The following is a 45,397-nucleotide window of genomic DNA, read 5'->3' as shown; positions in this document are numbered from 1 at the left end:
AATGAAATCAACACCATGCCGGGCTTTACCCGGTTCAGCATGTTCCCCAAGCTGTGGGAGGCAACCGGCATCGGTTACCAGGAATTACTCGACCGTTTAATTGAGCTGGCCATAGAAAGACACCAGGATAAAAACCTTTCTCAAACCAGCCTGAATTTATAAAGTCAATATAGTAATGCAGCAGTGATTCTACCTGTTTGGGGGAGACAGCCTTGACCTGGACACAGTTAACAGATCCAATGGGAAACCTGGGGCTTGCCGCCCTGACAGCTGCGCTGCCGGTGCTTTTCCTGTTCGCGGCCATGGCCGGCCTGCGCTTGAAGGGATATGTGGCAGGGCTGTTGACTGTGTCGCTGGCTGTAGTAATTGCCTCAACAGCTTTCGCCATGCCGGTCCGGTACGCGCTGCAGTCCACTCTTTACGGGGCGCTTTACGGGCTCCTGCCCATCGGGTGGATAGTAGTGACTGCTGTGTTTCTTTACAACATAACCAGCCGGACCGGTCAATTTGAGATAATTAAAAACTCAATAGCCTCTGTAACTGAAGACCGCCGCCTGCAGGCCCTTCTAATAGCTTCTTCCTTCGGCGCTTTTATTGAAGGGGCGGCCGGCTTCGGCACACCGGTGGCCATCACTTCGGCCATGCTGGTGGGATTGGGGTTTAACCCAATTTACGCGGCCGGTATTTGCCTGGTCGCCAACACTGCTCCGGTAGCTTTTGGAGGTGTGGGGCTGCCGGTCATAACCGCCGGCGCTGTCAGCGGGCTTGACGCTATGGCTGTAAGTCAGATGGCAGGCCGCCAGCTGTCGTTGATTTCGCTGCTTGAGCCGTTTTTACTGGTGTTGATTATGTCCGGCCGGCAGGGGATAAGAGAAACCTGGCCTGCCGCGCTGGTCAGCGCTTTATCCTACGCGAGTATGCAGTTTTTTTCCTCCAATTATTTAAATCCCATGCTTCCTTCAATTGTTTCCTCCCTGTTCTCGATCATCTGCCAGGTAGTCTTCCTCAGGTTCTGGAAGCCCAAAAAAATTTGGCGTTTTAAAGACGATCCGGCGCCGGCGCCCAGTGTCAGGAGCTGCAGCTGGGGAGAGATTCTGAAAGCATGGTCCCCTTTCATCATACTGACTGTTTTAATTACTGAATGGGGTTTAAAGCAGGTAAAGCCAGTCCTGGACCTGGTTAGTGTCAAAATAGTGTTCAGCGGCCTGCATAATTTGATCATCGCGGAAGGCAGGCCGGTGGCCGTAATATATAACCTGAACTGGCTTTCCGCGGTAGGCACGGCTATTTTAATCACAGCTGTGCTCAGCGCCGTCCTGCTTAAAGTCAGCCCGCTGCAGTTTGTTAAGATATTCTGGGATACGTTGAAGGCGCTGCGCTTTGCCTTATTGACCATCGCCAGTGTGCTTGGTTTTGCTTATGTCGCCAACTGGTCCGGCATGACTGTGACACTTGGCCGTGCTTTTACCGTTTCCGGCAAGGCCTTCCCCTTCCTGTCTGCTTTCCTGGGCTGGCTGGGTGTGTTCGTCACAGGCAGTGACACTTCTTCCAACGCTCTTTTCTGCAATATGCAGAAAGTGACAGCTGAGTACATGGGCATTAACCCCGTGCTCACTGTGGCGACAAACGCCACCGGTGGGGTGGCGGGCAAAATGATTTCTCTCCAGAGCCTGGTGGTGGGAACATCTTCCACGGGACTGGCCGGGCGTGAGGGAGAACTGTTCCGTTTCACCCTGCCCTACAGCCTTCTGATTACTTTTCTTGTCGCCATAGTCGCGCTTGTCCAGGCCTACCTTTTTCCATGGATGATCCCTGCGGCGAACGCAGCTTCCACAGCGACGCCAGGCGCGGCTGGCGGCGGCATGACAATCCTGCTTGTAACCAGCCTGGCTGTCACCGTATTCGGCATATTTATCTGCCGTATCAAAAGTAATAAACAGGAAAAATAGCCGGAGTCAAGCCAGACATTCTTTTCCCGGCCGGAACTATTCAATTTGGGCTGACATAAAATGAAAAAAATGTTTGTTCAAAATCGGATAGTTGCGAAAGGAAGGGAAAAGAATGGCTACTACCTATATAGTACAGTCGGGGGACACTTTGTTTGAGATTGCGCGGCGCTTTGGCACCACTGTGGAAAGAATTGTCCAGGCTAATAATATTGCAAACCCGAGTGCGATTTATGTAGGCCAGGTGTTAACCATTCCGGGAGGCGGGAACACCGGGGAGAATGATAACACTGGAAGCACAGGGACACTGACAGGCGGTGGGGAGAATTCAACCAGCCGCCGGATAGGCGGACTATTATACACAATTTTTACCAACAAGCGCACTTATACTTTAGGAGAGAATGTATCCATCACTCTGGTTAAGACAAACCAAAGCAGCCGCAGTATAACCCTCCGCTACAATACCGCACAGCGTTTTGATTTTATCGCGAGACGAGTTGCTACTCAGGAGGAAATCTGGCGCTGGTCGCGAGGCCGGTTTTTTGCCCAGCGGGTTGCCGAAATTACCCTGAGACCCGGCCAAAGCCAGGTCTTCCGGGCGACTTGGGACCAGCGGAATAATCAGGGCAGGCAGATTGCACCCGGCAATATCATTATTCAAGGGTTTAATATGGCCAGAGGACTCCAGAACGAATCAGTTTCAACCACAATCAGAGTCCTGGGGGTCGGTCCCACAACCACACCGTCGCCGACAATATCCCCCACGCCCTGCCCCGATATAAATGTGCTGGTAAATCCGGGCTTTGAGAACTGGCCAAACCAGGCCTCACTGCCTAACGGCTGGACGGGAAGCAATATCTACCGGACCACTATCTCACACCGTGGTAATTACGCCGCGGAAATGGGCGCCGTGCACAATCAGAGGGCCACTTTAACGCAAAGGGCGGATGTAGAGCCCGGCAGAATATATGAACTGGCCTGGTGGGCCAGGGAGAATGTCCGGGCGGGTGGAGAGGCAAGGTTTGTCTTGTTTGTGGAAATCCTGTTTTACAACAGGGCGGGCCAGTTTGTGGGCAGGACGGAACCAAGGTACACGCAGGATAATATTCCTAATAACTCTTACCAGAGATACAGCCTTTCCACAGGCCGCGTACCGTCCGGCGCCAGGATCGCGGAAGTCAGGTTTACCTTTGAACCGTCAAGCGGCAATGATAATACGGTAAAAATTGATGACGTGGACCTGCGCTGCATTTTTTAAACCCGAAATAAAAAACATGTTTTTAAACCAGGAAGGCGGAGCCCCATCCGCCTTCTTAAATTTTAGTAGTAGGCCGTAAGCCGTAGGACGTAAGTCGTAGGGCGTAGGTATATCTTGTATTCCTAATAGGTCTTTGGCCCAAAAGAATTACTTTCACACTTACGCCCTGCACCCTACAGCTTACGGCATTCTTCATTGCCCAGCTGGGTTCTGGTGTGAACTATTACCAGGCAAACGCGAGAACCGTTCCCGTTTTGTTTTGGTTTAGATTTGGCCGAACAAAATGTGCGACTGAAGTCGCACCTACTTTTAATGACCCACAGTTATTGCTCAAGATTGTAGGTTCGGATTTATCCGAACTCTTTTACCTCATTCCTGTGAACTATTACCAGGCAAACGCGAGAACGTCCCCGGTTTGCTACTAGAGAGGAATACCCTAATCCCACGTCTCACGTCCCATTTCCCACTTCTCAATGTCCGCAGGTGGCGCAGTTATGTGTGCTGCAGCCGCTGCAGGAGCTTTTGCCCCCGCCGGCGCCCGCGGCGTAAAAGGAAGACATTACCCGGTGGGGCGCCCTGGCCCCGCAGTTGGGGCAGCTGAGTTTCTCCCCGCTTTCTCCGATGGGACATAGTTTTTCAAAATGTCTGCCGCAGGCGGCGCACCTGAATTCGTATATAGGCATGCACATCCGCTCCCTTAATTAGAGTAAAGGATTAAATTAACACTTCTTAGAGTAAGCTCAGGACTGCCGCCTTGTCAAGTAACCCCGAGCTTTTTGTCGACAAAAAGAGGGTTTCTCAGCTGCGGAGATGAATTAGTTTTAATAAAAACTGTGAACCAGGGGGGGTTTTATGCGTCTGCAATTTCTTGGAGCGGCCGGCACAGTAACCGGTTCCTGCTTTTTATTGGATACGGAAAGCACCAGGATTATGATTGAATGCGGCATGTTTCAGGGCAAAAAAGAGGTCCGGGAACGCAACTATGAGAGTTTTAAAGTGCCGCCGCGCAGTGTTAATCACGTCTTGCTTACTCATGCTCACATAGATCACAGTGGGATGATCCCTAAGCTGATCAAAAACGGCTTTAAAGGCAAGGTATATGCCACAGCTCCCACCGTGGAATTATGTGAGGTCCTGCTGCCGGACAGCGCCTATATTCAGGAGATGGAGGTTGAACGGAAAAACCGCAAATTCCGCAGGGCCGGTAAAAGTATGATCGAGCCCATTTATACTGTCAACGAGGCTTACAAAAGCCTGCCGTTCTTTAAAGCAGTCCAGTATGATGAAATAATCCAGGTAACCCCTGATATTAAAGCAAGATTTGTCGATGCGGGGCATATACTTGGATCGGCAATGATTGAAGTCTGGGTAAATGAAAACGGGCGGGAGTCCAAGCTGGTCTTTTCAGGCGACATCGGCAATAAGGACAGGCCGATTATTAAAGACCCTTCCAGTGTTGCCGAGGCGGACTACCTTATTATGGAGTCGACCTACGGGGCCCGCCTGCATGAAAACCATGAGCAGGAAATAGAAGCGCTGCATAAGGTTATCTGGGAGACATATGAAAAAGGCGGCAACTTGATTATCCCGGCCTTCGCGGTTGAACGCACTCAGGACCTGCTTTTCCACCTGTTCCAGCTTGCTGAATCAAAAAGAATGCCCGCCATGACGGTTTACATAGACAGCCCGCTGGCCACAGCCGCTACGGATGTTTTCCGCAAGCACCACGAGGTTTTTGATCAGGTTGCTTCGGAAATAATTAAAAGAGGACAGGACCCCCTGCAGCAGGCCGGCATCAAGTTCACCAAATCGGCCGAGGAATCGAAGGCGCTGAACCAGATTGACAGGGCAATCATTATTTCCGCCAGCGGCATGTGTGAAGCCGGGCGGATCAGGCACCACCTCAAGTATAACCTGTGGCGTCCGGACAGCACCGTGCTTTTCGTAGGCTTCCAGGCTGACGGCAGCCTGGGGCGGCAGATCCTCGACGGCCAGAAAACTGTGAAAATTTTTGGCGATGAGATTGCTGTAAAAGCCGATATCAGGTATATTGAGAGTTATTCAGCCCACGCTGACCAGGCGGGCTTGATCGAGTGGGTCAAAAATTTTACCAGGCCCCCCCGCGAGGTGTTCATCGTGCACGGGGAGCCGGAATCAGCCAGCACGCTGGCCGCACTGCTTAAATCGGAGCTGGGCCTTAAAACCACTATTCCTGAATGGCAGCAGATTGTGGAAATACTGCCGGAGGGAACAGTTAAACCGGAGGAAGAAGTCAGGGCCGCTTACGAGTCACTTGCCGCGAAGCTGCAGAAGCTGGTGGCGGTGGGTATGGAACCGGCGCGCCGGGAGGAAATTCTGGCGCGCATTGCCGAGTTGGAAAATATCATCGACCAGGATGTAAATAAAGCCGCCGTTTAAAGAAAAGAGGAGTAAGAGTTTGCCTGAAACAAGAAAAAACGAATTGGAGGTTTACACTTTCCCGCACCTGCATGACACCGGACTGGTGACACACGGTTTTACCACCCGCGCCGGTGGTGTCAGCAAAGGACACTGGCAGGGTCTGAATACCGCTTTTCATGTCGGGGACAGGGAGTCTCATGTAAAAACTAACAGAGCTCAGGCCTGCCAGGCTCTCGGGATAAACCCCGCGTTTTTGGTGGCCGGCGATCAGGTCCATGGTGATGTTGTGTCAGTAGTCGGGGAGGCCGATAAAGGAAGGGGCGCCTTTTCTGAAAAAGACGCGCTGCCGGGTACGGACGCGCTGGTTACGGCCGCGGCGGGCCTGCCGCTAGCCAGTTTTTATGCTGATTGTGTTCCCATTTTTCTGCTTGATCCGGTAAGCAGGGTTGTTGCCCTGGCGCATGCCGGTTGGAAGGGCACCGCTCTTAAAATCGGGCAGAAAACAGTGGAAAAGATGGAAGCTGCTTTTGGCACAGACCCGCGGGACTGTCTGGCGGGTATCGGGCCTTCCATTGGTCCTTGTTGTTATGAAGTAGATGAGGTGGTTATTGATCAGTTCAGAACCAGCATGCCGGATCTGCCCGGCCTGGCCGGGGCCGCCGCCCCGGGTAAATGGAAGCTGAATTTGTGGGAGGCCAACTGCCGCGTCCTGCTTGACGCAGGGTTAAAGCCCGCTAATATATGGTCTGCTGAAATATGTACCTCCTGCCATAGTGATACATTTTTCTCCTACCGCGCCCACCAGGGGAAAACCGGGCGGATGATGGCGATAATAATGTTAAAGTAGTATTTGCCGGAAGGATGATGGTAATTGTCCAGAATACTCGTAGTTGAGGATGAGACAAATATCCTGGAATTAATTAAGTATAACCTCGAACGGGAGGGTTTCGAGGTGCTGACCGCTTTGGACGGCACGCGGGGGCTGGAGATAGCCCGTGAGGAGTCCCCTGACCTGATCGTGCTTGACGTGATGCTGCCGGGCATGAACGGCCTCGAGGTATGCCGGGAACTGCATCTTGACCATACGACCAGAAACGTCCCGATTATCATGCTGAGCGCCAGGGCTGAGGAACTGGACCGGGTGCTGGGGTTGGAAATGGGCGCCGATGATTATATGGTTAAGCCCTTTAGCCCCAGGGAGCTGGTAGCCAGGGTGAAAGCACGGCTGCGCAGGTATCAGCCTGGTGACCCGCAGGGGGGGAAATTATCACCGGCTAAATGTCTTGAGTTTGGCCGGCTGGTCATAGATGAAGAAAAGTTTGCGGTTTATTTGGGCGGTGACAAACTGGATTTTACGTTGAAAGAGTTTGAACTGCTGCGCTTTTTAGCCCGCCACCAGGGAAAAGTATTCACCCGGGAGCAGCTCTTAGACCAGGTGTGGGGATATGACTATACCGGAGATTCCCGGACTGTCGATGTTCACATCAGGCATATCAGGCAAAAATTTGAGTCTTATCCCGGCTGTGCCGAATATATAGAAACAGTACGCGGTGTGGGATACCGTTTTAAGGAGGGATCCCAGTGACAATCATTGTCAGGGTTTTAAGAAACATAGGCTGGAGGCCGGTTGCCAGTTACTTTTTTATGTTTTTGGTGTTTATCGGGCTGGCTCAGCTGCATACATTGGGGTGGCTGAATTTACTGGTTTTTATGCTGCTGGCGTTTTTGTGCACTTTTTTGCTTGCCTGGATTATGTACAGCAGTTTAATCAACCCGCTGCAGGAGGTTTCAACCATCGCCCGTGAGATAGCTGACGGGAACCTGGAGCACTATATCCCGGTGTCCCCGCAGAATGAAATAGGTGACCTGGCCCGGTCGATAAATTTTCTGGCCAGGACCTTAAAAACGACGCAGGACGACCTGAATACGGAAAGAGGCAGAGTACAGGCCCTTTTAGGCGGCATGTCCGACGGCGTGATCATAATGGACAACTGGGGCCGGGTTATTTTGGTCAACCAGGTGGTGGAAAGGCTGTTCAGGATCACTATGCCCGCCAGCAAAGGCAAAAACATTGTCAGGGTAATCAGGGATTATGAGTTGGAAAAACTGCTCCATGATTCGCTCGAGACAGGCAAGTCAATCAAGAAGCAGATACAGGTTTTGACTCCTGACCGGCGTGTTTTTCGGGTATATGTGACCCCTACCAATACCGGTGAGGACCGGGGAGAGGTTGTCGCCCTGTTGAGGAATATAACAGACAGGAAAATGCTTGAGGAAATGCGCAGTGAGTTTGTCGCCAACGTCTCCCATGAGCTGCGCACCCCCCTGACCTCTGTGCGTGGTTTTGTGGAAACCCTGCTGGACGGGGCGCTGGAAGAGCCTGAGACAGCAAGAAAATTTCTTGAAATTATCAATAAGGAAACTGAGCGCCTTACCAAACTGCTGGATGAATTATTGAGCCTCTCCAGGTATGAAGACAAGAGCAATGTGATTAACATGGAAAGTATCGACATCAGCGACCTGATCAAACGAACTGTGGCCATAATCAGCCCCCGCGCTTTGGAGAAAAATTTGGCTATTACCACCGACCTGCCCGCGGACCTGCCCGCGGTGCAGGGTGACCCTGACATGCTCAGGCAGGTGCTGATTAACCTGATTGATAACGCTATTAACTACACCATGCCGGGCGGGGCAATTTGCGTCGCCGCCGGTATCGAACAGGGCGAATTAAAGGTTGACGTAAAAGACACCGGGGTAGGTATTTCTCCGGAACACATATCCCGCCTTTTCGTGCGCTTTTACCGGGTGGATAAAGCACGCTCCCGTGAACTGGGAGGGACCGGCCTGGGCCTGTCTATTGTAAAACATATTGTAGAAGCTCATAACGGCAGAGTGCAGGTTGAAAGCAAAGTAGGCAAGGGAAGCACCTTCTCATTTATTTTGCCGCTTGCCGGACAGAAAAGGTAAAAAAGCCCCCTGAAGTAAAAAGTATTAAAAAAAGCTTTGGTTTTAGCGCCGGCAGCAGGAGTTGGCATTTATACCGTCGAATAGTCTTCCATTTGAAGGTAATTTTCGGGTATGATGAACTATGGCAAATGACAACAGGTTACCTATGCCTTCAAGGAGGAGAAAAAAGCCAGGCAATTTGTTTTTGAAGGCTTTGCTTTTGACCGCGTTATTGTGTTGCGCATTTTTTTTGGCCAGGCAGTTTATAATTGTTTTTATATCTGACGTACAGTCTTTAACAAGTAAGGAAGTTGGCGAAACTGTCTCCCTGGACGGAATTTTACTAAAAGACGAAAATGTGGCCCGGGCGCCGGCCGGCGGCCTGCTCCGCTTCACCAACCCTGACGGCAGGCGTCTTGAAGTAGGGGCCAAAGCGGCGGATATAGAAACCGCAGGGGAACAGGGGGCGGATGGGCAGACATTTGCTGTGTACACCAGTTCAGCCGGTATATTTTGCAGCCACCTGGACGGACTGGAAAGTACGCTTACACCTGCCAACAGAGATGTATTAGATCTGCCGGGATTAGAAAAAATAGCTGGTAGATCAATGGCCGCCGGGACCAGGGTTGAGAAGGGCCAGCCGATATTTAAGATAATTGACAATCTCTCACCGGTGTTTATATATGGCTCCATAGCAAAAACCTCTCTTCCCGCCGGTTACGCGGACAAGCCGGTGTGGCTGCAGGCGGCCTGGAACAACCTGACTCTAAGGATAAAGTCGTCCAGTCTTGTGGATAAGGGAGACCGGTGGGAAGGTTATTTTCTGCTCTCCGGTTACCCCGAGGCAATAGTACATAACCGTAAGGTCAGCCTGACAGTAACAACAAAACAGCTTAAAGGCCTGCTGGTCCCCAGCAGGGCGGTAGTCTACCGCGCGGGGCAGCCTGGGATTTACATGGTAGTAAAGAAAAAGGCTCAGTGGGAACCGGTGGACATAAAGGGAGAACTTGCCGGCTGGGTCGCCATTGCCGGGGATGAGCTTGTGGAAGGCGCCCGTTATGTCAGCAACCCCGTTTTGGTCAGGGAGGGCTGGTTTGTAGAATAAAGGGTGGGGTTTGCTTGAGTGTTCTGGAAAACCTGAGCTCTGTGCGCGAACGCATCCGCGCCGCCGCTCTCCGCTCAGGCCGGCGCGATGAAGGAATACGCCTGGTGGCGGTAAGCAAGAATATGGGCGTGGATCTGATTAAAGAGGCGCTTGGCTGCGGAGTGTCATGTTTTGGGGAAAACAAGGCCCAGGAGTTTCTGAAAAAATATCCCCAACTCCCGCCGGAACTGGAATGGCACTTCATTGGACACCTGCAGACTAATAAAGTGAGAAAAGTTCTCAGCGCCGTCAGCTTAATCCATTCGCTTGACCGCTGGTCCCTGGCGGAGGAAATACACAGGGTCGCATCTGAGACAAACAAAAAGGCCCAGGCACTGGTCCAGGTTAATGTGGCGGGAGAAGAGTCCAAGTACGGGATTGCTCCGGCTGAAGCCGAAGATTTTGTGGCGGAAGTAACCAGGCTGCAGGGCATCCGGCTGCGGGGGCTGATGACAATCGCACCGGAGTGTGAAGACCCCGAGGAGGTCAGGTATGTATTCCGCCAGGCCAGGGAACTGTCCCGGCGGTTGGAAGAGAGAATACAGGGGTTGAAAATGGAGTACCTGTCCATGGGTATGAGCGGGGACTTTGAAATAGCCGTGGAAGAAGGCGCCAACATGCTGCGGCTGGGCACAGCCGTGTTCGGCAGGAGGTATTAAAGAGAAATATATAAATAATAATGGACACTTACCTGAAAACCTATTAGCGGGAAGGTTTTTAGGGTTTACATAAAAATTTGATATTAAGGAGGTCAGATGCTAGATGAAACTTGTAGATAAAATGTTGAATTTTATGGGTTTTGAGGAGGAAGCTGTAGCAGAGGAAGAAAAAAGCGCCCGTGAGGAATTGCGTGAAGAGCAGCCGTGGCTAAAGAGAAAAGATAAAGAAAAAGAAAAAGGCGCGGTTATCAGCATGCACGCACAACGACAGGTGCGGGTCGTAGTATCTGAGCCAAGGACATTTGATGAAACCAGGAGCATTACTGACAATCTTAAAAACAGGCGTCCGGTTATCGTAAACCTGGAACACGCGGAAGCCGAGTTGGCCCAGCGGGTTGTAGACTTCGTAAGCGGGGCGACTTATGCTTTAAGCGGCAGCATGCAGAAGGTCGGCAACGGTATTTTTCTTTTCGTACCGAATAACATGGATATCTCCAGCGAGTTAAGAGAGCAGGGCAAAGAAAAACTGTTCTCCAAAATGCGTTTTTGATCAATACCTGGGAGGAATAAAAATATGCCTTTAAAAGGGCAGAAAATCGGATTTCTGGGCGGAGGAGCCATGGGCGAAGCTTTGCTGACCGGACTGGTCCGCACCGGCCTGGCTCCCTCTGCTCTATATGTTAGCGATATCAGTGCGCCGCGGCTGGATTACCTGAAGCAAAAACTTGGTGTGAATATAACCACTGATAATGTCGCCATGGTACAAGAGGTTGATATAGTAATCCTGGCGGTGAAGCCGCACCTGGCGGCTGACGTGCTGAAAAATGTTGCCGCGGCGGTGCGCCCCGGCCAGACCTTTATCTCTATAGCCGCCGGTATAACCACCGGTTTGATCGAGTCTTACCTGGAAGGACGCATACCTGTGGTCAGAGTAATGCCGAACACACCCTGCCTGGTCGGTGAGGGGGCAAGCGCGGTCAGCGCCGGTAAATATGCCGCGGAAGATAATGTTGCCATGGCGCTGGCTGTTTTTGGCGCGGCGGGAAAAGCTGTCGAGGTCCCGGAGACCTTGCTGGATTGTGTTACCGGCTTGAGCGGCAGCGGGCCTGCTTATATGTATATGATTTTGGAAGGATTTATTGACGGTGCGGTGCACCTTGGCCTGCCCAGGCAGGTGGCCAGGGAGTTGATGGCCCAGACCATGTTGGGAGCCGCGCGGATGGTGCTGGACAGTGATGAGCACCTGGGTAAGCTGAGGGATCAGGTGACTACACCGGGCGGCACCACTATAGCCGGGCTTTTTGCCATGGAGGAAGGGGCGCTCAGGTCGGTTTTGATGAAGACGGTAGCCGCGGCAGCCCAGCGCTCCCGTGAGCTTTCAGGGTAAACACCAGGAAATTTTCCCGATTCGGAGATGCACCAGCTGATAATTGTTTTCAACAGATAGGGTGTGAGGTGTTTTATGGGTCTTAACATAATGTATCTTATCAGACAGGTTGTAAGCGTAGCTTTTGAAGTGTATTCGTGGATTTTAATTGTGCGGATCTTGCTTTCCTGGATCAAGCACAATCCTTACCAGCCGATTATCAGATTTATTTACGAAGTGACTGAACCTTACCTGCGGATTTTCAGGCGCATCGTCCCTGCTTATGGTCCGGTGGATTTCTCCCCGATTATCGCTTTTTTTGCTCTCCGTATAATAGAGTGGATAGTGATTAGAGTTCTATATTACATCTCGTTAGGTATGTTATAAGCTTACGGAAAAGTTAATCTGAGGTGAAAAGTTGTGCTGACGCCGTTGGACATACAAAAAAAAGAATTTCGCCGTGTTTTTAGGGGTTACAGCGAGGAAGAAGTTGATTCTTTCTTAGACCAGGTTACGCAGGACTACGAAAACCTTCTCCGGGAAATTCAGGCGCTCAAAGATAAAATAAACCAGTATGAACAGAACATCACCCGTTACAGGGAGATTGAGGAAGCAATAAAAAACACTATGGTCATGGCTCAGAAGAACGCGGATGAACTGAGGCAGAATACTGAAAAAGAGGCGGGTGTGATCCTGGACAGGGCAAGGATTGAGGCCGCTCAGCTTACCCGGGAGGCGGAACAGGAAGCGGCGGCGCTGCTGGCTGAAGCTGAGACTAAACTAAGGCAGATCATGGAAGAACAAAACCAGTGCAAAAGAGAATCTCAGATTTTTAAAATTCGCCTGCGCTCTTTCCTGGAAGCCCAGATGAAACTTTTAGAAGATGAGGGAACCGACTTTTCTGATAGTCTTGAGGATGAAGATATTTCAGAAACGGCATAGCTTTAAGAACAACATAATCTGTTTTAATGAAGGCGGCCTGTTGGAACGCCTTCTTTCTGTAAAAAGATAAAATTGTCCGGGGAGTATGCAAGGTGAATGACTTAAAAAGGTTTTTGACAAACAGGCAGCCGGGAATTCAAAATGAAGGCGAGTATTTTGTTTCCGCGGTATTGCTGCCGCTGATTAACAGGAACAATAAGTGCCATGTGCTTTTTGAAGTAAGAGCCAGTCACCTGCGGCGGCAGCCAGGGGAAATTTGTTTTCCGGGCGGCGGGGTTGAAGGTGATGAACTCTCACGGCCGCAGAACACAGCGGTCAGGGAAGCAGTCGAAGAGTTGGGGCTCGACAAAACGCAGATTGATCTGCTGGGACCTCTCGACTACCTGGTCGCGCCGCATGGGACACTGGTTTATCCTTTTGTCGGGCATATTAATAACGGGGCAATTATTGCCCCGAACAAGGCTGAAGTTGAAGAGATTTTTATGGCGCCGGTTGAGTATTTTTTCAACAACCCTCCCGCTCAAAGCAGTGTTGAGGTGGCTACGCGCTATGGCAGGGATTTCCCTTACGACAGGGTCCCCGCGACATATAAAAAAGGGTGGGGCCGGAAATGGTCACTGCCGGTCTATTACTACGAATATGAAGGACACTTCATCTGGGGGATCACCGCCAGGATCCTTTATAACTTTATTAAGGTATATTACAATATCAAAAAGGTACGTTGAATTTTAGCCTGGCGCGTGCGAACCCATGGACAAGGAGGTTAAGCCGGTGAAGTATATTTTTCAGAGAAACTGGTTTAGTTCAGTGAAAAGTTTGGGCAAACAGCAGCTTTTGGCTGAAACCAACCTGATTGGGACTGAAATTGAAGCTGTGGGGAGGTTGGTAATTGATAAATCAACCTTTGTAATAAAGGAAGCCGGCTGGGAGGTATCCCGCTCACCCGGGGGGCTTTTAAATGGCGGCAGGGATGTGCCTGAACTTATTGGGGCAACAGCCTATTTTAACGCGGGGGGAGACCTGCGGCGGGCGGTAGGCGGCGAGGCCGGGGGGTTGGCCAGAGAATTGCTGGCTGAGTGTACCAGGGGCATTATCCAGGCTGAAACTTTTTTATATGTTGAAAGGGGCTTTGGGACGCCGGAGAATTATGGCGCTTACTGGGAAAGAGAGTTTCTTAACTCCTGCCGTTATTACAGCAACCTGGACCGGATCTCCCGCAGGTGGCCGGAGTATGTCGGCGGGTATTGCCCGGGAACAAGCCTTTATAAGCGGGCTAAGAACTGCTCGGTTTTTAAGGCTGCAGGGAAAACAGTCACTTCCGGCGTGTTCAGCGACTCTTTTCATGAGATGAATGTGTGGTTGGAAATCAGCAGGGAAGGCACAGTGGCAGAATGCGGCGGCAGCTTTCTGAGGGCGCCCGACCAGGTCTGCTTTGAAAACGCGGGGTTGCTGGGCCGGCTGCGCGGCCTTACTGTAAGCGGCCTCAGTAAAAAGCAAATCGCAGGTGTGATCGGGGGCTCCGGGGGATGCGACCATTTGGTTGACCTGGTTAATGACCTGTTTAGGGTGTTGGAGAACTTGCCGGGGACCATCGGCCTGAAGATGGGGAGCTGATCTATTGCTTAATGTTAAAGAAGAGAAAGGCTGTGTCTTATTTAAACTGAGGGTTCTGCCACGTTCATCTAAAAATCAGGTTGTCGGCTATTATGATGACGCGGTAAAAATACGCCTGACAGCGGCGCCTCTTGAGGGCAAGGCCAATGAGGCTTGCCGGGCTTTTCTGGCTGATCTTCTGTCAGTGCCGAGGTCCAGGGTCGAGATTGTCTCCGGAGAGGCCAGCCGCAATAAATTGATTAAAGTGGCAGGCATAAGCGCGCAAAAAGTCGTGCAGGTGTTTTCTGCGGCATGTGGGGAGTAGTTGGCAATGCCGCTGATGCGGCACAAAGAAGGATGAAAATTTAGGTTCGATTTCAATCGGACAACGGCGCGCCAGCGCCGGAGGTGTTTGGGGTAATTGCAGCATTGTGCGACTGAAGTCGCACCTACATTTGGCCGCATTTTGCATGAATGCCTTATTGCCCCTGGATTTTTTGCTGAAGCGCTTTGATTTCTTCGACTGTAAGCACCTTGGTGACAAAAAGACTGCCTGCCTCGGCCAGCGATATTTCCTTAGGTGTTGACAGCTGCCGGTGGTTTTGATCAAACAGCAGGTTAACCCTGGGGAAGGTAGAGTACCCTCTGGGTGTGTCAATGACAACGGCTATATAGCCGTTGTTTAATTTAACCAGTGACCCGGATGGGTAAGCGGCTATATTGTATAGAAAAGCGCTGACTATATGCTCCCTGAAAAGGTAGTCTCCTGATGCGGCGCACATTTCATAGGCTTCGTGAGGCGGAAAGGACCTTCTGTACACCCTGTCCGCGGTCAAAGCGTCGAACTTATCAGCTATCGAGATGATTTGAGCTTGCTCTATAAACTTATCATCTTTTATCCCCAGCGGGTAGCCTGAACCATCATAACTCTCGTGATGCTGGTAGGCGATCAGTGCATGGGTTTTGTCCAAATTTTTAGAGTTCAGGATCAAATTATACCCGTAGGTAGTATGTTTTTGAATGGTAGAATACTCTTCTCTGGTTAGCTTGCCAGGTTTATTGAGTATTTCGTCGGGTATTTTTACCTTACCCAGGTCATGCAGCAGGGCGCCTATGCCCAGGTTGGCCAATTCTTCATTATTAAACCCCAAGGTAATGCCGGTCATCAGGGAGAGGACGCAGACATTTACCGAGTGAGCGAATGTGTAGTCATCCTGTGAGCGCAAATCGGTAAGGTTTACCATCAGGGATTTACTGGAAAGCAGCTCGCTGGTAAATTGGTTGACTGTGCTGTAAACTGCCTGGGGCTCTATGACCAGCCTGCCCGCTTCTTTGGTCTCCAACAAAATATTCTTGACCTGCCGTATCGCCGCTACCCTTGTTTCTTTTGCTACAACATCCTGCACGTTCATTTTGAACAGGTTTGCGCCTGCACTGCTCCTGGGTTGTATATCGGGTTCAAGGCCGTCGTCGATATAAACAAAAGGTATGGCATGTTCCTCCAGCTTTTTAATGAAAGCATTAGTCAGAATGCCTCCCTTAAAAATGAGAATCTCACCCCTGCTGCCGTAAACAGTGCGCTGTACTTTCATGCCCGGCAGCAATGAAGACAAACTCATTCTGCTCATAACAATACTCCTATCTTCATTGATAAAAGTAAAAATTTAGAACCTGCCATTTTGTGAGATAAGCTATTAATATAGACTTAATTCTACATTATTATTAATTTTCCTCTATATTTCCTTATATTGCAAAAATATTTGGGATTTTAACGGTTGATAAGATTGCTTTTATTGACTACATCTTTGCTTTTTTATATAATTATGCTTGTTAATTCAAATATAAAGCCTGTGAGCGGGAAGAGTAAACGGAGATGAAACGCTTCAGAGAGCCCGGATAAGGTGAGAGCCGGGTGCGTTAATACTGTTGAAAATCACCCGGGAGGCGCTGGCTGAAACTTTTTTCGGGAGTAAGCTTGGCCGGTTCGCCGTCGTTATAAGGCGACTTTAAGTGGTTTGGCCAGCCGTGCCCATTGCCATCAAGTAATGTGCCGGAGCCGGCAGTTAGGGTGGTACCGCGGGTAGATCCCGTCCCTTGAGGACGGGTTTTTGTTTTTTGGGGGCACTGTGAAAGCGGCGCCTAGCTTCGTTAGACAGTTCCGGCCGGGTACTCACGTACGAAATAAGTACGCTCCGTCCCGTCCGGCCCTGTCTTCCTCGCTATGCTTGCTTTTTACAGTAACTGGTACTGTTTTTCTTTAACTTACTTTGTATTTGCATTTTGTTTATATAATATTTCTCATGTTAGTGCTTTTTTTGACAGTACCAGGTAGGTTTTTTAGATTTGTTTAACATAATAGAGTGAGGTGCTTTAGAAATGGATTACAGCCAAACCTTGAATTTACCTAAAACCGACTTTCCGATGAGGGCGAATTTACCGGAAAGAGAGCCGGAGTTTTTAAAGTTCTGGGAAGAGATTGATATTTACCGGAAGGTCCAGGAAAAAAACAGCGGGCGCCCGAAGTTCATCCTGCATGACGGGCCTCCCTATGCCAACGGGCATATCCACCTGGGCCACGTTTTGAATAAAGTGCTGAAGGACATAGTGGTTAAATTCCACTCCATGGCGGGCTATGACGCGCCCTATGTGCCTGGTTGGGATACGCACGGCCTGCCCATCGAGCAGCAGGCGATCAAGGCTTTTGGCCTGAACCGCCACGAGATAGACCCGGTGGGGTTCAGGAATAAGTGCAAGGACTTTGCTTTAAAGTTTGTGGATATCCAGAGGGAGGAGTTTAAGCGGCTGGGTGTAAGGGGCATGTGGGAAAAACCCTACCTTACCCTGATGCCTCATTTCGAAGCGCGCCAGATCGGTGTTTTTGGTGATATGGCGGAAAAAGGCTATATCTACAAGGGTTTGAAGCCAGTCTACTGGTGTGCCACCTGTGAAACAGCCCTGGCGGAGGCTGAAGTGGAGTATGGTGATAAGCACTCGTCTTCCATTTATGTTAGATTTCCGGTTAAAGACGGCAAAGGCATTCTCCCGGAAAAGGATACCTACGTGGTAATCTGGACAACCACGCCCTGGACTCTTCCCGCTAACGTGGCTATCTGCCTGCACCCGGATTTTGAGTATGTGCTGCTGAGATCGGGTCAGGAAAAATACCTGGTGGCCAAAGAGTTGAAAGACAATTTTCTGGAAACTGCCGGCTTGCCGGACGGGGGAACGGCCGGCAATTATAAAGGAACAGAACTGGAGCTGGTTGAGTGCGGCCACCCGTTCGCAGGCAGGACTTCCCTGCTGATCCTGGGTGATCATGTCACTCTTGACCAGGGCACCGGCTGTGTGCATACAGCGCCGGGGCACGGCATGGAAGACTTTGTTGTCGGTAAGAAATACAACCTGCCGGTAATATCTCCAGTAGACGCCAAAGGCCGCTTTACTGAAGAGGGAGGATTGTTTGCCGGGCAGTTCTACCTGGACGCGAATAAGGCGGTGCTTGAAGAGTTGAAAAACGGGGGGAGCCTGATGCACCACTCGACTGTGCTGCACCAGTATCCCCACTGCTGGCGCTGCAAAAAGCCGGTTTTCTTCCGGGCTACGGAGCAGTGGTTCGCCTCAATTGACGGCTTCCGGCAGCCTATCCTGGACGAGATCAGGAAGGTGCGCTGGATCCCCGCCTGGGGTGAGGAGCGTATTTACAGTATGGTAGCCAACCGCGGCGACTGGTGCATTTCACGGCAGCGCAGCTGGGGTGTGCCCATACCGATCTTTTACTGCCGGGATTGCGGCAAAGAATTAATAAACCAAAAGACAATTAAGCACCTGCAGGGTCTTTTCCGGCAGCATGGCTCTGATATCTGGTTTGCCAGGCCCGCGCAGGAGCTCTTGCCCGCCGGGGTAGCCTGCCAGCAGTGCGGCTGCCGGGAGTTTACCAAGGAGACGGATATCATGGATGTCTGGTTTGACTCGGGCACCAGCCACTTGGGGGTGCTGGATGAAAAATCGGTCTGGCCGGACCTGAGCTGGCCGGCGGACCTCTACCTGGAAGGCAGCGACCAGCACCGGGGCTGGTTCAACTCATCGCTGTCCACGTCTGTGGCTGTTACCGGCCAGGCGCCCTACAGGGCGGTGCTCACGCACGGCTTTGTGGTTGATGAGCAGGGCCGCAAACAATCCAAGTCGCTGGGCAACGTGGTTGACCCGGCTAAAGTGATCAAGCAGATGGGGGCCGATATCCTGCGCTTGTGGGTGAGTTCCGCTGACTACCGGAGCGACCTGGCTGCGTCACCAAGTATTTTGAAGCAGGTTTCTGAGGCTTACCGCAAGATCAGAAATACCTGCCGTTTCCTGCTGGGCAACCTTTACGATTTTAACCCGGCCAAGGACAGGGCGCGCCGTGAGGATTTGCTTGAAATAGACCGCTGGGCGCAGGCCAGGCTGCAGAAACTGGTGCGGAAAGCGACCGCTGCTTACCGCGATTATGAATACCATGTGGTTTACCACACCATCCATGACTTCTGCACCATTGATATGAGCGCGCTCTACCTCGATATCATCAAGGACCGGCTTTACACCATGCCCGCCGCCTCGTCAGAGCGCCGGGCCGCCCAGACGGTGATGTATGATGTGCTGTCGGTACTGGTCCGCCTGCTGGCCCCGGTCCTGGCTTTTACTTCCGAGGAAATTTGGCGGCACATGCCTGGTGATAAAGGCGGCCTGGCCAGTGTCCAGCTGGCCGAAATGCCGGAGGCTGTGGAGGAATATCTTGATCCGGAACTGGAGCAGAAATGGGAGCGCCTGCTGGCAGTGCGCGGTGAAGTAACCAAGGCTCTGGAAGCGGCGCGGCGGGACAAACTGATCGGCAACTCACTGGAGGCTGTGGTGGATATCTATGCCGGCCCGGAGCTGTATGCTTTCCTGCAGCCTATATCGGCTGATTTAGCCACATTATTTATAGTATCAGGTGTAGACCTTAAGGCCTTGGGAAGTGAACCGGCAAGCGCCAGGAAAATTGAATCCATCCCGGAACTGACTGTAGCGGTGCGGCCTGCCGGCACAGGTAAATGTGAGCGCTGCTGGATGTATCACGAGGGCGTCGGCGCTGACGCCGCTCACCCGACCCTCTGTCCCAGGTGCGCGGGGGTTGTAAGATCTAATTTCTAGGAGGATTTGCCGTCTGACCGCAGAAAATAGTATATTATATGGGAGGGAAGGTCGCTTCCGAAATGCCGTTTTTAATGAGAAAGGTGGCCGTTAAGATATGGATATTAAAATACTGGGTCCTGGCTGCAGAAGATGCAAGACGCTGGCCAAAGATGTTGAAGATGTTGTAAACGGTCTTGACCTGGACATCAGGATTGAGAAGGTGGAGAAAATGGAGGATATATTAAAATTCAACATACTGCGGACGCCAGGCCTGGTCATAGACGGTAAACTGATCTCAAGCGGGCGGGTACCTTCCAAAAGCGAGATTAAAAAGTGGATTCAGGAAAGAACCGAAAAATAAATTTCAACTACAAGCTGCTGCTAACCCAGCAGCTTTTATACGTGAACTTCTGCTCGGGTTTTTAAGGAAAAATGATTATACCGTTAGCTCAGTGAAAAGAAAAACAATTTGACAAAAGTCTTACAAGGCAACCTTAAGGGTGTTACTGAGTAAAAAGAAATAATCATATGAGGAAATACTGTCTGGAGGGAATTCATACAGGTGGTTTTGGCAAAACTTTCATGTGAGGGAGTTTATTAAGATCCGGGGAAGGCAAAGTATGGTAAAATTATTAATGGTGATGTTATGTTTTTTGCTGTGATTTTGGCCACATTTTTAATGGACCAGGCCTCTAAGGCCGCGGTGCAGTCCTTGATGTTCCTGGGAGAGTCGATTCCGGTGGCCCCGTTCTTTCATCTTACTTACATTATGAATCCCGGGGCGGCCTTTGGCCTGCTGGCTTATAAGACGCCCCTGTTTATAGCCGTAAGTGTTTTGCTGGGAGTCGGGGCGCTGGTGGTTTACCGGAAAATACCCGCCGAGAAGGTTCTGCTGAGAAACGGCTTGGGCCTTGTTTTAGGAGGTGCGCTCGGCAACCTGGCGGACCGCCTGCGCTACGGCAAAGTTGTGGATTTTCTGGATTTCCGGGTTTGGCCGGTTTTTAACCTGGCTGACGCGGCGATTTTCATAGGGGTTTGTTTATTGATCTGGGAACTGCTGAAGGATAGCGGCTGGAAGAGCGAAAAGGACAGTGTGGACTAATGGGGCAGGCAAATTATTACGAGGTGGGAGAAACAGACAACGGCAAGAGGATCGATGTGTTTCTTGCCGGTGAAATAGAGGAGTTAACCCGGACGTATATACAAAAGCTGATCGCCGAAGGGCTGGCATCGGTTAACGGTGAGGCAGTCCGGGCCAGCTGCAAGGTTAAACAGGGAGACCTGGTGAGACTGGAGGTCCCCGAGCCGGCAGGGCTGGAATTAAAACCGGAAGCAATTCCCCTTGATATTTATTATGAGGACAGCGATGTTGTTGTTGTAAACAAGCCAAGGGGGATGGTGGTCCACCCGGCCGCCGGCAATTATTCCGGAACGCTGGTAAACGCGCTTCTTTTTCACTGCCGGGACCTTTCGGGGATTAACGGTGTAACAAGACCCGGTATAGTACACAGGCTGGATAAGGACACTTCGGGGCTGATCATGGTGGCCAAGAATGATTTCGCCCACTTAAACCTGGCCCAACAGCTGAAGGACAGGCTGATCACACGCCGTTACCTGGCGCTTGTACACGGCCAAGTCAGGGAAGAAACCGGAGTTATTGACGCTCCCATAGGGCGCGACCCCGGCAACAGACAGAAGATGGCCGTGGTCCATAAGAATTCCAAAAACGCTGTTACCAGGTATAGAGTCATCCAGAGATACCAAAAATACACCTGTCTGGAACTTAAACTCGAAACCGGCCGTACCCACCAGATCAGGGTGCACCTTTCTTTTATCGGGCACCCGGTGGTCGGTGACCCCAAATATGGCCCCGCCAGACCGCATTTTGGCCTGACAGGGCAGTTTCTGCATGCCTTTGCGCTGGGTTTTAAACACCCCAGGACCGGCGTTTACCTTGAATTCGAGGCCCCCCTGCCGGCTGAGCTTGCAGCAATCAAAAAAGAACTAGCGCCTTAAACGTTTAACCAGGGGCATCAGCAGGGCTGCTATGCCTGCCGCCATCAACGGGCCGACAGGCACACCATGCAGAAAGACAATGCCCAGGATCGAACCGAGAACCATGCCAAATACGATCTCCGGGTCTACTTTAAGTAAGGTCAGGCCGCGGGCGTTTAAATGGGTGGCTACTGCTCCCCCGGCTACGGCCAGGATGCCGGGCAGTGAGACAGTGTTCAGGAATATGTCTTTCACCGACACCATCCCGTTAGCCAGCGGGACCAGTATGGAAAGCATCAGGAATAACAGCCCCAACTCCAGGCCTCGTTTTTCCAGCAGGGGGAAAAGCACCTGCAGGTTGGTGAATTTTATGACCAGCAGTATGCAGGTGGCTGTAACAATCAGGTTTGATTGAGCAACTATCCCCACCAGCAGCAGGGCCACCAGCAAATTTACCCCGGCATGAGTCCTTCTCCCGTCATTTAAGCAATAAGTGGTTAAATATATGTTTAACTAATAGTCGTTATTACCAATCATTTTACTCGAACTGCAGGCGCAGGGTGTCCCCCCGCAGGCCAACCCTCAGCGCTTCCAGCGCCAGAGCCTCATTGGCTGGAATGTTGCCAAGGTTAACATTCGGGCCAAACATGGTTATCAGTCCCTGCTGTTGATGTTTTAAGGGAGCTTCCCAAATCAGCAGGTTAGTGTCGCCAGCCGCTTCCAGGATCTGTTCCATTTCACCTGCTACGAACCGCCCTTTCCCGTCATAGAACCCGGCATCTTTGCCCGACTCCCTGCCTTCAATAATTACTCTGAAAGCGCCGCAGCCCAGATCCTGCCTGATCTGTTTTACATAATGCTCTATTTGGACCTTGTCCCGCAGGTTTTTTTTGCCCACTTCAGTCAAAACCAGAAGTCCCGCGTCCAGGGCCATGGCAATAGCTCGCTCTCTCACCTCCTGGCTGATATTCACTGTGCCGTCTGATATCTCAACAGCCGGGTATCCCAGTTTGCAGGCCATACTGATGTATTCTTCCAATTTGTTTTGGGAAATGGCAATTTCCATAAAGGTGCCGCCCGGGTAAATCATTACCCCGTATTCTTTGGCCAGGTTGATTTTTTGTGAAAGGATTTCCTGGTCATACAGTGATGATGTACCGAAGCCAAGCTTTAAAAAATCAACATAATTTGCGGCGACCTCAAACAGATCTTTTGTTTCATTTATTCCCAGGCCTTTATCAATAACCATAGTCAGGCCCTCGGTCCTTGGTTTGTTGGTCCTGCCATCAATAGGGAATGAAATTATTTGCATCCAAGAGTTATTAACTGCCTGTTCCTTCATAAGCCTCTCCTTTTCCGGCGCCTGGCCAGGGCTGTAGGCCATACGGCGCTACTGGATTTTTTTTAGCGTATTCAGCCAAAATCAAATTGGTTACCAGGTCCAACCTTCTGTGAGGCAGGTGCTTTGGCCAGGGAAAATCTGTTAATCATTTATTTAGTGGGCACGGCATAAGAAGGTTTTAAAACAAGACAGGCACAGGAGGCGTTATTGTGTTACAGGTAGTTGATAAAATAGTCTTAGGTATGGCCGGGGTCAGGTTTCTGTCCGCCACTATTGAATTTTCGGCCGCATTGCTAATGGTCTGGTTCGGCAGGGTCGAAACAGCCTTTAAGATCAACGCTTTGCTGGCAATAGTTGGGCCAACAGTACTGCTTACAGTCACGAGTCTGGGCCTTATCGGACTGGCCGGCAAAAGCTCTCCGCTGGGCATGCTGATTATCGTCTGCGGGGTTGTTTTAATATTTGTAGGAATTAATAAACTTTAAGTGAAAAAACATACAAGTTTTGCACAGAGCAGCAGGAGCTTTTCTTTTTTGTGGAGAATAACAATCTTAATTCGGAGTATTTGAGGTTTTTCGCTGTTTTTTGGGAAAATTTGCTTCCTTTTACCTCATCATGTGTTTTCAAATAGGAGGATGGAGCTTAACATGATAGACGATAGTATGGAAACTAAAAGTATGGAAAATGGTTTTGCAGGGGTATGGGTCAAAGGTGGCAAGGTATATGTAAAAAACCCTGTTTCAGACGGTGTGAGTGTCCTGACGATCACACCCTGTACCGGTGTGGACCTTTATATAAATGGAAACCAGATAACCGGCAGGACTATAGTTAAAGAAAAAGATGAAATTGTTTTAAAACCTTCAGTAATAGAAGAACCCGGATCTTTCCAGCTTGTTGTCGCTCCTGACGGTTTGTCAGTCACGCTGCAGGTAAAAACCGGAACAACTACCCGTTACATTGTTGAAGACGCGGGGCCTGAAACCGACCTGGTGCTCAGAAGTGTCAGCAGGGTTGAGGATACCTGTCCTTTTACACTGGTGCAAATACTGCAGGAACTGTCAAGGAAAAACGTCACTTTCGGCATCAAGCACAGTGAAATCCAGGCTATCTATGCTAAGCCGGCAAGCGGCAGCTACCTGATTGCGGAAGGTGAAGCGCCGGGAGAAACGACCAATGACCGCATTGACTTAAAATTCCCTACCGGGCCTGAGGGGCAGAAGGCAGATAATATAGGTGACAAGGTGGATTTCAGGGATATCGGTGAGATTACCTCTGTTGACGCCGGTAATTTGTTGGCGGAAAGACATCCCGGTGTACAGGGCAAATCAGGCAGGAAAGTAAACGGGGCCTTAATTATACCGCCAAAACCGGTAGTACATGAGTTGGGTGCAGGCAAGGGAGTGGAAGTCTCTCCTGACGGCAACAAGGCTGTGGCCCTTATCAGCGGGCGGCCTATAGTTAAAAAGCTGGGGAACCGCTGCATGATAGACGTGGACCCTGTCCTGCATAAAAAAGGAGATATAGATATCTCCACAGGCAACATACGTTTTAAAGGCGATGTGGTAGTACACGGCAACGTCTGTGAGGGCATGACCCTGCAAGCAGCCGGTAAAATCCATATTATGGGCATGATTTTCAGCGCCCAGATAGCCGCCCAGGGGGATATCACCGCGGTTCAGAATATAACCGGCGGCAACCTTGTCGCCGGGGGAAACAACAGCTTTTTTAAGGCTTTTAACAAGCTGCTTGAATCACTATATAATGATTTTTTTGAGCTGACCCAGGTTGTATCGGGTATGGCTGAACAGGCATCCAAAAAGAATATTAAAACCGGCCAGCTGGTCCAGTTGCTGATAGATAAAAAATACGGCAGGATTCCCGGTTTTATTAATGAAATCATAAAACTCACCGGGAATAACACTTTTATCCTGTCCAGGGAAATGGTTGACCTGGTGGGATTGTTAGAAAAAAAACTTAGCGGCTTAAATGTTCTCAAAATAGAGAGTTATGATGAGTTGGAAAAGGTCCTGCTTGAGATTAAGGAAGGACGCAGAATCATTGAAAACATGGCCAAGAACAAGGCCAATATCACTTTCAGCTACGCGGTCAACAGCAGAATAGAGTCCTCAGGCGATGTTAAAGTGGAGGGCGGCGGCTGCATCAACACCACCATCAACGCCGGGGGTAATGTAAGCATTAAGGGAGTGTTCCGCGGGGGTGAGATTAACGCCACCGGCGATATTATCCTCAATGAGGCTGGTTCGGAAATGGGAGCCAGGACCTTGATTAAAACTGAAAGCGGCCGGAAAGTATACATCAGGAAAGCTTTTGAAGGTGTGCGGGTCCAGGTGGGTGACCGCCTGGCCAGTGTTACTTCCACTCAGACCAATATCAAAGCTGAACTTGATGAGGCGGGAGTACTGATGATCTACCACGCCGGCAAGTAACAGGCCGAGATTTTTGGCCTGTTTTTTTCACCAAGCTTTATTGACACATGTGGTTATTTCCAGTAAACTAGATTAAACAAATTACCTTGAAATCGGTTCCGTGAGACCGGTAAGGATCCATAGGTGCGGTTATTTTAGGGGACAACTATGCCTGCTTACTGGTGTTATGTAAGCAGGCATTTTTAGTAGTCAGACGTCGGTCGCCGGAATAGAAGGAATTTGATAGCAATCAAATTCCAAACAAGTTGAAAACGACTACTGACTACCAACAAGCGACGACTAAATCGCCCTGCATCTAAAGCTCCGTGGAATACCTAGTTTAATTTAAGACATTTGACAGAGTCAAATGTCTTCTATCCTGACTTCTGACGTCCGACGACCGACGACTGAACTGGAGGGTTTATGGTGAAGGAAAAAGCGCAGATCCTGGACAAAGAGGGTATCCGGCGCTCCCTAACCCGGATTGCCCACGAAATAATTGAGCGCAACAAGGGCACAGACAATCTGATCTTAGTGGGGATTCGCCGCAGGGGGGTTCCTCTGGCTGAGAGGCTGGCGGAGCGGATCAAGGATATTGAAGGAGGCAGAGTACCGGTAGGCATTTTAGATATAACCCTTTACCGGGATGACCTGACCACACTGGCCTACCAGCCGCTGGTGCGTTCCACGGAAATTCCCTTCCCTGTTTCAGGCAAGACCGTGGTTCTGGTCGATGATGTGATTTTTACAGGCAGGACTATCAGGGCAGCCCTGGACGCGCTGATTGACCTGGGCCGGCCCAGGGTGATCCAACTGGCGGTTTTGGTCGATAGGGGGCACCGGGAGCTTCCGATCAGGGCTGATTATGTCGGTAAGAATGTGCCTACTTCCCGCAAAGAAGAGGTTTCAGTGCGTTTAAAGGAAATAGACGGCGAGGAGAGAGTGCTAATCCTGGCCTAATTAAAATAGACGTCAGTATGCAGACGTCGGACGTCGGGATAGAAGGAATTCGCAGCAGCGAATTCCAACAAAAAACTGACGACCGCTGCCTGACGACTAACGACTGATTTCGGATCTACCTTTAAATAGCGGTCCAGCGAGGCCGAAAAGGGGAACCGGCAGCTCCCCTTGAAGGCCTTCAGCCCGGTACAAGCCGGTTTGAGGCCTTATTTTATACCTGGAGGGAAAACAAATGGGTCTTAAGTCTAAAGATCTGGTCGGCCTCCACCATGTTACCGCTCAAGAGATTGAGCTGATCCTGGATACAGCGGCGCCGATGAAAGAGATTATTAAAAGAAACATTAAAAAAGTGCCTACCCTGCGGGGAAGAACAGTTGTGACAGTCTTTTACGAGGCCAGCACCCGCACCAGGACCTCATTTGAGCTGGCGGCAAAATATCTGAGCGCGGACACGGTCGGGATTGCAGTCGCAACAAGCAGCGTCAACAAAGGTGAGAGCCTGAAGGACACAGCCCTTAATATCGCCGCCATGGGCGCCGATGTGGTTGTGCTCAGGCACCCCATGGCGGGGGCGGCGGAACTTTTGGCGCGCACTCTGGACGTTTCAGTGATTAACGCCGGGGACGGCGCGCACGAGCACCCTTCCCAGGCACTACTGGACCTTTTTACAGTTAGAGAAAAGAAAGGCAGGCTGGCCGGGCTGAAAGTGGCGATCATAGGCGACATCCTGCACAGCCGGGTAGCCCGCTCGGATATCTGGGGCTACACTAAAATGGGCGCTGAAGTTTACCTGGCCGGACCTGCGACATTAATACCGCCCGGCATCGAAAAGATGGGGGCCAGGGTTTGCGGCAGCCTGGAAGAGGCCCTGGAAGGCGCGGACGTGATCAATATTTTGAGAATCCAGCTTGAGAGGCAGCAGCAGGGCCTGTTCCCAAGCCTGCGGGAATACAGCAGGATCTTTGGCCTGAACAGCGACAGGCTTAAGCTGGCTGCGCCCGACGCCCTGGTTATGCACCCCGGCCCTATGAACAGGGGTGTGGAAATCTCTCCTGATGTAGCCTACGGGCAGCAGTCGGTGATTAACGAGCAGGTGACCAACGGGGTGGCGGTGCGTATGGCGCTGTTGTACCTCTTAATTGGAGGGGGGGCGTAAAATGAATCTTTTAATTAAGGGAGGTATTGTGGTCGACCCTGTGTCCGGTACAGTGTCTGAAAAAGACATCCTGGTGGCTGACGGGAAGATAGCCGGCAGCGGTGTAGGCTTGCACCATCCGGACGCGCAGGTTTTGGACGTTCCCGGCAAGCTGGTCACACCCGGGCTGGTAGATATGCATGTGCATCTCAGGGAGCCTGGCTTGGAAGCCAAAGAGACTATTTATACCGGCACCCGCGCCGCGGCCAGGGGAGGTTTTACCGCGGTCGCCTGCATGCCCAACACCAGGCCGGTCGCTGACAGCGCCGCGGTTATTATCTCCATAGTCAACAGGGCCGCGGCGGATGGAGCGGTCCGCGTCTACCCTGTCGGCGCCATTACCAACGGCAGCCTGGGGCAGGAAATGGCGGAGATGGGCGACATGAAGCAGTCAGGCGCGGTGGCGTTCTCCGATGACGGCATGCCTGTAATGGACTCGGGCCTGATGCGCCGGTCTATGCAATACGCCAAGATGCTTAACGCAGTAATCATATCGCACTGTGAGGATAAAAAACTCGCGGGCGGCGGGTTGATGCACGAGGGGGATGTTTCCACTATGCTTGGCCTGAAAGGAATACCGGCGGCGGCTGAAGAGGTGATGGTCGCCCGGGATATCCTGCTGGCTGAAGATACCGGCTGCCGGCTGCACATAGCCCACGTCAGCACGGCCGGCTCTGTCCGCCTGGTCCGGGAGGCCAAAAGCAGGGGAGTGCGGGTAACCGCTGAAGCGGCGCCGCACCATTTTACCCTGACCGACCAGGCGGTTATTGGCTATGACACTTCCACCAAGGTCAACCCGCCCCTGCGCACAGCTGAAGATGTGGCTGAGATTAGAAGAGGACTGGCCGACGGGACTATTGATGTAATTGCCACCGACCACGCGCCGCACACGGCGGAAGAAAAAGATGTGGAGTACGAACTGGCGCCTTTTGGCATGGTGGGGCTGGAAACCGCGGTGGGGCTGGTTTGGACCGAACTGGTCGCGGCTGGTGTGCTCACCCTGGCGCAGGCCATAGCCAAGATGACCATAAACCCGGCCAAAATCCTGGGACTGCCCCTGGGCTCGCTGGGAGCCGGGGCGGCTGCGGACATCACCATCATTGACCCTGCGGCCGCCTGGACAGTGGACCCGGCGCAATTCGCCAGCAAAGGGCGGAACACTCCCTTCACCGGGCGTGTTTTACATGGGCTGCCTTATGCGACCATAGTGAGCGGCCGGCTGGTGATGCGCGAGGGTATTGTATTATGATTCGTGCCTGATATCGTTTAAAAAACCGCTTTACCAATGATGCTAAAGCAACACCGCTTTATCAATGACGCTAAAGCAACTAAATCCGGCAGCAAATTATCGGCACCTTACCTGCGCCCTTCAACAGTAAGGATAATGTGTAGCATGCTATGGACTGTCGATAAAAAGGTTCTTTCACTTATTTTCCAAATTAAAGCGGAGGTGTTTCTTATGCTGGCAACTCTGGCCCTGGAAGACGGAACCGTGTTTACCGGCCATGCTTTCGGCGCTGCAGGGGAGCAATGGGGAGAAGTGGTTTTCAATACCGGTATGACCGGCTACCAGGAGGTGCTCACGGACCCGTCCTACTGCGGTCAGATCGTAGTGATGACCTACCCTCTGATCGGCAACTACGGGATTATGAAAGAAGACTTCGAGTCCAAGAAGTCGTATGTACGCGGCTTTGTGGTGCGGGAGGAATGCAGGCAGCCCAGCAACTGGCGCCTGTCCGAAACCATAGACAGCTTTTTGAAAAAGGAGAATGTAATCGGCCTGGCCGGTATCGACACCCGCGCTCTGACCAGGCGGCTGCGTAGCTACGGCACGATGCGCGGCGTGCTGTGCACCGGTGAGACCGACTCACAAGCGCTGGTAGAGCGGGCTAAAAACTGCCCTCAACTGACCGGGCAGGAGCTTGTGCCTATAGTTGCGACAACCGAGATTTACACATTACCCGGCGATGGCTTCAGAGTGGTCCTGATGGACTTCGGGGCTAAGCTGAATATCATTCGCTGCCTGCGGGAACGGAACTGCGAAGTGGTGGTGGTGCCGCCCACAACCACCGCCGGAGAAATACTGTCGCTCAACCCGGCGGGGATAGTGCTGTCCAACGGGCCGGGGGACCCCACTGACGTTCCTTACGCGATTAAAACAGTGCAGGAATTGATTGATAAAAAGCCTCTGCTCGGCATCTGCCTGGGGCACCAGATCCTGGGCCTGGCCATGGGTGCGCGGACATACAAGATGAAATTCGGGCACCGCGGGGCCAACCACCCGGTCAAAGACCTGGCCACCGGGCGTGTGTATATTTCCTCTCATAACCATGGTTTCTCAGTTGACGAAGAATCAATGCGGGGGCTGGACATCTATGTCTCCCACCGCAATCTCAACGACGGCACAGTAGAAGGGCTGAGGCACAAATTCCTGCCGGTCTTTTCTGTCCAGTATCACCCTGAGGCCTCGCCGGGGCCGAAGGACTCGGAATACATCTTTGACGAGTTTCTGACAAAGATGGCCGGGGAGGGCAGGTAGCATGCCGCTGCGAAAAGACATCAAAAAGGTTATGGTAATTGGCTCCGGGCCGATCATTATCGGGCAGGCGGCTGAGTTTGACTACGCCGGGACACAGGCCTGCCGCTCGCTGCGCGAAGAAGGGCTGGAAGTGATCCTGATCAATTCCAACCCGGCTACAATCATGACCGACACCAATATGGCGGACCGCGTCTATATAGAACCTCTTACAGTGGAATTTGTCTCCAGAGTGATCAGGCAGGAAAGGCCTGACGGACTGCTGCCTACCCTGGGCGGGCAGGTCGGCTTGAATTTAGCCCTGCAGCTGGCGGAATCCGGAGTGCTGGCGGAAGAAGGCGTAGTCCTGCTGGGCACCTCGCTGGAGGCGATCAAAAGGGCGGAGGACCGGGAAGCTTTCAAGGAGATGATGCAGTCGATCAACGAGCCCATCCCTGAGAGCGTTATAGTTTCCAACCTGGCAGACGCAGAGGATTTTGCCGCTAAAATCGGCCTGCCTCTGATTGTTCGCCCCGCTTACACGCTCGGCGGCACCGGCGGGGGTATCGCCTACACCATGGAGGAGTTTCGAGCCACAGTAATTAGAGGCCTGAAACACAGCATCATCAACCAGGCGCTCATTGAGCAGTGCGTGGTGGGCTGGAAGGAAATCGAATATGAGGTGATGCGCGACGGGGCGGATAACTGCATCACTGTCTGTAATATGGAAAATATCGACCCTATGGGCATCCATACCGGAGACAGCATTGTGGTAGCGCCCTCGCAGACCCTGTCCGACAAGGAGTACCAGCTGCTCAGGGCAGCCTCACTTAAGATTATCCGGGCCCTGGGGATTGAAGGCGGCTGCAACGTCCAGTTTGCCCTGGACCCGCACAGCTTCAGGTATTATGTTATCGAAGTCAACCCTAGGGTTTCCAGGTCTTCATCCCTGGCTTCCAAGGCTACAGGCTACCCTATCGCCAAGGTGGCGGCGAAAATAGCCATGGGGCTGAGACTGGACGAGATTAAGAACGCTGTTACCGGCAAGACCTATGCCTGCTTCGAGCCTGCCCTGGACTATGTGGTGCTCAAGTACCCGCGCTGGCCGTTTGATAAATTTGCCCAGGGAGACCGTGTCCTGGGCACCCAGATGAAGGCGACCGGTGAGGTCATGGCCATCAACCGTACTTTCGAAGGTGCCCTGCTCAAGGCTGTCCGCTCCCTGGAAATCGGCCTTGACCACCTGTTCCTGCCCGGAACTGAGGATTTGAGCCTCCATGATCTGGAAGAGAGGCTGCGCCGGGCGGATGACGAAAGGCTTTTCCTGGTGGCCGAGGCGCTGCGCCGGGGGATACCCTGCGCGCGGGTACACGAGATTACTAAAATTGACCGGTTTTTCCTTGACAAGATGCAGGGCATTTTAGAGTTAGAGGAAGAGATCCGCGCCGTCACGGCAAAAGAGGGACTGGCGGCGGAACTTTTGGATAAAGCCAAAAAAATGGGTTTCTCCGACAGCTACCTGGCCAAATTGACCGGTACGTCCGCGGCGGAGATCCGTTCCCAAAGATTAGCAAACGGGATCATACCCACCTTTAAGATGGTTGATACCTGCGCGGCCGAATTTGAAGCGGTTACGCCATACTATTATTCATCATACGACGAGGAAGATGAGGCCGAACCGACCGCCAGGCGCAAGGTGATGGTTTTGGGCTCCGGTCCCATCCGCATCGGCCAGGGCATCGAGTTCGACTACTGCTCTGTTCATTCGGTCTGGGCGCTGCGGGAGGAAGGGTTCGAGGCGATTATCGTCAATAATAACCCGGAGACGGTCAGCACCGACTTTGATACTGCCGACAGGCTGTATTTCGAGCCGCTTGTCACAGAAAACGTTTTAAATATTCTGGATAGGGAAAAGCCGGAAGGGGTTATTGTCCAGTTCGGCGGCCAGACAGCTATAAACCTGGCCAAACCGCTGGAAAAAGCGGGGGTTAAAATCCTGGGCACATCTGTGGAAGATATCGACAGGGCGGAGGACCGGGAAAGGTTTGACCGCCTGCTGATCGAACTGGGCATCCCCAAGCCGCCCGGCAGGACTGCTTTTTCAGTGGATGAAGCGCTGAAAATCGCTGCTGAAATTGAGTTTCCGGTGGTGGTTCGCCCATCCTATGTCCTGGGCGGGCGGGCTATGGAGATAGTTTATAACAACAACGAACTGCTGAATTATATGGCCACAGCGGTAAAAGTAACCCCGGAGTACCCGGTGCTGGTGGATAAATACCTCTTCGGCAAGGAACTGGAGGTTGACGCCATTTCCGACGGTGTGGACATCCTAATCCCGGGTATAATGGAGCATATAGAAAGAGCGGGGGTGCATTCCGGCGACAGCACCGCCGTCTACCCGCCCCAATCTTTAAGCCGGGAAATCAAAGAGATTGTGGTTGACTATACTCTTAAACTGGCCAGGGCGCTTAAAGTCAAGGGACTGATCAACATCCAGTACGTCTTGCATGATGACAAGATCTATGTCCTTGAGGTTAACCCCAGGTCCAGCCGGACCGTGCCTTATTTAAGCAAAATTACAGGCATCCCCATGGTCAACCTGGCGACCAGGCTAATCATGGGCAAAACACTAAAAGAACTGGGTTACAGCAGCGGGCTTTACCCTGAGAGCAATTTTATCGGGGTCAAAGCGCCTGTCTTCTCTTTCGCCAAACTGCTTCAGGTTGATATCTCCCTGGGGCCGGAAATGAAGTCGACCGGCGAGGTTATGGGAGTAGACAAAGATTTTAAAGTGGCTCTTTACAAAGCCATGGTGGCGGCCGGCTACATGTTTACGAAAACAGGGACGGTGCTGGCCACTATCGCCGACCGGGACAAAAAAGAAGCCATTCCTATTATCAAGGGTCTGGCTGAGTTGGGATATAAAATACTTGCTACTTCTGGCACAGCCTCGGCCCTGCGGGAAGCAGGCCTGGAAGTAGGGGTAGTGAAAAAGGTCCATGAAGGGTCACCGCATATAGTGGACCTGATCCGGGCCAATAAGATTAACCTGGTGATAAACACACTAACCAGGGGCAAGGCCCCGGAACGGGACGGCTTTCAGATACGCAGGGCCGCAGTGGAGTATGGTGTGCCGTGCCTGACCTCCCTTGACACTATCAGGGCGATCATGAATGTGCTGGCTGAAAACAGGCTCGTCCCGCTGCAGGAGTATCTTGGGTAATGGGAAGTGAGAAGTGAGAAGTGGGAAAAACAGTTGTAAGCCGTAAGCCGTAAAAAGACATGTTGGGAATGCAGTATATACCGACATCTAACGATCGACGACCAACTACTGAATTTGAGGTGCGACTTCAGCCGCACTATTTGTTCGATAAATCCGAACCTGCAATCTTGGGTTACGGGAGAAGAGACAAGAGGGTTCTCTTGTCTGATTTTTACAATTTTATTTGCACAATAGCAAACTGTCGTTTAGACTGGTATTTAGGAGTAAAACGAAAGTTTTTGTTGCATCAGGACCTACAGTTTGAGATGTGGGAATGAAACGTGAGAAACCTATGCCGTAAGGCGTACGGCGTATGACGTGGTATGCATGACATTATAAGCCATAAGGCGTAGGGCGTAAGTGTGAAAGTAATTCTTTTGGGTTAAAAACCTGTTAGGAATGCAGGATATACCTACCCTAGGGCTTACAGCCTACGACCTACAGCCTACGACTAAATTGGAATGCAGGATATACCCACGTCCAACGGCCCACGACCCACTACCGAAACGGGAGGTTTTTAGTTTGTCACTGGTTGTGAACGCAGAAGTTGTTGAACAGAACGAAGTTATGCAGGGGCATTTCCGGCTGGCTTTAAACGCTCCTGAAGTTGCTGCCGCCGCGCGGCCGGGGCAGTTTTTACACGTTAGCTGCGGCAACACTTATGACCCTCTTTTGCGCAGGCCGATCAGCATTCACACGGTGGACCGGCAAAAAGGAGAGGTAAAGCTGTTGTACCGGGTTGCAGGCAGGGGCACAGCCCTGCTGTCAAGACTAAAAGGCGGGGATTTGGTCGATGTGCTTGGCCCGCTGGGGAACGGCTTTACCTTGCCCGCGGGCAGTGAGAATGTTTTCGCAGTGGCCGGAGGCATCGGTGTGGCTCCTCTTTATTTCTTCCTGCAGGAATTGAGCGGGCTTAAACACAAAGCCACCGTCCTGTTGGGCGCCGCTGCGAAGGAACAGCTTATCTGCGTTGATGAAATCAAAGCCCTGGGGCATACTGTCCTTCTGGCTACCGATAACGGTTCCACAGGCCACCGCGGGACTGTGGTGGAGTTATTTGATTTATACGCTCGCCTGCCTGTGCACAGCTGCGGGGATTATAACCCTGACGAAGAAATGTCCGGCTATGTATACGGCTGCGGCCCTGCCGCCATGCTGAAGGAGCTTTGCGCAGCTGTCAGGGAAAACGGTTTTAGCGGGGAGGTATCACTGGAGGAGAGGATGGGCTGCGGTATAGGCGCCTGCCTTTCCTGCGCCTGCAAGGTAAAAGACGGGAAGGGCGGTTTCCGGCACCAGAGGGTGTGTCTGGACGGTCCGGTATTTCCGGTTGAAGAGGTGGTGTGGGCATGAGCGGCCTGTCTGTAAAAGTCGGCGGCATTACCATGAAGAACCCCGTCACCACAGCCTCCGGGACTTTTGGCTTTGGGCCGGAATACGCTCCTTATATCGATTTGAACCGTCTCGGCGCCATCATCGTTAAAGGTATAACTTTAGAGCCACGCCCGGGCAACCCCACTCCCAGGCTGGTGGAGACGCCGGCGGGTATTCTTAACTCTATCGGCCTGCAGAATCCCGGTGTGGAAAAATTTATTGAAGAGTCGCTGCCCTACCTGTCCGGCTTTGACCTGCCTGTAATAGTCAACATAGCGGGAGAAACAGTCGAGGATTACGCCGGGCTCGCGGCTATGCTGGAAAGAGCGGCGGGAGTGGCCGGCCTAGAAGTTAACATATCCTGTCCCAATGTGAAAAAAGGCGGGATGCAGTTCGGCAGCGACCCGGTCATGGCGGCGGAAGTGACCAGGGCGGTAAAGGCCAACACGGCAAAGACGGTGATTGTTAAACTCTCACCCAATGTCACCAGCATTGTGGACGTGGCCGAAAAAGTCGCCGAGGCCGGCGCTGATGCCCTGTCCATGATCAACACCCTGCTGGGCATGGCCATAGATGTGAAAACAAGACGGCCCATCCTGGGCAATGTTATGGGCGGGCTTTCCGGGCCGGCTGTCCGGCCCGTGGCGGTGCGGGCGGTCTGGCAGGTATACCGGGAAGTAAAGCTGCCCATTATCGGCATGGGCGGGATCATGACGCCGGACGATGCCCTTGAATTCATCCTGGCCGGAGCGACAGCTGTCGCGGTAGGCACGGCCAATTTTGTCAACCCCCGGGCCACCGTGGACATCATAGACGGCATTGAGAACTACCTGGCGGCGAGCGGGGTTCAAAGCATCCACGAACTGGTGGGAGCAGCACATAACAATTCTATATAGACTTGCTTTAAGGAGTGTTGTACATGAAGGAAGGGGCCTTGCTCAGGGATTTCAACGCGGCGCTTGTTGTAAAATCTTTATGTATATTTTATAAAATCCTGTAAATCCTGTCAATTTGTTTCATTGAAAAAAGTCTTATAAGTGTAAAAGGAGTAATTATATTATCAAATATTAGTTTGTGGGAGAATAGTGATTAAATGGACACGTTCAAGAACCCGTTGCTTATCGCCCTGGATGTCAATACTACAGAAGAAGCGGAAGCGCTCGTTGAAAGGCTGGCGCCTTACGCGGGCGGCTTTAAGGTAGGCATGCAGCTATACAACAGCGCCGGCCCGGAGGTGCTGCACCGGCTAAAGGCCAGGCAAGCGCCTGTTTTTGTTGATTTAAAATTCCATGACATCCCTAACACCGTGGCCGGCGCTGCCCGGGTCCTTACCAGGTACGGCGCCGCTATTTTAAACGTGCATGCCGCGGGCGGCGGGGAAATGATGCGCGCCGCCGTGGAAGCCACGCGCGATGAGGCCGCCAGGGCCAGCATCAAACCTCCTTTGGTGGTGGCTGTGACCGTCCTTACCAGCATCGGCCAGGAGGTGTTCAATAACCAGATCGGCCTGCCGGGTTCAATTGAGGAGCGGGTAGTCGCCTGGGCTTTACTGGCAAAAGAAGCAGGGTTGGACGGAGTGGTGGCATCGCCGCGGGAGGTGGCAGCTCTCAGGAAAAACTGCGGCAAGGATTTTGTCATCATCACGCCTGGTATACGCCCTGCAGGAGCGGCGGCGGGCGATCAAAAACGGACCATGACCCCCGGAGAGGCCGTCAGGCTAGGCGCTACTTTCCTGGTAGTGGGCAGGCCCGTTACCGCGGCCTCTGATCCGGTCGCGGCAGCCATGGGTATACTGGCAGAGATTGAAGCAACTTAAATTGAAAAACCTTGAAGGGGATTAAACCTTGTTTATCAAATTACCAAAAGAACAAAAGCTTGAAATTGCCGGCAGGATAAAAAATTATCTTACTGAGGAGTTTTCCGTGGAGGCAGGTCATTTAGCCTCCGAAATCTTCCTGGATTATCTGCTTAAAGAAATATCTCCTTATATTTATAACCAGGCCGTTAAAGATGCCCGTCATTTTGTAGAGCAGAGGCTGGCTTTGCTCGAAGAAGATCTGGACGCGCTTGAGATACCCCTGCACCCGGCAAAAAGAAAATAAACTGGCGGTATTGAGGTAACGACAGGTGAAAATACAGTTCTTTGCTTTTTTCGGCGTATTTTTTTTAATTTACGGACTGATAAATCTTTATATAGGCTGGCGGGGTTGGCAGGCTTTCGGCAGGCTGCCGGCGCCCGGTTTCGGCGTGATTTACTGGCTGCTTTTCAGCCTGCTGGCTTTGTCCTTCATTGCCGGCAGGTTTGGGGAGAAATACCTGCCGGCCGCAGCCGGTGATTTTTTGACAGTCGTTGGCTCATACTGGCTGGCGGCGATGGACTTTTTCTTTCTGTTTATTTTGGCTGTCGATATAATAAGGCTGTTGGCCCGCTGGTCAGGCTTTGCCCTGCCTGCTGTTAAAAGCCTGCCTGCCTGGACAGGCCTGTTTGTAGTTATATCTGTAGCCGCGCTGGTTATTTACGGGGCATGGAACTCAAGAAACCCGCGGCTTGTCCATTATGACCTGAATATCCCCAAGGCCGCGGGCGATACAAGTGAACTGCGAGTTGTGATGGTGTCTGATATTCACCTGGGCAGGATTGTCCATAACGGCAGACTGCTCAGACTGGTGCAGAACGTCAACAGCCTTAACCCCGACCTGATCCTGCTGCCGGGCGACATTATCGACGAAAATATCGGGCCTTTTATAGAACAAAAAATGTCGGACAGCCTGCTTGGCTTAAAATCGAAGCACGGCGCCTTCGCGGTTTTCGGCAACCATGAATATATCGGCGGTCACCAGGAAGAAGCTTTCCGCTGTCTGCAGGAAGCCGGCATCACGGTGCTGCGCGACAGTTATCAAAAAATTGAGGACAGTTTTTACCTGGTCGGCCGGGACGAGCGGTCGCACGACCGTTTCACAGGGACTGCCAGGCGGCAGCTATCGGACGTTATGGAAGGAGTAGACCGTTCACTGCCGGTTTTGCTGCTGAACCACCAGCCTGTAGGGGCACAGGAGCAGGGCGTCGACCTGCAGCTTTCGGGTCATACCCATAAAGGGCAATTATTCCCCTTTAACTTATTAACCAAAAGAATCTTTGAGACTGACTGGGGGTACTTGCGCAAGGAGAATTTCCAGCTCATTGTATCCAGTGGTTTCGGCACCTGGGGACCGCCCATCAGAGTCTGCAATGTGCCGGAAATAGTGGAGATTGTTATTCACTTTAACCAGCCGCTGGCGCAGGAAGATATTATTCCAGCTTCCGGTATGAAAATAATGGGAAGGTTATAACATTAGAAATAGATAGAAAAGGAGAACCCTTATGCTGAGTAAAGAAGAAATCACATCTATCTTCCTGGAAACCGGGGCTATGCTCACCGGACATTTTAAGCTGACTTCAGGCAGGCATAGCGACCGGTATTTCCAGTGCGCCCTGGTTTTACAGCACCCTGTCCACACGGAAAAACTCTGCCGGGAACTGGCCGCCAGGTTTGCCGGTGAAAATATTACCGCTGTTGCGGGTCCGGCTACCGGGGGGATCATTGTCGCTTATGAGACCGCCAGGGCGTTGGGAGTGCGCGGCATCTTCACCGAGCGGGAAAACGGCGTTATGTCGCTGAGGAGAGGCTTTAGAATTAATCCCGGTGAAAGAGTTCTGGTGGTGGAGGATGTTATCACCACCGGCGGTTCGGTCAGTGAGGTTATCGATTTAGTCCGCAGCCTGGGCGGTGAAGTGGTAGGCGCGGGGGTGCTTGTGGACAGAAGCGGCGGGATCGTCGATCTGGGAGTGAACAAGGAAGCGCTGTTGACAGTTAAAGCAGTTTCCTATGACCCCGGGGACTGCCCGCTATGCAGGAAGGGCCTTCCGGCGGTTAAGCCGGGCAGCAGGAACATATGAATCAATTCCCGTTGTCGTTTTCATAAATTTCACCAATTAAATCCAGAGCGTCCACAGTGCCTGAAAAAGAGTTGTCATTCCCGACTACAATAAGTTTGGTGAACTGTTTTTCAATCATTTTATGCATTACCGTATGCAAATTCTCGTTTGAGTTCACCACTACCGGGTTTTGTGGATTGAGGTCCTTTACCTTGCATTCTTCCAAACGCTTTTGCAGGTTTTTTACTATTTGACGGTATTGGTTGTCTGCCATGGCTGTGGAGTCAGGCGTTCCGTCTCTGGAAGCGGTGTTTTTCTCCTGCAGGAATTTCAGTTCTTCCTGCAGTTTTTTTAAGAAATCAGTGCTGGTTATAACTCCCTTCACTTCATTCTTTTCCTTGTCAATAACGGGCAGGATCGAGATCCTGGCCGAAATGATGTCGTTCAGCGCCCACATAAAGGGAGTATCGTCGTAAACCATGGCAGTGCTGCGGGTTTTGGTCTTGATAGTGGCGCTGCTCATTTTTTTGTCCTTTAATTCCTGTTTTAATACTGTTTTAAAGGGCAATTCCTTGGCCATAATCGCCCCGCGGGCATATCCCGCTGTTGCCGCGATTAGTACCAGAAGGTAGAGCGCCACAAACGGCACACTGGCCATCAGAGGGAGGATATCACCATTAACCTCCGTCTGGAAGTTGATTAACTGGTTCACCTGCAGCAGCCACAAACACCCTACTAATAAAAAATAAGCTAATAAAAGAATGAAGAAGGCGTAAATCGCTTGTTTGGAGTATTCTTTCACCGGTTACCACTCCTAACTTGGGGTATATTCCACCGGAATTTAAGATTTACTGCCTGATTGGTTGATTTTGTTTTTATTCTAACTTTATTTTGTGCCGCTTTCAACATTTTTTTGTGAAATTCTGCACATGGTGGTAAAAGTTGTTTTATTGATCAGCTTGGGGGCTGCTGAGCCTTTCAACCAATTCTTCATTAGGCGCCGCCATAATTGTTTTCTGCCGGACGTAGATAACCATGCCCGGCCTCGACCCGTTTGGTTTGTGGACATGTTTTTTCATGGTGTAGTCCACCGGGACGTTCCTGGACTTTCTGGCCTTGCTGAAAAATGCCGCCAGCCCGGCTGCTTCAGCCAGGGTGGACGGAGGCGGCTCTTTCCCTTCCGCCCGGATAATCACGTGGGCGCCGGGGATGTCTTTGGCGTGCAGCCAGATATCATCATCCCGTGCTATTTTCATGGTAAGATAGTCATTCTGCTTGTTGTTCTTGCCCACCAGCAGCACAAAACCGTCGGAAGACTGGAAGGAGAAAGGTTTTGGCACATGTTTTTCCTTTTTTGATTTATGGGTTACCGGTCCCGGCGACTGTGGTTTTAGATATTTCTGATCCAAGAGCTCCTGTTTTATTTCTGCCAGCTCAGACAGGCCGGCGGCCTGATCCAAAGAGGTCCTGATGCTGTCAAGATAGGCCAGTTCGTCCAGAGCCTGTGCGTGCAGGGAGCTTAAGGCCGTTCTGGTGTTTTTGGCTTTTTGGTATTTTTTAAAAAATGACTGCGCATTCTCTACCGGCGTGCGCAGCGGGTCGAGAGGAATAGTGACGGGAGGGCTTTCTTCTTCGTGGTAATTTTCCAGGGTAACCTCTGTAAGCCCCTGCTTCAGACGATAGAGATTGGCTGTCAGCAGCTCACCGTAAAGCCCCAGTCTTTCCAGACCGGCAGTCTCATCGATGCCGGCAGCGTACAGATCGAGCTTTTTCTCAACCCTGGCTGTCTCTTTATTGATCAGGGCCGCCAGCGAACTCCTCTGGCGTTCTAACCGCTCCTTGCTTTCCAGGGCGGCAAAGTATAAATCCAGCAGGAAATTCATCTCCCCGTGCTTCCTTTTTTGACCTGTGTGGCTTAGGTCAAGGGCGGCGAAATCCAGAGGTTCCCCCTTTCTGCCCGCTGTCAGGCAGGGTTCAAAGTGGCCCGTGCCCGCCTGGTCTATTATTTTGGTGAACTCCTGCCAAATTAAGCGGAGCTCGTAATCGCCGCAGTGGTCCAGCAGGGTCTCCAGCGGGAGGCCGGTTCTATATACGATTTCCCTGCAGGTAACTGTACTTAAACCTTCAAAACGCTTTTGCAGCAGGTTTGGCAGCGGTGTGTCCAGTGGTGAGTCCAGGCAGGCCTGGCGAAAACCCTCTTCATTGAGCGTGAGTGGGTCCAGTTTTTCTTGGGACGGCGGGAACAGGTACGACCGGCCCGGCAATACCTCCCGGAACCTGCTTACAGCGTGAGAATACCTTTTGATTCCGTCAATGATTATGTTTGTTGAAGGGTCTAAGAGGATGATATTGCTATGTTTGCCCATGATCTCGCAAACCAGGTGTTTCTCGGCCGGGCGCCCAAATTCGTCGCGCGCGTCTATTTTTATCACCAGTACTCTTTCCAGTCCTGGCTGGCTAAAACCGGTAAGGCGCCCACCTTCAAGGTGTTTGCGCAGGACCATGCAGAAAAGAGGCGGCGCGGCTGGATTTTCCCTGGAGGTGGCGGTAAGGTGGGCCCGGGCGTTGCGGGCGTCTGCCGACAGGAATAGTTTTTGCCGGGCGCCGGGCTTATGGACCAGTATCAACAGTTCCATCTTGCCGGGCTGGTAGATCCTTTCAATCCGCCCTCCCAAAAGTTTTTCTTCCAGTTCCCCGCAAACCGCTTTAAGCACTAGGCCGTCAAAAGGCATGGTTTCCCTCCGCAGATAAAAGAGAATTAGCTGCTCCTCAAATAATTTGGGGACATAGCTCGTCCTTAGAGAATAGGCTCCAAATAGAGATGTGTCCCCATTCCTTGAACAGCTGTTCACATTATATAATAAATCATGATTCTATCAAATAGAGAAAAGAAACACAGCATGTCCTCCACTGGGGGTAATTTTTTTTGCCGGCCGGGCATATGAATGGAATAATTAGGAAAACTTGAACAAGAGGTGACCTGTTATGCCCGCTCGCTGGTACTCCCTAACCGAGCAGGAGGTTGTAGAAAGGTTAAAAACAGATCTTAAAAAAGGGCTGACCGACAGGGAGGTTAAGGAAAGGGCAGCCAGGTTCGGCCCCAACGAGCTGCTCAAGGCGCCCAAAACTCCTCCGTGGGTACTCTTCCTGAACCAGTTTAAGGATTTTATGGTGCTGGTGCTCCTGGCGGCGACGGCTGTCTCAGGCTTTTTGGGGGAATATGCCGACGCGGTTACGATCATGATCATTGTGGCTGTAAACGCTGTATTGGGTTTTGTCCAGGAATACAGGGCGGAGCGTTCTCTGGAAGCCCTGAAAAAATTGACCTCGCCCGAAGCCAGAGTGTTTAGGGACGGGCAGGAGCGCAGGGTAAGGACTGTGGAACTGGTTCCCGGGGATATTGTTGTCCTGGAGGAGGGAGACAGAGTCCCGGCTGACCTGCGCCTGCTTAAGACATCCAGCCTGGAGATAGAAGAGTCCGCGCTGACCGGGGAGTCACTGCCGGTGCCGAAGGTGGAAACAACACTGAGCGGACAAGACCTGGCCCTTGGCGATACTTTCAATATGGCCTACCTCGGCACAGTGGTTACCAGAGGCCGGGGCAGCGGTATTGTTGTGCACACAGGCATGGCCACGGAAATGGGGCAAATTGCGGGGATGATCCAGGAAGTCGGCCAGGAAACAACACCGCTGCAGCGCCGTTTGTCCCAGTTAGGCAGGTGGCTGGTGTCCTTCTGCCTTTTAATCTGCGCCGTTGTAGTTGTAGTGGGAATACTGCGCGGGGAAGAGGCCTATCAAATGTTCCTGGCCGGAGTGAGCCTGGCGGTTGCCGCTATACCGGAGGGCCTGCCTGCTATTGTCACGGTGGCTTTGGCCATAGGCGTGCAGCGGATGATTAAGCGCAACGCTATTATCCGCAAGCTGCCCGCTGTGGAAACGCTTGGCTGCGCCACAGTAATTTGTTCAGATAAGACCGGCACCCTTACCCAGAATGAAATGACTGTGCGCGAGGTGGTAATTCGAGGTGATACTGTCGAAGTAAGCGGGGAAGGTTATGATCCCAAGGGAGAGTTTACCGGCACGGTGGACAGGCACAGGGAGCACTTTAACTTGTTAATGAAGGCGGCCGCGCTTTGCAATAATTCAATTATCGAACGCGGCGGGATCAGCATAGGGGGGCTTTTCCGGGGGCTAATCAAGGGGCGCCCGGCCAGAGAGTGGACAGTGCTGGGTGACCCTACCGAGGGAGCGCTTCTGGTTATGGCCTCAAAAGCCGGCTTCTGGCGGGAAAAGATTGAGTTGAAGGAGCCCAGGGAGAGTGAACTTCCTTTTGACTCAGAGCGGAAACGCATGACCGTGGTCTGCCGTCAGCCGGGCGGCTCTTTGCGGGCTTATGTTAAAGGGGCGCCTGATGTAATCCTGGACCTTTGCACCCATGTCTATAAAAACGGGTTGGCTGTGCCCCTTTCCAGCCGGGAGAAGGAAGAGATCCTGACTGCTAACGCCGGTCTGGCTGAGAAGGCGCTGCGGGTGCTGGCGTTTGCCTACCGGGAACTGCCGGCTGAAACCGGGAAGTTTACAGAAGAGCTGGTTGAAAATCGCCTGATTTACCTGGGTATGGCAGGGATGATTGACCCGCCCCGCCCGGCGGCTGTGAAAGCTGTGCAAACCTGCCGCAGGGCCGGGATAAAGGTGGTTATGATTACCGGCGACCACCAGCTTACGGCGCGGGCTATTGCCGGGGAAATGGGGATCCTTGCTAAAAAGGACCTGGTTTTAACCGGCCGCGACCTGGATGCCATGCCGGATCAGGCTTTTATAGAACAAGTCGGCAGGGCTTCGGTTTTTGCCAGAGTTTCACCGAGGCATAAGCTTAAAATTGTCAGAGCCTTAAAGCAATCCGGGCACGTGGTAGCCATGACCGGTGACGGAGTGAACGACGCCCCGGCTGTCAACGAAGCTGATATCGGCGTCGCTATGGGCATCACCGGGACAGATGTTACCAAGGAAGCCTCGGCCATGGTCCTCACCGACGACAACTTCAGCAGCATTGTGGCTGCGATCGAGGAAGGCAGGGGGATTTACGATAATATCCGGAAATTCATTCGCTACCTGCTTTCCTGTAACACCGGGGAAGTGTTGACTATGCTGATTGCGATGCTGGCCGGGCTGCCGCTGCCGCTGGTACCGATACAGATCCTGTGGATGAACCTGGTTACCGACGGGCTTCCCGCTATGGCGCTGGGAGTGGACCCTATTGACCATGATATTATGCGCCGGCCGCCGCGTCACCCAAGGGAGAGTGTGTTTTCACACGGCATGGCCTGGAGAATTGTCTCCAACGGTACGGTAATCGGTCTGGGCACTCTTGTTGCGTTCTGGATTGGAGCAAGGATGGGAGGCACGGACTTGGCCAGGACCATGGCCTTTAATACCATCGTTTTCTTTCAGATGTTTTATGTGTTTACCTGCCGGTCCGAATTTCATACCATACTCGAGTTGGGTTTCTTCACTAACCCTTACCTGGTCGGGGCCGTGCTGATATCGACTGCCCTGCAGCTAGCGGTTGACTATGTGCCCTTTCTCCAGTCAATTTTCCATGTAGTGCCCTTGCATGGGCTGCACTGGGCTGTGATTTTAGCCTTATCAGCGGCGCCCACTGTTTCAGGTATATTATTTCAGCATTTAACCGGAGAGGCCAGAAAAAAAGTTATGTACCTGAAAGTGTGATTAGGATAGAATAATAAATATATCCAGTCAGGTAAGGAGGTTGACCCTTTGCTTTTTACCAAAATGCACGGCCTCGGCAATGACTTTGTCCTGGTTAATTGTTTTGAAGAGAAGCTGGACCTGGAGCAGGCGCCAGCGCTTGCCGCGAGAGTATGCGACCGTTACCTCGGCGTCGGGGCGGACGGCCTGATCCTGCTGTTGCCTGCGGACAACGGCGATGTGAACATGCGCATAATAAATTCTGACGGCAGCGAGGCGGAGATGTGCGGCAACGGCATCCGCTGTGCGGCTAAATACCTTTACGAGCGGGGCCTGGTAAAGAAAGATAAAATACAGGTGCAAACCCTGGCCGGCATGATCATTCCCGAGCTGACAATAGAAAGCGGTAAGGTTAAGTTGGTGCGGGTCGACATGGGAGAGCCCCGCCTGGAGCGGCCTGAGATACCTATGGAGGGTCCGCCCGGTAAGGTAATCAACGAGCCGCTGCTGGTAGACGGCAAAACTTACCATGTGACCGCGGTTTCCATGGGCAACCCTCACTGTGTAATTTTTGTTCCAGATGCTGAAATGGTTGCCCTGCGGGAAGTTGGCCCCTGTATTGAAAAGCACAGGGCCTTTCCCAACAAGACCAATGTTGAATTCATTCAGGTTTTAAGCAGGCAGGAAGTGATCATGAAGGTCTGGGAAAGAGGCGCCGGTGAGACCATGGCCTGCGGCACGGGAGCCTGCGCCTCCGCTGTGGCCAGTGCCTTGAACGGTCACACCGGCCGGCGGGTAACGGTGCATTTAAAGGGTGGAGACCTGTTAATTGAGTGGGCGGAAAATAACCATGTCTACATGACAGGCCCCGCCGAGGAAGTATTCACCGGGGAGTATCCTGTCTAGAGCCAGGCTATTATTTATGGTTTAAAAAAAATTGGAGAAACAAAAACCGGGTGGTGCTATATGCTTTCCGCCCATTTTTTGGTTTTAAGCAGGTTTCTTTTTGGACTTCCGGGAGGATTTCTTCCCCTTAATAGGAGGAAAATTGTTATAAAAGAAGAATATTCCTGGGCATAGGCCGCCGTATCCTGTGGGGAGGAGTTAAATTGCCGAGGATTTATGGAAATAAGGTTTTGTTACGTGAATATTGTAAAGAGGACCTTCCGTATGAAGACCGTTGTTTTGCAACTAAATAACTAGAAAACATTTCTTTAAGCCCGATATTACGGGCTATTTTAATGTCAATATTTTTGGATTTTAGTGTTGTATATTGTTGTGTATTGTAGTATAATACCTATATA

The 45,397-nt window shown here is 51.8% G+C and carries 40 protein-coding genes, 1 pseudogene and 1 other annotated feature; of the genes and pseudogenes, 35 read left to right on the top strand and 6 right to left on the bottom strand.

Going from position 1 to position 45,397, the window contains the following annotated elements; translation table 11 throughout:
* From Pmgp_RS12520 to Pmgp_RS12510, 3 genes and pseudogenes are all read left to right on the top strand, one after another.
* Positions 1-162 (top strand): annotated as a pseudogene (locus Pmgp_RS12520) (D-alanine--D-alanine ligase A); the annotation flags it as partial.
* Positions 163-212: 50 nt separating this feature from the next.
* On the top strand, positions 213-1,949 hold the full coding sequence (locus Pmgp_RS12515) for an L-lactate permease (protein ID WP_134214323.1): 1,737 nt from the start codon (positions 213-215) through the stop codon (positions 1,947-1,949).
* Between the two features lie 112 nt (positions 1,950-2,061).
* Complete coding sequence (locus Pmgp_RS12510; RefSeq protein ID WP_134214322.1) at positions 2,062-3,204, top strand: BsuPI-related putative proteinase inhibitor; 1,143 nt, start codon at positions 2,062-2,064, stop codon at positions 3,202-3,204.
* A 470-nt stretch (positions 3,205-3,674) separates the two neighbouring features.
* Here the strand turns inward: Pmgp_RS12510 and Pmgp_RS12505 are convergent, their stop codons facing one another.
* Positions 3,675-3,887 carry an FmdB family zinc ribbon protein gene (locus Pmgp_RS12505; RefSeq protein WP_134214321.1) on the bottom strand — a complete coding sequence of 71 codons (213 nt, stop codon included), beginning with the start codon at positions 3,885-3,887 and terminating at the stop codon, positions 3,675-3,677.
* A 169-nt stretch (positions 3,888-4,056) separates the two neighbouring features.
* Here Pmgp_RS12505 and Pmgp_RS12500 point away from each other — a divergent pair, with 169 nt between their 5' ends.
* From Pmgp_RS12500 to Pmgp_RS12440, 13 genes are all read left to right on the top strand, one after another.
* Positions 4,057-5,622 (top strand): MBL fold metallo-hydrolase RNA specificity domain-containing protein, encoded by a 1,566-nt coding sequence (locus Pmgp_RS12500; protein WP_134214320.1) that lies wholly within the window; start codon positions 4,057-4,059, stop codon positions 5,620-5,622.
* 19 nt (positions 5,623-5,641) lie between these two features.
* Positions 5,642-6,451 (top strand): peptidoglycan editing factor PgeF, encoded by an 810-nt coding sequence (gene pgeF / locus Pmgp_RS12495; RefSeq protein WP_134214319.1) that lies wholly within the window; start codon positions 5,642-5,644, stop codon positions 6,449-6,451.
* A gap of 24 nt (positions 6,452-6,475) precedes the next feature.
* Complete coding sequence (locus tag Pmgp_RS12490; protein WP_134214318.1) at positions 6,476-7,189, top strand: winged helix-turn-helix domain-containing protein; 714 nt, start codon at positions 6,476-6,478, stop codon at positions 7,187-7,189.
* Positions 7,186-8,571 (top strand): two-component system histidine kinase PnpS, encoded by a 1,386-nt coding sequence (pnpS, locus tag Pmgp_RS12485; protein ID WP_134214317.1) that lies wholly within the window; start codon positions 7,186-7,188, stop codon positions 8,569-8,571. Before Pmgp_RS12490 ends, pnpS begins: the two co-directional genes overlap by 4 nt.
* A 199-nt stretch (positions 8,572-8,770) precedes the next feature.
* Positions 8,771-9,655, top strand: coding sequence for a biotin/lipoyl attachment domain-containing protein (locus Pmgp_RS12480; RefSeq protein ID WP_153189218.1), 885 nt, complete (start codon positions 8,771-8,773; stop codon positions 9,653-9,655).
* A 14-nt stretch (positions 9,656-9,669) separates the two neighbouring features.
* Positions 9,670-10,353, top strand: a complete 684-nt coding sequence (locus Pmgp_RS12475; RefSeq protein WP_134214315.1) for a YggS family pyridoxal phosphate-dependent enzyme — start codon at positions 9,670-9,672, stop codon at positions 10,351-10,353.
* Between the two features lie 103 nt (positions 10,354-10,456).
* Positions 10,457-10,903 carry a cell division protein SepF gene (locus tag Pmgp_RS12470; RefSeq protein WP_134214314.1) on the top strand — a complete coding sequence of 149 codons (447 nt, stop codon included), beginning with the start codon at positions 10,457-10,459 and terminating at the stop codon, positions 10,901-10,903.
* Between the two features lie 24 nt (positions 10,904-10,927).
* Entirely contained in the window at positions 10,928-11,740 is an 813-nt protein-coding gene (proC, locus tag Pmgp_RS12465) for a pyrroline-5-carboxylate reductase (protein ID WP_134214313.1), read from the top strand.
* Between the two features lie 75 nt (positions 11,741-11,815).
* The gene (locus Pmgp_RS12460; RefSeq protein ID WP_243119836.1) at positions 11,816-12,106 is read left to right on the top strand and encodes a YggT family protein; all 291 of its coding nucleotides are present in this window, start codon (positions 11,816-11,818) and stop codon (positions 12,104-12,106) included.
* A gap of 33 nt (positions 12,107-12,139) precedes the next feature.
* Complete coding sequence (locus tag Pmgp_RS12455) at positions 12,140-12,661, top strand: DivIVA domain-containing protein (protein WP_134214312.1); 522 nt, start codon at positions 12,140-12,142, stop codon at positions 12,659-12,661.
* A 92-nt stretch (positions 12,662-12,753) separates the two neighbouring features.
* Entirely contained in the window at positions 12,754-13,386 is a 633-nt protein-coding gene (locus Pmgp_RS12450) for an NUDIX hydrolase (protein ID WP_243119835.1), read from the top strand.
* Positions 13,387-13,432: 46 nt separating this feature from the next.
* Complete coding sequence (locus Pmgp_RS12445; protein WP_192902918.1) at positions 13,433-14,275, top strand: DUF2889 domain-containing protein; 843 nt, start codon at positions 13,433-13,435, stop codon at positions 14,273-14,275.
* A 4-nt stretch (positions 14,276-14,279) separates the two neighbouring features.
* Positions 14,280-14,579 (top strand): DUF167 domain-containing protein, encoded by a 300-nt coding sequence (locus Pmgp_RS12440; RefSeq protein ID WP_134214310.1) that lies wholly within the window; start codon positions 14,280-14,282, stop codon positions 14,577-14,579.
* A gap of 154 nt (positions 14,580-14,733) precedes the next feature.
* Here Pmgp_RS12440 and Pmgp_RS12435 read toward each other — a convergent pair whose 3' ends face one another.
* On the bottom strand, positions 14,734-15,882 hold the full coding sequence (locus tag Pmgp_RS12435) for an HD-GYP domain-containing protein (RefSeq protein ID WP_134214309.1): 1,149 nt from the start codon (positions 15,880-15,882) through the stop codon (positions 14,734-14,736).
* A 213-nt stretch (positions 15,883-16,095) separates the two neighbouring features.
* Positions 16,096-16,352 (top strand) — a binding site (T-box leader).
* A gap of 278 nt (positions 16,353-16,630) precedes the next feature.
* Here Pmgp_RS12435 and ileS point away from each other — a divergent pair.
* The 4 genes from ileS (at position 16,631) to Pmgp_RS12415 (ending at position 21,418) form a co-directional block, all read left to right on the top strand.
* Positions 16,631-19,420, top strand: a complete 2,790-nt coding sequence (gene ileS / locus Pmgp_RS12430) for an isoleucine--tRNA ligase (protein WP_134214308.1) — start codon at positions 16,631-16,633, stop codon at positions 19,418-19,420.
* Between the two features lie 97 nt (positions 19,421-19,517).
* Positions 19,518-19,763: a thioredoxin family protein gene (locus Pmgp_RS12425; RefSeq protein ID WP_134214307.1), complete on the top strand. Its 246-nt coding sequence runs from the start codon at positions 19,518-19,520 to the stop codon at positions 19,761-19,763.
* Positions 19,764-20,048: 285 nt separating this feature from the next.
* Complete coding sequence (lspA, locus tag Pmgp_RS12420; protein ID WP_134214306.1) at positions 20,049-20,504, top strand: signal peptidase II; 456 nt, start codon at positions 20,049-20,051, stop codon at positions 20,502-20,504.
* A complete protein-coding gene (locus Pmgp_RS12415) occupies positions 20,504-21,418 on the top strand; it encodes an RluA family pseudouridine synthase (protein ID WP_134214305.1) in 915 nt (304 codons plus the stop codon). The genes lspA and Pmgp_RS12415 overlap by 1 nt, the downstream gene beginning before the upstream one ends.
* Here the strand turns inward: Pmgp_RS12415 and Pmgp_RS12410 are convergent.
* Complete coding sequence (locus Pmgp_RS12410) at positions 21,407-21,847, bottom strand: DUF441 domain-containing protein (protein WP_134214304.1); 441 nt, start codon at positions 21,845-21,847, stop codon at positions 21,407-21,409. The genes Pmgp_RS12415 and Pmgp_RS12410 overlap by 12 nt on opposite strands.
* A gap of 88 nt (positions 21,848-21,935) precedes the next feature.
* Positions 21,936-22,739: a phosphosulfolactate synthase gene (comA, locus tag Pmgp_RS12405; protein ID WP_134214303.1), complete on the bottom strand. Its 804-nt coding sequence runs from the start codon at positions 22,737-22,739 to the stop codon at positions 21,936-21,938.
* Between the two features lie 209 nt (positions 22,740-22,948).
* Here comA and Pmgp_RS12400 point away from each other — a divergent pair, with 209 nt between their 5' ends.
* From Pmgp_RS12400 to pyrE, 13 genes are all read left to right on the top strand, one after another.
* Entirely contained in the window at positions 22,949-23,224 is a 276-nt protein-coding gene (locus tag Pmgp_RS12400) for a YqhV family protein (RefSeq protein ID WP_134214302.1), read from the top strand.
* Between the two features lie 150 nt (positions 23,225-23,374).
* Positions 23,375-25,186 (top strand): flagellar assembly protein A, encoded by a 1,812-nt coding sequence (locus Pmgp_RS12395; RefSeq protein ID WP_134214301.1) that lies wholly within the window; start codon positions 23,375-23,377, stop codon positions 25,184-25,186.
* Positions 25,187-25,588: 402 nt separating this feature from the next.
* Positions 25,589-26,125 carry a bifunctional pyr operon transcriptional regulator/uracil phosphoribosyltransferase PyrR gene (gene pyrR, locus Pmgp_RS12390; protein WP_134214300.1) on the top strand — a complete coding sequence of 179 codons (537 nt, stop codon included), beginning with the start codon at positions 25,589-25,591 and terminating at the stop codon, positions 26,123-26,125.
* Between the two features lie 232 nt (positions 26,126-26,357).
* Positions 26,358-27,281, top strand: a complete 924-nt coding sequence (locus Pmgp_RS12385; RefSeq protein WP_134214299.1) for an aspartate carbamoyltransferase catalytic subunit — start codon at positions 26,358-26,360, stop codon at positions 27,279-27,281.
* 1 nt (position 27,282) lies between these two features.
* Entirely contained in the window at positions 27,283-28,569 is a 1,287-nt protein-coding gene (locus Pmgp_RS12380; RefSeq protein WP_134214298.1) for a dihydroorotase, read from the top strand.
* Positions 28,570-28,779: 210 nt separating this feature from the next.
* Complete coding sequence (gene carA, locus Pmgp_RS12375; protein WP_134214297.1) at positions 28,780-29,859, top strand: glutamine-hydrolyzing carbamoyl-phosphate synthase small subunit; 1,080 nt, start codon at positions 28,780-28,782, stop codon at positions 29,857-29,859.
* A gap of 1 nt (position 29,860) precedes the next feature.
* On the top strand, positions 29,861-33,058 hold the full coding sequence (carB, locus tag Pmgp_RS12370; RefSeq protein ID WP_134214296.1) for a carbamoyl-phosphate synthase large subunit: 3,198 nt from the start codon (positions 29,861-29,863) through the stop codon (positions 33,056-33,058).
* Positions 33,059-33,619: 561 nt separating this feature from the next.
* Positions 33,620-34,447: a dihydroorotate dehydrogenase electron transfer subunit gene (locus Pmgp_RS12365; RefSeq protein ID WP_243119834.1), complete on the top strand. Its 828-nt coding sequence runs from the start codon at positions 33,620-33,622 to the stop codon at positions 34,445-34,447.
* A complete protein-coding gene (locus Pmgp_RS12360; RefSeq protein WP_134214295.1) occupies positions 34,444-35,364 on the top strand; it encodes a dihydroorotate dehydrogenase in 921 nt (306 codons plus the stop codon). Before Pmgp_RS12365 ends, Pmgp_RS12360 begins: the two co-directional genes overlap by 4 nt.
* Before the next feature lie 197 nt (positions 35,365-35,561).
* Positions 35,562-36,284: an orotidine-5'-phosphate decarboxylase gene (gene pyrF, locus Pmgp_RS12355; RefSeq protein WP_134214294.1), complete on the top strand. Its 723-nt coding sequence runs from the start codon at positions 35,562-35,564 to the stop codon at positions 36,282-36,284.
* Between the two features lie 28 nt (positions 36,285-36,312).
* Positions 36,313-36,570: a DUF2164 domain-containing protein gene (locus tag Pmgp_RS12350; protein WP_134214293.1), complete on the top strand. Its 258-nt coding sequence runs from the start codon at positions 36,313-36,315 to the stop codon at positions 36,568-36,570.
* A gap of 25 nt (positions 36,571-36,595) precedes the next feature.
* Entirely contained in the window at positions 36,596-37,798 is a 1,203-nt protein-coding gene (locus Pmgp_RS12345; protein ID WP_134214292.1) for a metallophosphoesterase, read from the top strand.
* Positions 37,799-37,829: 31 nt separating this feature from the next.
* Entirely contained in the window at positions 37,830-38,405 is a 576-nt protein-coding gene (pyrE, locus tag Pmgp_RS12340; protein WP_427910034.1) for an orotate phosphoribosyltransferase, read from the top strand.
* Between the two features lies 1 nt (position 38,406).
* Here pyrE and Pmgp_RS12335 read toward each other — a convergent pair whose 3' ends face one another.
* Both Pmgp_RS12335 and Pmgp_RS12330 read right to left on the bottom strand, forming a co-directional pair.
* Positions 38,407-39,186, bottom strand: coding sequence for a CBS domain-containing protein (locus tag Pmgp_RS12335; protein ID WP_134214291.1), 780 nt, complete (start codon positions 39,184-39,186; stop codon positions 38,407-38,409).
* Between the two features lie 145 nt (positions 39,187-39,331).
* Positions 39,332-41,116 carry an Rqc2 family fibronectin-binding protein gene (locus Pmgp_RS12330; protein WP_134214290.1) on the bottom strand — a complete coding sequence of 595 codons (1,785 nt, stop codon included), beginning with the start codon at positions 41,114-41,116 and terminating at the stop codon, positions 39,332-39,334.
* A 253-nt stretch (positions 41,117-41,369) separates the two neighbouring features.
* Between Pmgp_RS12330 and Pmgp_RS12325 the strand changes: the two genes are divergently transcribed.
* Both Pmgp_RS12325 and dapF read left to right on the top strand, forming a co-directional pair.
* Entirely contained in the window at positions 41,370-44,114 is a 2,745-nt protein-coding gene (locus tag Pmgp_RS12325) for a calcium-transporting P-type ATPase, PMR1-type (RefSeq protein ID WP_134214289.1), read from the top strand.
* Positions 44,115-44,162: 48 nt separating this feature from the next.
* Complete coding sequence (gene dapF, locus Pmgp_RS12320) at positions 44,163-44,999, top strand: diaminopimelate epimerase (protein ID WP_134214288.1); 837 nt, start codon at positions 44,163-44,165, stop codon at positions 44,997-44,999.
* Positions 45,000-45,397: the final 398 nt, after the last annotated feature.

The organism is Pelotomaculum propionicicum, from assembly GCF_004369225.1.
In the GTDB taxonomy this organism is placed as follows: Bacteria; Bacillota; Desulfotomaculia; order Desulfotomaculales; family Pelotomaculaceae; genus Pelotomaculum_B; species Pelotomaculum_B propionicicum.
This window is presented reverse-complemented; position numbering and strand designations above follow the sequence as displayed.

Bases quoted from the DNA above. Each gene is read 5' to 3' on its own strand.
- Pmgp_RS12500 (WP_134214320.1), top strand. From the start codon at position 4,057: ATGCGTCTGCAATTTCTTGGAGCGGCCGGCACAGTAACCGGTTCCTGC.
- Pmgp_RS12395 (WP_134214301.1), top strand. From the start codon at position 23,375: ATGGAGCTTAACATGATAGACGATAGTATGGAAACTAAAAGTATGGAA.
- Pmgp_RS12415 (WP_134214305.1), top strand. From the start codon at position 20,504: ATGGGGCAGGCAAATTATTACGAGGTGGGAGAAACAGACAACGGCAAG.
- Pmgp_RS12510 (WP_134214322.1), top strand. From the start codon at position 2,062: ATGGCTACTACCTATATAGTACAGTCGGGGGACACTTTGTTTGAGATT.
- pyrF (WP_134214294.1), top strand. From the start codon at position 35,562: ATGGACACGTTCAAGAACCCGTTGCTTATCGCCCTGGATGTCAATACT.
- Pmgp_RS12470 (WP_134214314.1), top strand. From the start codon at position 10,457: ATGAAACTTGTAGATAAAATGTTGAATTTTATGGGTTTTGAGGAGGAA.
- Pmgp_RS12360 (WP_134214295.1), top strand. From the start codon at position 34,444: ATGAGCGGCCTGTCTGTAAAAGTCGGCGGCATTACCATGAAGAACCCC.
- Pmgp_RS12325 (WP_134214289.1), top strand. From the start codon at position 41,370: ATGCCCGCTCGCTGGTACTCCCTAACCGAGCAGGAGGTTGTAGAAAGG.
- pyrE (WP_427910034.1), top strand. From the start codon at position 37,830: ATGCTGAGTAAAGAAGAAATCACATCTATCTTCCTGGAAACCGGGGCT.
- comA (WP_134214303.1), bottom strand. From the start codon at position 22,739: ATGAAGGAACAGGCAGTTAATAACTCTTGGATGCAAATAATTTCATTC.
- ileS (WP_134214308.1), top strand. From the start codon at position 16,631: ATGGATTACAGCCAAACCTTGAATTTACCTAAAACCGACTTTCCGATG.
- carA (WP_134214297.1), top strand. From the start codon at position 28,780: ATGCTGGCAACTCTGGCCCTGGAAGACGGAACCGTGTTTACCGGCCAT.
- Pmgp_RS12460 (WP_243119836.1), top strand. From the start codon at position 11,816: ATGGGTCTTAACATAATGTATCTTATCAGACAGGTTGTAAGCGTAGCT.
- Pmgp_RS12425 (WP_134214307.1), top strand. From the start codon at position 19,518: ATGGATATTAAAATACTGGGTCCTGGCTGCAGAAGATGCAAGACGCTG.
- carB (WP_134214296.1), top strand. From the start codon at position 29,861: ATGCCGCTGCGAAAAGACATCAAAAAGGTTATGGTAATTGGCTCCGGG.
- pyrR (WP_134214300.1), top strand. From the start codon at position 25,589: ATGGTGAAGGAAAAAGCGCAGATCCTGGACAAAGAGGGTATCCGGCGC.
- Pmgp_RS12385 (WP_134214299.1), top strand. From the start codon at position 26,358: ATGGGTCTTAAGTCTAAAGATCTGGTCGGCCTCCACCATGTTACCGCT.
- lspA (WP_134214306.1), top strand. From the start codon at position 20,049: ATGTTTTTTGCTGTGATTTTGGCCACATTTTTAATGGACCAGGCCTCT.
- Pmgp_RS12435 (WP_134214309.1), bottom strand. From the start codon at position 15,882: ATGAGCAGAATGAGTTTGTCTTCATTGCTGCCGGGCATGAAAGTACAG.
- Pmgp_RS12505 (WP_134214321.1), bottom strand. From the start codon at position 3,887: ATGCCTATATACGAATTCAGGTGCGCCGCCTGCGGCAGACATTTTGAA.
- proC (WP_134214313.1), top strand. From the start codon at position 10,928: ATGCCTTTAAAAGGGCAGAAAATCGGATTTCTGGGCGGAGGAGCCATG.
- Pmgp_RS12380 (WP_134214298.1), top strand. From the start codon at position 27,283: ATGAATCTTTTAATTAAGGGAGGTATTGTGGTCGACCCTGTGTCCGGT.
- Pmgp_RS12330 (WP_134214290.1), bottom strand. From the start codon at position 41,116: ATGCCTTTTGACGGCCTAGTGCTTAAAGCGGTTTGCGGGGAACTGGAA.